We start from the raw sequence: 57,188 nt of genomic DNA, 5'->3' as shown, positions 1-57,188 counted from the left end.
CCGCCCTGGTGCCCTCTTCGGTGCGCATGTCGACCAGGATTCGCGCCTCGCCGGAGTTCAGCATCTGCGCGACGGTCGGGTCGGTGGTCATGCCCGCGTCGATGCCGTCGTGGTTCATGCCCGCGATGAACGTCTGTCCCGCACCGACTTTCACGCGCGTGTAGTCGGCGGTGGACATGCCCTCCTGGCCGGTGAGCGCCTGGGTGAGGAAGTCGGTCGAGGAACCGAGCGAGGTCACGCCCAGCTTCTTGCCGCGCAGATCGGCCACCGAGGTGATGGACGCCGCGTCCGCCGCCGACACCAACTCGACCTCGCCAGGTACGTCGGACAGCTGCACCACCGAGCGGATGCACTGGTCCTTGGCCTGCAGATCGATGGTGTGGTCGTAGAACCCGACCACGCCCTGCACGTCGCCGGTGAGCAGCGCGGTTTCGGCGGTGGCGCCGGACTGCTCGCCGAGCAGCTTCACATCGATGTCGTTGCGTTCGAAGAAGCCGAGCTGCTGGGTGAGCATGGCAGGCAGGTAGATCACCTTCTCCAGCCCGCCGACCATAATGGTGATCTGCGGTCGGCCGTCGGACATCGGAATGCTGCGGGAGTCCCGGCATCCCGTGGCCAGCAGCAGTGCCGCGACCGCGACGACGACGAGCGCCAGATGCTTGCGGTAGCTCATGGTCAGATCCCGTGGTTCGAGGTCGCCTGCGACGGACGCCATTTCAGCAGCCGGTTCTCCGCCATGCCGATCGCCCACTCGGCGATCAGCGCGATCACCGTGATGATGATCATGCCCGCGTAGATGCCTGCCGAGTCGAAGGTGCCCTGGGCGTTGCTGATCAGCAGGCCCAAACCCTTGCTGGCACCTGCGTATTCGCCCACGACCGCGCCGATCAGGGCGAAGCCGAAGGCGGTGTGCAGACTGGACAGAATCCAGGTGGTGGCACTCGGCAGCACAATGGACGCCAGCACCTGTCTCCGGCTCGCGCCGAGGATGCGGGCGTTGTTGATGACATTGCCGTCCACCTCGCGCGCACCGGTGAACGCGTTGAAGAAGACCGCGAAGAACACCAGCACCACAACGGTCGCGACCTTCGAGCTCAGTCCGAGACCGAACCAGATGATGAACAGCGAAGCGAGCACGATGCGCGGAACGGCATTGAGCGCCTTGATGAACGGCGCGAGCACATCGGCCCAGTACCGGCTGCGGCCGAGCAGCACACCGAGCACGACGCCCGCCACCGTGCCGATCGCGAAACCGAGCACCGCCTCCTGCACGGTGGTGTAGATCTGCAGCCAGATCGAGCCGAACTGAGTTCCCTCGGTGAACCATTCGACCAGACGCGCCCAGATCAGCGAGGGCTTGGAGTAGAAGAAGGGATCGATCCACACCGACGCGGTGAGCTCCCACGCCCCGAGCCACAGCGCCACCAGCACGGCGCGCAGGCCCCAGGTCCGGACGCGGGCACGCCGGGCGTTGGTCCGCACCCTGGCGAGGATCTGCTCCTCGGTCTCGCTCTCCACCACCGGGATGGCGGGCCCGTTCTTGTCCAGCACGTCATGCGACACGGGAGGCTCCCTTCGCTCGAGCCGCCTCGACCTGGTCGCGCAGCGTTTCCCAGATTTCTTTGTAGATGTCGCGGAACTCGGTGGTCAGTCGCACGTCCTCGACGCTGCGCGGCCGCTCGAGCCCCACGGTGAAGTCGCCGCAGACGGTGGCCGGGCTCGCGGTCATGACGACCACCCGGTCGGCGAGCACGATCGCCTCCTCCAAGTCGTGGGTGACGAAGATGACCGCGGCGCCGGTACCCGCCCAGACCCGCAAGAGCTCGTCCTGCATGAGCTGGCGGGTCTGCACGTCCAGCGCGCTGAACGGCTCGTCCATCAACAGGATTTTTGGACCATTGACCAGTGTCTGAGCCAGCGCGACACGCTTGCGCATGCCGCCGGAAAGCTGGTGCGGGTAGTAGCCCTCGAACCCGGCCAAGCCCACCTTTCGCACCCACGCCGACGCCTTCGCCCGCGCCTCGGATTTCGACGCGCCACGCAGGCGCGGGCCGAGCGCGACGTTGTCCAGCACGCTCTTCCACGGCAGCACCGCGTCCTGCTGGAACATGTAGCCGATGCCGTCGGGGATGCCGTGCACGTCCTTGCCATACACCAGCGTCTGTCCGGCCGAGGCCGGTTCCAGGCCGGACACCAGGGAGAGCGTGGTGGACTTGCCGCACCCGGTCGGGCCGACGACGGCGACGAATTCGCCGGGGCGCACCTCCAGGTTCAGGTTCCGCACGGCGGTGTGGATGCCGCCGCCGGTGCCGGGGAAGCGCTTCGTCGCACTCCGCAGCTCGATCAGTGGTTCTATCATTGCTTCCTACTCCTGCGAGATCGGGATAGGGCGAACGTACGTGTCTCGGGTCACACTTCGGAGCTTGTGCGCACAACCGCCACAAACACGGGATTCGCAGGTTTTGCGCATTCTGCTCACGCCGCGTGGAGTGGTCCGACGGGCTTCGTCCGCCCCAAACCGCGCCGGACCGAGCGAAGGCGAGACGCCGCACAACAGGCGCAGCCGGACGGAGTCCGCCCCAGACCGCGCCAGGTCGAGCGAAGGCGAGACGCCGCACAACAGGCGCAGCCGGACGGAGTCCGCCCCAGACCGCGCCGGGTCGAGCGAAGGCGGACAGCCGCCTATGCTGCGGCCATGGCCACTGAGCGCGTACGGGCCGTGCGGTTGCGGACCCAGGTTCTGCTGTTGCAGATCGTGGTCGTCACGCTGACGCTCGGTGTCGCGTTCGCGGTGTTCGGCTACCTCACCGATCAGCGGCTGCGCGACGCCTACGGGCAGCGCGCGCTGGCCATCGCCCGCACCGTCGCGGCCGACCCGGTGGTGCGCGGTGAGGTGAGCAGGTACGCGCCCGGCGTGGTTACCGCCGACCCGGACCTGCACAGGGAGCTCGCCGCGGGTCCGCTGGAGCGGATCGCGGTCGACGCGACGCAGCGGAACGAGGCGCTGTTCGTGGTGATCACCGACGATGCGGGCATCCGCCTCGCGCATCCGGACCAGACCCGGCTCACCGAGCACGTCAGCACCGACCCGTCCGAAGCGCTCGCCGGCCGGGAGGTGATCGATGAGGAACGCGGCACACTCGGCGACTCGGTGCGGGCGAAAGTTCCTGTGCTGGAACCTGATTCGGGGCGTATCGTGGGCGCGGTGAGTGTCGGCATCGCTACCGACGCGGTGCACGATCAGTTGCTGGACGATCTGCGCACCGCGGGCATGCTGGTCGGTGCCGCGCTGCTGGTCGGCATCGCCGGTTCGATCCTGCTCGCCCGGCGCTGGCGCGGGCTGACGCTCGGGCTCGAGCCGGGCGAACTCGCCGAGCTCGTGCGCGGCCAGGCCGCGGTGCTGCACGGCATCGGCCGCGGGGTGCTCGCCGTGGATTCGTCCTGGCGTACGACGTTCGTCAACGACGAGGCGCGCAGGCTGCTCGGCATCGGACCGGACATCGGGCGACCGGTGGACGAGGTCGGCTTGACCCCCCGCGTCCTGGAAGTGTTTCGCGGCCTGGACGAACAACCCGCTTCGGCGACGGTTGGTTCGCATATCGTCGTCGTCTCCGCGCGGCGGGTCAGCCGCGACGGGCGCAATCTCGGCGCGGTGCTCACCGTGCGCGACCGCACCGACGTGGAGTCGCTGACCAGGCAACTCGACGCCGTGCAGTCGATGAGCACGGTGCTGCGCGCGCAGCGGCACGAGTTCTCCAACAAGATGCATCTGATCAGCGGCCTGCTGCACAGCGGACGCGTCGATGAGGCGTCGCGATCGATCGACGAGCTGATCGGCGCTGGACCGCTCGGCGCCGCGACACCGGGCATCGACGCCATTCACGACGCCTACCTCCAGGCGTTCCTGGCCGCCAAAGCCGCGCACGCCAGGGAGAGCGGCGTCGAACTCGTGCTCGGTCCGAACACCTGGGTGGAGGGCAGCCTCGCCGATCCCGTGGACGTGACGACAGTCCTCGGCAACCTACTCGACAACGCGATAGAGGCGGTCCGCGCCTCCGACCGTCCGGTGCCGCAGGTGGAAGTCGAATTGGTACAGGAGGATTCGACATTGCACATCACCGTCGCCGACAGCGGTGACGGTGTCGCCCCCGAGCTGGTCGATTCACTCTTCACCGAGGGGACCTCGACCAGGGAGGACCACGGTGTCCCTGGTGGACGTGGTGTCGGCCTGGCCCTGATCCGCCAGATCGCGCGCGCTCACGGCGGCGACGTGCGCCTGTCCAGCGCTGGTGGCGGCGAACCACCGCTCACCGGCGCCGAGTTCATCGCTCGCATGCCCGGAGTGCTCGTCGACAGCGAGGTGCCATGGCCGCAGCAGATCTGAATGTTCTCGTCGTCGACGATGACTTCCGGGTGGCGAATCTGCATGCCGGAATCGTCGACTCCATCGCGGGTTTCACCATCGCGGGCACGGCCAACACCCTCGCCACCGCGCGGGAACTCGTCGCGGCGGGGCCGATCGATCTCGCGCTGGTCGACGTCTACCTTCCGGACGGTTCCGGCATCGACTTCGTTCGCGAGATCTTGTGCGACGCCATGATTCTCACCGCGTCCACCGAGAGCGACACCGTGCGGGCGGCCATCGCGGCGGGCGCACTGGCCTACCTCGTGAAACCGTTCCCGCATACCGACCTGGCCGCCCGGCTGGCCGCCTACGCCCGCTACCGCCGCATCCTTGCGGTGCCGCAGGTCGACAACGCTCGGGTGTCCGCCGCGCTCCATGCCCTGCGGCCCGCGGCCGCCGCCAGCACCCCGGCCGCGGTCGGCTCACCCACCAAAGACCTTGTCCTGCAATCCATTGTCGATGCGGGCGTACCCTTGTCCGCGGGCGAGGTTGCCACCGCCATCGGCATCTCACGCGCCACCGCGCAGCGCTATCTGGCCACCCTCGTCACCAGCGGCGCCGTGCGCATGGGCCTGCGCTACGGCAGCACCGGCCGCCCCGAGCAGGAGTACTCCGCGGCGCCCCAGCGGTGAGTCGCCGCGGACCGTTCACAGGCGATCGGCGACCGACGGGAACCGCCGTGCCACGGCTCGTACGGGGCGCGCGCCGCGTCCCGAAGAGCTCCTCGTGGATCGCGAGTGCGCTGCGCGTGCTGTGGGAGCTGCGCGACGGGCGCGCGGTCGCCTTCCGCGAGTTGCAGGTCTCGTCGGTGGTCCGGGCCGAATCTCGGCGGGCGCGGCGGGTCCGGTCGCGGTAGCGTCAGGGTATGCGCAGCCTCGAGGTCGCCGTTGTCGGATACGGCTTGGCCGGGTCGATTTTCCATGCTCCATTCATCGCGGCCGAGCCCCGGATGCGGGTGGCCGCGGTGGTCACGTCGTCCGCGGAGCGCGCGGAACAGGCGCGGCGCGAACACCCGGGAGTGCGTGTGGTGTCGCACGCCGACGATCTTTTCGCCGAACCAGCGGGGCTCGATCTCGTCGTGGTCGCCACGCCCAACCGCTCGCACGCGCCGCTGGCCGCGCAAGCGCTCGACGCGGGACTGCCGGTAGTGGTCGACAAGCCGTTCGCGGTCTCGGTGGCCGACGCCGAGGCCGTGGTCGCGCAGGCCGAGCGGTCCGGCCTCGCGCTGTCGGTCTTCCAGAACCGGCGCTGGGATGGTGACTTCCAGACCGTGCGCGAGCTCGTCGAGACCGGGAAGCTCGGCCGGGTACGACGCTTCGAGTCGCGGTTCGAACGCTGGCGGCCGGTGTCGACGGGCGGCTGGCGCGAGGTCGGCTCCGACGAGGACGGCGCGGGTATCCTCCTGGACCTCGGCAGCCATCTGGTCGACCAGGCCGTGACGCTGTTCGGCCCGGTGCACTCGGTGTATTGCGAACTGGATCGGCGACGCGAGGGTATGCGCGCCGACGACGATGCCTTCGTCGCGCTCACCCATACTTCCGGCGTCCGCTCGCACCTGTGGATGAGCGCCGTGACGCCCCAACTCGGCCCGCGTTTCCGGGTGCTCGGCTCCGAGTCCGGGTACGTCAGCTATGGACTCGACCCGCAGGAGGACGCGTTGCGGTCCGGCCGCCGCCCCGGCGACGGCGCGCCATGGGGCACAGTCGAGCCCGAACATTGGGGGCTGCTGGGCGCCGAACCGGACACTGTGCCGACACCGACCGCCCCGGGCGATTACACCGCGTTCTACTCCGCGATGGCCGCGGCGCTTCTCGACGGCGCGCCCGTTCCGGTCGACCCGCGCGACGCCGTCACCACACTGCGTCTGCTGGCCAAGGCGCGGGAATCGGCGGACACGGGTGTGACCGTGACCGCCTGACCTGGCCGCCTCCACCGCGACTCGATAACGTCGACACCCGGTGTCGACCGCATCGCGTCGACCACTCGGTGGAGAGGAGATCCGAATGGGTTCAACGATTTTCGCGGTGCTTCTACCGCTGGCCCTCGCCTTGGTGATGTTCGGGCTCGGATTGACCCTGACACTGGACGATTTCGCGCGGGTGCTGCGGTTTCCGAAGGCCGCGGTGATCGCGCTGGTGTGCCAGATGGTCGTGTTGCCCGCGGGCTGCCTCGGCTTGATCTACCTGTTCGGCCTTGACGGCGCGCTAGCGGTCGGCATGATGCTGCTCGCCGCGTCGCCCGGCGGACCATCGGCCAACCTGTTCAGCCACATCGCCGGGGGCAACGTGGCGCTGAACATCACGCTCACCGCGATCAATTCGGTGCTCGCGGTGTTCACCATGCCGCTGGTCGTCGCCTTGTCCCACACGTTGTTCCTGGACGGCGAGGGATCGCTTGGGCTGCGACCGGACAAGTTCGCCCAGGTCTTCGTCATCGTGCTGGTGCCGGTCGTGATCGGGATGTGGGTGCACCGACGGTTCACGCCGTGGTCGGAGCGGATGCGCGGCACCGTGAAGATCCTGTCCATCGTGGTGCTCGCGCTGGTGGTCGCCGCCGCGGTGGGCAAGAACTTCGACACGCTCACCGAGAACATCGGCACACTGGCCTCGATCTGTCTGCTGTTCGCCGTCGTGAGCCTGACCATCGGCTACTTCGCACCCCGGTTGTTCAAGGTGGACGCCGACCAGGCGATCGCCTCGGCGATGGAGATCGGCGTCCACAACGGGGCGATCGCGATCACCGTCGCCGCATCGGTACTTGGCAACGACACCATGGCCGTGCCAGGGGCGGTGTACGGCGTCCTGATGAACATCCCCGCGGCCATCGCCGCGTATCTGCTGGCCAAGCGGGCGCGGCGGGACCTACCTACCCCGGTGCCGAGCGTGGCCGGTTAACGGCGGCTACGGGCGATTCGGACACGAACCGGCCCGGTGAGTAGCCTTTCGGATGTTCGACGCCATTCGAAGGGAGCCAGCTGCGCGATGCAACCGCTCGGTGCGAACGATCCGACGCGGATCGGCGACTACCGGCTGCTCGGCGTGCTCGGCGCGGGCGGCATGGGCCGGGTCTACCTGGGACGGAACGCGGGCGGGCGCACTGTCGCGGTCAAGGTCATCCGACCGGACATGATCGATGCCGAATTCCGCGAGCGCTTCCGGCGCGAGGTCACCGCGGCACGCCGGGTCGGCGGCCGGTTCACCGCGCCGGTGCTCGACGCCGACGTGGACGCCGATCCGCCGTGGCTCGCCACGGGTTATGTGGCCGGGTTCTCGCTGGCCGACGCGGTCGACAAATACGGGCCGTTTGCCGCGAACTCGATACTCGTGCTGGCGCACGGGCTGGTCGAGGCACTGACAGCGGTGCATGGGGCAGGCGTGGTGCACCGCGACCTCAAACCGTCGAATGTCCTCCTCGCTCTCGATGGTCCCAAGGTGATCGATTTCGGCATCGCCCGCGCTGTCGATGACAGCGCGCTCACCACCACCGGAAAGGTCATCGGCTCACCCGGGTTCATGTGTCCGGAACAGGTGACCGGCGATGCGGTGGGTTCGCCGGCAGACATCTTCGCGCTCGGCGGGGTGTTGGTATTCGCGGCGACCGGCCACGGGCCGTTCGGCGTCGGCGAGACCGTGCAGCTGCTCTGGCGGGTGGTGTATGAGGAGCCGCAGCTCGATGACGTACCGGAACGGCTGCGGCCGCTGCTGGCAGCCTGCCTGACCAAAGATGTCGCGGCGCGCCCGACCCTCGACCAGCTGCTCGCCGAACTGACCGCGCTCGGCATTCCCGATCGCGGCGGCTGGCTCCCGGGCCCTGCGCTCGAGGAGGTCAGCAGGCGTGCGGTCGAGCTGCTCGACCTGGACTCCGGCCCGGTCGACCGGGCCGAGTCCCCGACACCCGGGCCGCCGGATCCCGCGCGAACCGCCGATACCGTAGTCCGCTCCACGCCACCACCGCACCACCAATATCCGCAGGGTGGCGACGCCGGAAGGTCGGGGCCGACGCCGGGATGGCAACCCGGCCCGCCGCCCGGGTCTGCTCACCAGCACGGCGGACAGCAGACATATCAGCCCATGCAACCAGGTTCGGCTCCATTCGGATCATCTGCCGCACCAGCGTCGACACCACGCCGCCCAGCCCGCGCCGTGTTGATCGCGGGGGCGCTCGTAGTCGGCATCGCGGTCGCGGCTGCCTCGTTCGTTGTCGGCACCCAGCTGCGGAACAAGGACTCGAACGGCTCCAGCGCGACGACCAATGGCTACTCCCCGTCAACCGTAACGGATTCTACGGGCACACGGACGGTCAGCGGTTCTCCCTCCTCTAAGGTGCCGAAAGCGTTTGTCGGCGAATGGAAAGGGGTCGCCAGCGACAGCTTTGCGTCGTTCGACATCGTGCTGACCATCCGGGACGGCAAAGTCGGCGAAGAAGTCGCCTCGTCGTCGAACACCGGCAAGGTGTCCGCGAGCCGCTGCGAACGCGCCGAAACCTTGACCAGCGCCGCCAAGACCGAGATCGGCTTGGTCGCGCGGCTTTCCGGCGGCGCCGCCGACTGCTTGGACAACGGGTCCACCTCGACCGTCAAGTTGCTGCCTGACGGTTCGGTGTCCTACAGCACCTCCGGCCTCATCGGCAATATCGAAGGCGTGCTGCGCAAGGGTTAGTGCGACGGTGCGCCCTATCCTGAGACCCTCGCGCGCAGGCGGGTAATGCCACACGCGGTACTTCAGCGGGAGTGAGAACTAGAGCCGGGGCGCATGGATGCCTGCTGCCCGACTGGTCTCCCCGCATGGAGCGTACCGCCGCTGTGCATGAGCATCGACAGCTGTGACGGCTCGATCGATCGACCCGAGGCGGACTACTCAGGCCGATTCGTGCCGACGACGCCGTCTCGGCTGCTGGTTGCCGCAAGGAAGGCACGCCGTGAGCGCGGTCCTCCGATGGCGGTTAAGGTGCGGCGGTGGATAGAGCCGAATTTGTCGAGCGCGGTGCCTCCATCGCCGACCGTCTGACGACAACCCAAGCACAGCCGCCGTGGTGGCTGGTCGCCGCCGCCGCGGTGGCCGCGCTCGTGCTGGTGGTGTACACCCCGATCTGGCGGTTGACCCGCAATATCGTCACCATCGCGCATGAAGGTGGCCACGCCCTGGTCGCGCTGCTGACCGGCCGCAGGCTCAACAGCATCAGATTGCATTCGGACACTTCGGGTCTGACGGTGTCGAGCGGAAAACCATACGGCCTCGGGATGGTCCTTACCACGATGGCGGGCTACCCGGCACCGCCGCTGCTCGGTGTGGGGTTCGCGGCGTTACTCGGCTCGAGCCGGATCACGCTGATGCTCTGGACCGCCATAGCGCTGCTCGCCGCGCTGCTGATCAAGATCAGGAACATCTACGGCGGCATTACTGTCCTCGGTCTCGGAGCGGTCGTCTTCGTCGTGTCGTGGTTCGGAACCGACACGCTGCAAGCCGGTTTCGCGTATCTGGGCGCCTGGTTCCTGTTGTTCGCCGGGGCGCGACCGGTGGTCGAACTCCAGCGCGGGCGCTCACGGCAGCAGCGATCCCGGCACCACGACGTCGACTCCGATGCCGACCAGCTCGCCCGGCTCACCCATCTGCCCGGACTGCTGTGGGTGGTGGTGTTCGTTGCGATCGCGGTGGGCGCGCTGCTGCTCGGGGCGGGGTTGCTTATCTCCGACATCGCCGAACTCTGCCTTCCGCAGTTGTCCTCCGGCACCTGCCCCGTGCGGTGACCGTCGCCGCTACCGGAGCGGACCACGCTTCGCATGCCGAGCGCGGTGCGAAGTACGGGTAGTTCGTCGCCGCAGCGACATCACACACCGCCGATCGCACACCGTTTGTGGCGCCGCGGGCGCCTACGCGCGGATCGTCCTTCTCTCCGTGACACCTCGACATCTCCCCCACCAACGGAGCACACACGGTGAAACCTGCCACCGCGGTCGAAGATCGGCTCTCACCAGACTTCTATCGACTCTGGGCTTCGTTCACCATCAGCCAGATCGGCAGTGCACTCGGAACAGGTGCGCTGCCGTTGGTCGCCATCGTGGTGCTGGATGCCTCGGACCTACAGGTGTCGCTGATGGCAGCTCTGTCAGGTATCGCCAGCGCCGCCATCGCACTCCCGTTGGGATCGTTCATCGAGTTCCGCCGTAAACGCCCGATCATGATCCAAGCTGATCTGGCATCGTTTGTCGCGCTCAGCAGCGTCCCGGTGACCGCCTGGCTGGGTGTGCTGACCTACGCCCAACTGTGCGTGGTCGGCACGATCCAAACCCTGTGCGGCATCGTGTTCAACGCCGCCAACGGCGCCCACGTGAAATCCCTTGTGCCCGAACCACAACGCGTTCGAGCCAACAGCCGCTTCGAAACAACCTTTTGGATGGCCTCCGCCCTGGGCGCACCAGCCGGCGGCGCGCTCGTCTCGATGCTCGGCGCCACGATCACCCTCGTAATCGACTCGGCCAGCTACCTGCTGTCCGCGCTCGGCATCCGCAGCATCGCCACCCCCGAGCCCGAGCCCGCACACGAAAGACGCGAACAGCACTGGGTCACCGATATCCGCAGCGGATGGTCCTACATCTTCGCCCAACCCACACTGCACCGCCTGTTCTGGAACGCGATGATCTTCGGCGGCTCCCTCATGCTCACCGCGCCACTGGTTGCCCTGCTCATGCTCCGCGAACTCGGCTTCGCACCCTGGCAATACGGACTTGCCCTCGGCCTTCCGTGTCTCGGTGGCCTGCTCGGATCTCTCTGCGCACCAAAGCTTGTCGCCGTCTTCAGCGAGCGCACAGTGCTGCTCGGTTTCGGCACCCTCCGTACCTGCTGGCTGGGCCTGCTTCTCGCCGCAGGACCCAGTACATTCGGGCTGGCCATCATCATGGTCACCGAGACACTGCTGCTGTTCTGCGCCGGAGTCTTCAACCCCGTCTTCACCACCTACCGGATGAACTGCACCGCTGATGACCACATGGCCCGCGTCGGTACCGCCTGGTCGAGCAGCGCCAAAAGCTTCCAACCCGCGTTCATCGCACTCGGTGGCGTCATAGCCGCCGCGACCAGTCTCCGGGTCGCGATCGGATGCGCCGCCGTCACACTGCTCGCCAGCTGCCTACTGCTTCCATGGCGACAGACCGTATGGTCTGGAAGTGCCGCTATCCCAGCGCCGCCACCGCGTCCGTGACCAGATCCTCCGGCGTGCGGGCTGCGTCGATCGTGATGCCGTTCTCATCGGCGGCCAGCGGCTCCAGCGCCGCCAGCTGCGAATCGAGCAGGTTCGGTGGCATGAAGTGTCCGCGGCGCCCGGTCATGCGGCGCGCGAGTTCAATTCGCGGCACGGCCAGATGCACGAAGAACGCCTCGGGAACCGCCGCGCGCAGCCGGTCTCGGTAGCTGCGTTTGAGCGCCGAGCAGCTGACCACGCCACCCTGCTCGGTGTGCTCGGTCATCCACGCGGCCACCGCGTCCAGCCAGGGCGCCCGGTCCGCGTCGTCCAGCGGCGTCCCGGCCGCCATCTTCGCGACGTTCGCGGCCGGATGGAAGTCGTCTCCTTCGGCGTACTCGATGCCGAGCGCGTCGGCCAGCCGGGTGCCGACCGTCGACTTCCCGGAACCCGACACTCCCATCACCACGATCATCGGTGCGCCTTCCCGTTCCGGCATGTCGAACCCCTCCGCTGGTGTCTCGAACCGGGCCGATCCAGTGATCGGCCCGGAATATCGGACACCGACACTATCGGCGGAGATCAGGACCACCGACGCGGGCGCACGACTGTGGCGCACCCCATACCATCGGCGTGCACTTCGCCCGCCACGCACCATTTAGTGCGGTTCTCCCACGCGGGGCGGCCGGAGGCTGGACCATAGATGCGTGCAGTGATGTGGGGGGCCGCGTTCTTTCTGTTGTGTTCAGCGATCCTTATCCGCCCAATCAGGAGGAAAAGATCCATGGTGACTACTCGGAATTGTCAGCGCTCCGCCCGCACTGCGGCTGTTTTCGTGACGATGGGTGCCGCCCTGGTGCTGGCCGCTGCTCCCGCTCTCGCCGACAACGCTATCGACATCGGTGACGCCGCGCCGAGCAACGTCGGAGTCAACTACAGCTGCGATGCCTCAGCCGGGGCGACAAGCCTCAAGGCGATGGCGGGGGAACCCGACGCGGAACGTCCCGCAGCCCTCGGCATCCAGAACGACCTCACCTGTGACGGCGCCAAACACGTCGCCACCGTCCCCTTGGCCGGAGCCACCGGCGAGGCGCCGTTGCAGTCGGGCCAGGTCGTGCAGGTGCGAGTTGCCCTGGTCGGTCAAAACGATGTCGTCGTATCCGGGCAGGCGAAGGTGCTCACCCTGGGGTGAGCCCTGTCGTCTGCGATCCTCAACGCGGCCAACTCCTCGCCGCCCGATGGATGGTGTCGATGGCGCCATCCATCGGGCGGGCACACCCCTGTACCGATGACGATGCTCCTGACGCGCACAGACCACGGGCCGTCTCAGGTGCTCGCCGCCGGAACAGCCTGCGTCGCGATCTATTACGCAATGACATGCTCGTGCACGCGATAGGTGGTTGTGATGTCGAGGCGCCTCGCCAGGGTTGGGCACATGACGACGCTGCAGCGCTATATCGCAGAAGAGATCGCCGCTGACCACGCCGACGGCATCCTGACCCGGCGGGAAGCGTTGCGCCGGTTGGCTCTGCTCGGCTTCGGGATCACCGCCGCGGGTGCGCTGCTCGCCGCCTGTTCGGGCGGGGACCCCCGAATAACCGATTCGGCGCCCTCGCCTGCTACCCCCTCGGCGCCGCCGACATCCCCATCGGCACCGCACGGCTCGGCGACCGCGGTCCCTCCGACGGCCATCACGTTCGGCGGACCCGACGGGAAGCAGCTGCAAGCCGCGTGGGCGTCGGCACCGCAGCCGCGCGGCGGGGTGCTGGTCATCCACGAGAACAAGGGCCTCACCGACCACATCCGCTCGGTGACCGGACGATTCGCGGGTGCCGGATACTCCGCGCTCGCCGTCGACCTGCTTTCCGCACAGGGCGGCACCGCCGCGTTCACCGATCCGGCCGCGGCGACCGCCGAACTCAGCCGCATTCCGCAGAAACAGTTCGTGGCCGACCTGCGGGCCGGGCTCGACGAACTGCAGCGGCGGGTCGAGGGAAAGAAACTCGGCACGACCGGTTTCTGCTTCGGCGGCGGCCTGGCGTGGTTACTGCTTGCCTCCGGGCCGTCGCCGCTCGCCGCGGCAACACCCTTCTACGGACCGTTCCCGGACAACGGTGATCTGTCCGCGTCCAAGGCCGCCGCGCTCGCGGTCTACGCGGCGGCCGACATCCGGGTGAACGCTTCCCGCCCGGCCGCCGAGGCGGCGCTGGTTCGTGCGGGCAACCCGTACGAAATCTTCATCGCCCCGGACGCCGACCACGCGTTCTTCAACGACACCGGCCCACGCTACAACGCCGCGGCCGCCACCGAAGCCTGGCGCCGCGTACTGGACTGGTACGGCACCTACCTCGGCTGACCTGATTCCACCCACTGCGCATGGCGGCACAAGCATCGCACCGCGGCAGGGCTGCGCGAAGCATGCCGTCCCCCGCACCGCGCGTGCCGGCCCCGATCGCCGATCCGGTCAGCCGAAGGTCGGCTGCGGCGGCACTCGCCTGCCGAGACGCCACACAGCCAGAGTCAGCGGCACTCCAGGGCGGTAGGCCAGATGGGCGACGGACGGAGCGTCCAGCACCTGCAGATCCGCACGGGCGCCGATCCGGACCGAACCGACATCGTCCCTGCGCAGCGCCGCAGCCCCGCCCGCGGTCGCGGCGTACACCGCCTCCGCCACCGACAGACCCATTTGCAGCACGGCGGTCGCCACGCAGAAGGCCATCGAGGTGGTGTAGGAGCTGCCGGGATTCGCGTTGGTGGCCAAGGCGACCGTGGCGCCCGCGTCCAACAGGGTGCGAGCGGGCGCAAAGGGCTGCCGGGTCGACAGGTCGCAGGCGGGCAGGAGGGTAGCGACGGTGTTCGACGCGGCTAACGCCTCGATGTCGTCGGTGGTGAGATAGCTGCAATGGTCCACACTCGCCGCGCCGTGACGCACCGCTAGTCGGACGCCGGGGCCGTGGCCCAGCTGATTGCCATGTACACGCAAGCCGAGCCCGCGCGCGGCGGCGGCGCGGAGCACCCGATCGGCCTGGTCCTCGTCGAAAGCGCCTGTCTCGCAGAACACATCGGACCAGCGCACATACGGCGCCACCGCGTCGAGCATCGGACCGCACACCAGGTCCACGTAGGACTCCGGGTCCGTGCCTGTCGGTACCAGATGCGCGCCGAGATAGGTCACCTCGTCGGCGGCCGCCGCGGCGATGCGGGCGGAGCGCAGTTCGTCCTCGACACGGAGGCCGTAGCCGGTCTTGGTTTCCAGGCAGGTGGTGCCCTGGCGCCTTGCCTCGGCGAGATGGCGGGCGAGGTTGGCGATCAGATCGTCGTCGGTGGCCTCGCGGGTCGCGGCGACGGTGGTGGCGATGCCACCGGCCCGGTAGGAACGCCCGGCCATCCTGGCTTCGAATTCGGCGGTCCGGTCTCCGGCGAAGACCAAGTGGGTGTGGCTGTCCACCCAGCCTGGCAGCGCGGCGCGGCCGCCGACGTCGACCTTCTCGTCCGCGGCGGGCGCCGCGACGGCGGACCCGACCCAGGCGAAACGCTCCCCCCCGAGCACTACCGCGGCGTTGCGCAGCGGGCCGTCCTCGGTGTTGGTCGTGAGCTCGCTGATACCGGTGATCAGGGTCGCCATAGTGCTTCGATTTCCTCGTGCAGCGAACTTTCCGGGTGCGGCAACAGCAGGTGGTGGTGGTCGGATACGACGGGACTTCCGGCCACCAGCACCTCACGCACGTCGCCTGCGGTGGCGGCGAAGAGCGCGGCGGCCGGGGCGGTTCCCGCGGTGCGGATCGAGTCGAGGTCGACGGTGACCAGGTCGGCGGCGGCGCCCGGCGCGATCCGGCCGCACTCGGGCCAGCCGATCGCGGCGTGATCCGTTGCCGCGCGATATAACTGCGCAGGGGTGAACCGGCCGCGGGTGTGGCTCACCAGCCGCTCGTTGAGCTCGAGCGCCCGCCACTCCTCGAACGCGTCGACGGTGGCGTGACTGTCGCTGCCCAGGCACAGTCCCACGCCCGCGTCGGACAGGACGCGGGCGGGCCCGATGCCGTCGCCGAGGTCGCGCTCGGTGGTCGGGCAGAAGCACACGCGCGCACCGGTTTCGGCGAGCACACGAATGTCGGCGGCGGAGACGTGGGTGGCGTGCACGGCGACCGCACGCGCACCGAGCACGCCCGCCTCCGCCAGCAGCTCTGTCGGGGTTCTGCCGTAAAAGGCCAGACAATAGCGGTTTTCGGCAGGCTGTTCGGACAGGTGCACATGGACCGGGCGCCCGGCCGCCCGCTCCGCGACCACGCCGAGCGCGGCGCGCGGCACGGTACGCACCGAATGCGCGGCTACGCCGGTCCGCACCAGGCCCGGTCCCGGCGTGAATGCGGCGGCCCGCTCGGCCCAGGCACCCACGTCGCCGTCACCGAACCGAAGCTGATGCTCGCCGAGCGGCATCCCGAATTCCCCGGCGAGATAACATGTGTCGAGCAGAGTGAGCCGAATGCCTGCATCGTCGGCCGCCGCGGCGAGCGCCGCGCTCATCGCGTTCGGGTCCGTGTAGCGCCTGCCGCCGGGCCCGTGGTGCAGGTAGTGGAATTCACCGACGCTGGTATACCCGGCCAGCACCATCTCCGCGTACACCGCGCGGGCGAGCCGGTAGCAGGAGTCGGGATCGAGTAAAGCGGCGACGGCGTACATCCGGTCCCGCCACGTCCAGAAGGAGCCGCGCTCGTGCTGCGTGCGACCACGCAGGGCACGGTGGAAGGCGTGCGAGTGCGCGTTCGCGAAGCCGGGAATCGTCAATCCGCGCAAGAGTTTTCCGTGCCGGCCCGCGCCACTGGCCACCGAACGAATCGTCGGTCCGTCGACCTCGATGGTGACATCCGCGGCGAGCCCGTCCGGAAGCCAGGCGTATTGGGCCCGGTACACATTCGTCGTGCTGCCCGCGGGCGGGCGATCCGCACCGCTCGCGTCCTCGCCGATCACGAGTTCTCCCGCATCGGAATTCGCACGCCGCGCTGTGCGGCGATGTCGCTCGCACGGACGTAGCCGGCGTCCACGTGACGGATAACCCCGGTGCCGGGATCGTTGGTCAGCACCCGCTCCAGCTTCTGCGCCGCCAGCGGCGTCCCGTCGGCCACACACACCTGTCCCGCGTGCAGCGAGCGACCGATCCCGACGCCGCCGCCGTGGTGGATGGACACCCAGCTCGCGCCGGAAGCGGTGTTGAGCAGCGCGTTCAACAGGGGCCAGTCGGCGATCGGGTCCGAGCCGTCGGCCATCGACTCGGTCTCTCGGTAGGGCGAGGCGACGCTCCCGGAGTCCAGGTGGTCGCGCCCGATCACGACCGGCGCCTGGAGTTCGCCCGAGGCCACCATCTCGTTGAAGCGCAGTCCGGCCAGGTGCCGCTCACCGTAGCCGAGCCAGCAGATTCGCGCGGGCAGACCTTGGAAGGCCACGCGCGCACCGGCCATCCCGATCCAGCGGCGCAAAGAATCGTTCTCCGGGAAAAGATCCAGGACAGCACGGTCGGTGGCCGCGATGTCGGCCGGGTCTCCGGACAACGCGACCCAGCGGAACGGGCCCTTGCCCGCGCAGAACAGCGGACGGATGTACGCGGGAACGAACCCCGGATAGTCGAACGCTCGGTCGCACCCGCCGAGCGCGGCCTCCCCACGTAGCGAGTTGCCGTAATCGAACACCTCCGCGCCCCCGTCGAGGAAGCCGAGCATGGCGCCGACGTGGTCGGCCATGGATTCCCGTGCGCGGGTGGTGAATTCGTCGGGCTTGTTCGCCGCGTAGTCCGACCAGTCCTCCACCGCGACACCACGCGGCAGATAGGACAGCGGGTCGTGCGCCGAGGTCTGATCGGTGACGATGTCCGGGTCGAACCCACGGCGAAGCAGCTGCGGCACCACGTCGGCGGCATTGCCGATCAGACCGACAGACAACGCTTTCCGCTGGCCGCGAGCCGCGGAAACCCTGGCGACCGCATCATCGATGTCGGTGGCGATCTCGTCCAGGTAGCGGTCCCGCAGACGTCGTCCAGCGCGCGCCTGGTCGCATTCGACGACCAGCGCCACGCCGCCGTTCATGGTGACCGCCAGCGGTTGCGCGCCGCCCATGCCGCCGAGTCCCGCGGTCAGGGTCAACGTTCCCGCGAGGCTCCCGCCGAAGCGCTTGTCGGCGATGGCGGCGAAGGTCTCGTAGGTGCCCTGCAGGATGCCCTGGGTACCGATGTAGATCCATGAGCCCGCCGTCATCTGACCGTACATGGTCAGCCCGAGCGCCTCGAGTCTGCGGAACTCCGGCCAGTTCGCCCAGTCCCCGACGAGATTCGAGTTGGCGATCAGCACGCGCGGCGCCCACTCGTGCGTGCGGAACACGCCGACCGGCTTACCCGACTGCACCAGCAGCGTCTCGTCGCCCGCCAGCGTGGTCAGACAGCGCGTGATCGCATCGAAACTGGCCCAATCCCGCGCGGCCTTCCCGGTTCCGCCGTACACGACCAGATCCTGCGGACGCTCGGCGACCTCGGGATCGAGATTGTTGTGCAACATGCGCAGCGCGGCCTCGGTCTGCCAGTTTCCGGCCGTGAGTCCCTTGCCACGGGCCGCCCGCACCACCCTGGGTGCCGACCGCGACGGGGGCCCTATCGGCGATCTGTCGCGCGAGGATGTCGCACTGGGCGGTGTCCGGGGCGGCGTGGTCATGGTGAGCCTCCACATCAGGTGAGGTCGAGCGTGACGGTTCGGGTGAAAGCGCCGGTCCGCAACAGGGATTCGGCGGCGGCGATTTCGGGAGCGAGATGGCGGTCGGGGCCGAGGCCGTCGACTCGAGTGCGCAGCAGGGCCACGGCCGCGGCGGTGGCAGGAGCCGGACGCAGCGGAGCACGGAAGTCGAGGGCCCGCGCCGCGGTGAGGTATTCGATCGCGAGCACAGTGGTCAGCCCATCGATCGCCGTGCGGAGCTTGCGGGCCGCCGACCACCCCATCGAAACGTGGTCCTCCTGCATCGCACTGCTCGGGATCGAGTCCACGGACGCGGGCACGGCGAGGCGTTTGAGCTCGGAAACCATGGCGGCCTGGGTGTACTGGGCGATCATGTGGCCGGAGTCGACGCCAGGATCGGCGGCGAGGAAGGCCGGAAGGCCGTGCGAGCGCGCGACATCCAGCATGCGGTCGGTACGGCGCTCGGCCATGCTCGCTACGTCGGCGACCGGGATCGCGAGAAAGTCGAGCACATAGGCCAGGGGTGCGCCGTGGAAGTTGCCGTTGGACTCCAGCCGTCCGTCGCCGAGCACCACCGGATTGTCGATGGCCGAGGCCAGCTCACGATCGGCGACCGTTTCGGCGTGGGCCACCGTGTCGCGCGCGGCGCCGTGCACCTGTGGGGCACAGCGCAGCGAATAGGCGTCCTGCACCCGGTGACAGTCGGGGCCGCGATGGCTCGCGACGATCTCCGATCCGGCCAGGGCGGCACGCATCCGCGCCGCCGAGTGGGCCTGGCCGGGATGTGGGCGCAGCGCCTGCAGGTCCGCGGCGAACACGCGATCGGTGCCCAGCAGTGCCTCGACACTCATCGCGGCGGTGATGTCCGCCACGTCCAGCAGAGTGCGCAGGTCGGCCAGGGCGAGCACCAGCATGCCGAGCATGCCGTCGGTGCCGTTGGTCAGCGCCAGACCCTCCTTCTCAGCAAGGGTGACCGGCTCGATTCCGTTGGCGTGCAACGCATCCACGGCATCCAGTAGCATGCCGGTGTCGTCGGTCACCGTGCCCTCGCCCATGAGCGTCAGCGCCACCGCGGCCAGCGGCGCGAGATCGCCGGAGCATCCGAGCGAGCCGTACTCGTGCACCACCGGCGTGAGGCCCACGTTGATCAGCGCGGCCAGCGTCTGCGCCGTCACGGGCCGCGCACCGGTGTGGCCGGTGGCGAGCGTGCGCAGGCGCAGCACCATCAGCGCGCGCACCACCTCGCGCTCCACGGCCGCGCCCGCCCCCGCCGCGTGCGAGCGGATCAGCGACCGCTGCAACGCGGTGCGCCGCTCCGGCGGAATGTAGCGAATCGCCAACGCGCCGAATCCGGTGGAGACCCCATAGGTCGGGAGATCACCCGCCGCGAGCACATCGACATGGTCGCGCGCGGCGGTCAGCCGCCGCAGCGCCACCGGGCTCAGCCGGACCTTGGCGCCATGCCGCGCGACCGCGACGACCCCATCACGGGTGAGCGGCCCGTCGAGGTCCACGATCGGTAGCTGCGCAGTGTCCGGCATGAGTCCATTCCACCGCCGCGACAGTCGGTGCAGAATGAGGCTACGGCCGAATTCGTCTGAGATCCCAGACATACCGAGGAGAGCGCGTGGGAACGAGCAGCGACGTCCCGGCGTTGCGCCGCGGGCTCGCTGTACTGCAACTACTCGCGGGCCGAGCCGGGCCGATTTCCGCCACCGCCATCGCCCGCGAACTCGGTCTCCCGCGCTCCACCACCTATCACCTGCTCGCCGAGTTGGAAACGGCCCGGTTCGTCACTCGGCTGCCCGCCGAGCGCCGCTACGGCCTCGGCATTGCCGCCTTCGAACTCGGTTCCGCCTATCTGCGCCATGACCCGCTGGAGCGCCTCGCCCACCCACTGCTACGCAGTCTGGTGGAACGCGTCGGCCACACCGCCCACCTCGGCGTCCTGCACGGCAACGAATTGCTGTACCTGATCAAGGAGCAGCCTGCGCGTCCGGAGACCTTGGTCACCGGCGTCGGTGTTCGACTGCCCGCGCACCTGACCGCGTCCGGCCGCGCGATCCTCGCCCACCTGCCTGCCGCCCAGATCCGCGCCCTGTTCCCGTCCGCGTCGGCGTTCGTCCGCCGGACCGACCGCGGTCCGGTCACCCTCGCCGCATTGCGCACGACGCTCGCTACCGACCGCCGCCGCGGCTGGGCCTGCGAAGACGGCCACGTCACCTCCGGCTTCGCGTCCGTCGCCTATCCCGTTTTCGACCACAATCACCGCCCGATCGCCGCGATCAGCGTCACCTTCCGCCACCACTGCGCGGCCACGCCATGCTCCGCCGACTGGACGCCGCTCGCCACCCAGGTCCGGGCCACCGCGACCACCCTCACCCACCACATCGGCGGGTTGCCGGACGAGAACGGACGCTGACGGATCCACACTCTGTGACCAGCGCCACAGACAACTCTATTGTGCGCAATATAGTTGCCCACTATATTTATGGCCATGACCGACCATCTCACCCTCGACGAGCAACTCTGCTTCCCGCTCTACGCGGCGTCCCGGGCGATGACCGCGGTCTACCGCCCGAAGCTGGAACGGCTCGGGCTCACCTACCCGCAGTACCTGGTGATGCTGGCGCTGTGGGAACGCGACGGACGCAGCGTCGGCGACGTCTGCCATGCACTCGCCCTGGATTCCGGCACGCTCTCCCCGCTGCTCAAGCGGCTGGAGGCGGCAGGGCTGGTCGAGCGGCATCGGTCGGCGGCCGACGAACGTCGCGTGGATATCCAGCTCACCGAACGCGGGCGCGCGCTGCGGGCCGAGGCGGGCGACATCCCGGCCGAGATGGCCGAGGCCATCGGCCTGTCCCCGGACGAGTTCCTCGCGCTGCGCGAAACCTTGCGACGACTGACGCATTCGCTGATGTCCCAGCTGAACGAAGGAGAGTAGACATGCGGATCCTCTACACCGCCGAGGCCTTGGCGACCGGCGACGGCCGCAACGGACACGCCCGCACCACCGACGGCAAGGTCGACGTGGACCTGTCCGCCCCGAAGGCGCTGGGCGGCAACGGTGAAGGCACCAACCCCGAGCAGCTGTTCGCGGCGGGCTACGCGGCCTGCTTCCATTCGGCGCTGCGCCTGGTCGGCCAGCAGGCCAAGGCCAACATCGACGACTCCGCGGTCGGCGCCAAGGTCGGCATCGGCCCCAACGATGCGGGCGGATTCGGGCTCACGGTCACCCTCGAGGTCTCGCTCCCCCATCTGTCCAGGCAGGACGCACAGGAACTCGCGGACAAGGCGCACCAGGTGTGCCCGTACTCGAACGCGACCCGTGGCAACATCGAAGTCGAAGTCCTCGTCGCCGAGGACTGATCGGGAAGGCTATTGATCGGGAAGGGAGCGAACATGCGTGCCGTAGTCATCGAACGATTCGGCGAACCGAAGGACGTGCTCACCACCACCGAGCGGCCGGTGCCCGAACCGGGTCCCGGCGAGGTCCGTCTCCAGTTGATCCTCGCGCCGATCCACAATCACGACCTGGCCATCGTGCGCGGCGTGTACGGTTATCGGCCGCCGCTGCCCGCGATTCCGGGCACCGAGGCCGTCGGGCGCGTCGACGCGGTGGGGCCGGACGTCACCGGTCTCACCGTCGGACAACGCGTCACGGTGTCCGGGGCACAGAACGTGTGGGCGGAGTACTTCGTGGTCCCGGCCGGACAGGTGGTTCCGGTGCCGGACGCGGTGTCCGACGAAACCGCGGCCCAGCTGCTCGCCATGCCGCTCAGCGCACTGATGCTGGTGGAAGACCTCGCACTGCAGCCGGGAGAATGGCTGGCGATCAACGCCGCCAACGGCGCGGTCGGCAGGCTGGTCAACGTCTTCGGCCGGCAACGCGGTCTGCACGTGCTCAACCTGGTGCGCGGCCACGCTTCGGTCGCGGCGCTGCGTGAGCTCGGCTACGAACCAGTGCTCGACACCGAAAGCGAGGGCTGGCGCGCGCAGGTCGAGACCGTTACCTCGGGCGCGCCCATCGCGCGTGCCGTCGACCAGGTAGGCGGTCGCGCCGCCGACGACGGGCTGGCGCTACTCGCGCCGAACGGGCACCTGATCTCCTTCGGCGCGCTGTCGGGCAAGCCGCTGTCGCTCGATTCCGGCAGCCTCATCTTCAAACAGGCTGTGGTCAAAGGCTTCTGGGGCGCCATGCGGATCGAGGAGATCGGCGCCGAGCATCGAGGGCGGCTGATCGGGGAGCTGATCGACCTCGCGGCCCGCGGCGAGCTGCGGTTGACCATCGAGACCGCCTACTCGCTGGAGTCCGCGGCCGACGCCGCGGTCGCCACCGAAACGCCAGGGCGCAGCGCCAAGATCGCGTTGTCGGCTCAGCGGGCCTGATCGACGTCGAGCACGGCCATCGCGGCGTTGTGCCCGGGGATGCCGCTGACCCCGCCGCCACGGATCGCCCCGGCACCACAGAGGAATACGTTGCGATGGCCGGTCGACACACCCCACCGGGCGGCGGGGTCAGCCGGATCGGCCTCCTCCGGTAGGTAAGGGAAGGCCAGATCCCGATGGAAGATGTGGCCACCGGGCAGGCCGAGCTCGCACTCCAGCTCGAGCGGGGTCTTCGCCTCCAGACATGGCTCGCCGTGCTCGTCCGTCGCCGAGCAGTCGGCGATCGGTTCGGCCAGCACCGAATCCAGTTGCGCAAGTGTGGCTTTTACCACCTCCGCCTTCGCCCCCTCCGGATCGGCGGCGAACAGCTTTGCCGGTGTGTGCAGACCGAACAGCGTGAGGGTATGCGCGCCTTGCGCGGTCAGGTCCGGCGACAGGATCGACGGGTCGGTCAATGTGTGACAGTAGATCTCCGCGGGCGGCGCAGACGGTATGCGGCCGATCGCCGCTTCGCCGTATGCCTGGTCGAGTTGCGCGTACGACTCGCCGATGTGAAAGGTTCCCGCAAACGCCTCGCGCGGATCGGTTTCGGTGTCACGCAGTCGTGGCAACCGGCGCAGCAGCATGTTCATCTTGAGCTGCGCGCCTTGGGGTTTCGGTGGTAACGGCGTACCGAGCAACCCCGCGAGCGTGTACGGTGCGGCGTTGACGAGCACGTGACGCGCACCAACCGTCCTGTCCCAATAACCGACTTCGGCTGTGCTGCCATCGGTTTCGAGACCGGTTACCTCGCATTCCGTGACGATCTCGGCGCCCGCGGAGCGCGCCACCTCGGCCAGCGCGTCGGTGAGCGCGCCCATACCCCCGACGGGCACGTCCCAGTCGCCGGTGCCGCCGCCGATCACGTGGTAGAGGAAGCAGCGGTTCTGCCGCAGCGACGGATCGTGCGCATGGGCGAACGTACCGATCAGCGCGTCGGTGAGCACCACGCCGCGCACGATATCGTCGCGGAAGGCCGACTCGATCGCCTCCCCCAGCGGGCGCTCGAACATCGCCTCCCAGGTCGCAGCGTCGTCCACGGCAGCCCGCAGCACGGCCCTGGACGGCAGCGGCTGCGTCAACGTCGGGAATATGCGCTGCGCCAGCCGCCCGGTGGCGCCGTAGAAACGCTGCCACGCAAGAAAATCCCGATCCGACCCGGTGAGGCGCGTGAAACTCGCCCTGGTCCGCTCCGGCGCCCCGGAAACGAGCAGGCCGCTGTCGCCGACCGGCGTATACGACGAGATCTGCCTGCGCCGTGTCGTGAACCGCAGCCCCAGCTCGTCCACGATCTGTCGCGGCAGCAGGCTCAGAAGATACGAGTACCGCGACAGCCGCGCGTCGACGCCCGCGAACACCCGCTCCGACACCGCGGCGCCACCCGTGTGCGGCAGGCGCTCGAGCAACAGCACCGACCGCCCAGCCCGCGCCAGGTACGCGGCGGCCACCAGCCCGTTATGGCCGCCGCCGACGATCACGACATCGTAGAACGACCGTGTCGGCTTCATACGTCCTCGATAGCACGGATCGCCCCTCCCCGACAGTGACGGACCACCAGCACGTCCAACAGCGCGCCGAGCGCCGCTCGGCAAACGTCGCTTACCGAGCAAGTCGGGTCAGGCAGGCGGGCCCGGCGGGCGGGAGTGCGGGCGGCGCTGGAGCGCGAGCTGGATCTCGAGTAACAGGCGGTCTGCGTGGTCGCCGAGATCCATGCCGAGGATGTCCTCGACGCGGCGGATGCGGTAACGCAGCGTATTCGGATGCACTTGCAGGGCGGCCGCGGCGTTGCGGACGTCGCCGTGTTCCCGCAGATAGGTCTCCACGCTGTCGCGCAAGCTCGCCGAATGCTTCCGGTCGTAGTCGAACAGGGCGCGCAGCCGGGGATCGTGCAGTGCGGCGCGCGAGCCGACGAGATCGAGCACCTCGCCGAGCAGCACGGCGGTGCGGGATTCGGACAGCGTGGTCACCCGCCCCTTCGGGTAGGTGGCGACGGTGCTGTCCAGCACGCGATCGACCTCGGCCCGCGCGGCGCCCACCGCGCCGAGATCGGCGACGGGACAGGCTATCGCGGCCCGCAACGCCAGCGACCGCTTCGCCTCGAGCTGTTCGACCAATTGCCGCGTCCACGCCGTCACCGCGTGCGCGGACCGGTAGCCAGGCAACAGCACGTAGACGCGGTCGCCGAGCACCGTGGTCACCGAGTCGCCCCGGAAGGAGCTGGCGCGCAAGCGCAGGATGCTGCCGAGCGCGGCGGGCTCGGTGGCGGTGGACTGCTCGGTGGCGGTGAGCGCGAACGCCACCACCGCGGCGGGGCCGGTCTGCGGCAGGTTCAGCGCGGTCACCACCGCGTCTATCTCGACCGCGGCCCCTCCCGCACCGAACAACCGCTGGATCAGCAGCGCCTCGGTGGACGGTGCGTCGAGACTGCGGGAGATCAGACGGCCTGCGATGGCCGAGGCCCCACGCAGGATCTCCGCCGCGTCCGACTTGAACGGCTGATCACCCTGCTGCAGCCAGATCGCACCGAGTACCCGCGGCGCCCGCGCGGTCGCGTCCGCGGGATGCCGGATACCGACCACCAGCCTTCGCTTGATGTTCAGTTCCTCATGCGCGGGCACGTCGATGACCTCGTCCGTGTTGCGCAAGCGATCGAACACACCCCACTTCCGCAGCACGGTCAGGTAGTCGCGCGGGCCTTCCCGGCCCAGGATCGACAGCACGCGCAACTGGTCGGCGGTCTGGTCGGACGCCGAGTACGCCAGCACATGGGAGTGCGGGTCCTCGATGGACACCATCCCGCCCGCGTTGTGGGCAACCATCTGCGCCAGGCCGAACAGATCCATGTCCGCGGCGGCCAACTCGCTCTCCCCGGCCACGTTCCCGTCCTTCGGCCAACTCGACAACGCACTCACCCCATCTTTGTCCGACTGGCTCATTCTCCGGGCAGTTTTCCGGTGTTGACTTCGGCTTACCGCAAAATCGCCTACCCAGCAGGAGGAACCATGGACGCCATCGTGTCCACACCCCAGCCGGTCAACGAGCCGGTCGGCACATTCGCCCCGGGCAGTGCGGAACGCGAACGATTGCAGGCGAAGCTCACCGAGCTCGGCGCGACGCCGACCGAAATCCATCATGTCATCGGCGGCGAACACCGGCGCGGTTCCGGCGAGCAGATCCGGGTGGTGCAGCCGCACCGGCACGCCGCCGTGCTCGGCACGCTCACCACCGCCGAGCCGCGCGACGTGGCGGACGCCGTCACGGCCGCCACCACCGCGGCGCCGGGCTGGCGGGCGCTTCCGTTCGAGGACCGTGCCGCGGTCTTCCTCCGCGCCGCGGACTTACTGGCCGGACCGTGGCGCGAAACCATCTCCGCCGCAACGATGTTGGGCCAATCCAAGACGGCATACCAGGCCGAGATCGACACCCCGTGCGAGCTGGTCGACTTCTGGCGCTTCAACGTCCACTTCGCCCGCCGAATCCTGCAGGACCAGCCGATTTCGGCACCGGGCGTGTGGAACAAGGTGGAGTACCGTCCGCTCGAGGGTTTCGTGTACGCAATCACCCCGTTCAACTTCTCCGCGATCGCGGGCAATCTCCCCACCGCGCCCGCGCTGATGGGTAACACCGTCGTGTGGAAGCCCGCCGTGACCCAGTCGGTCGCGGCGTACTGGACGATGAAGCTGCTGGAGGCGGCGGGGCTGCCGCCCGGTGTGATCAACATGGTGCACGGCGCCGGTCCCACGGTGTCCGACGTGGCACTCACCGATCGCCGCCTCGCAGGCATCCACTTCACCGGATCGACCGCGACGTTCCAGCATCTGTGGCGCACGGTCGCGGCGAATATCGTCGACTACGACAGCTATCCGCGCCTGGTCGGCGAGACCGGCGGCAAGGACTTCGTCGTGGCGCACAGCTCCGCCGATCCCGACGTGCTGACGACGGCACTGATCCGCGGCGCCTTCGACTACCAGGGCCAGAAGTGCTCAGCCGCCTCCCGCGCGTTCATCCCGAGGTCGGTGTGGGCCAGGATGGGCCGCGAGTTCGTCGACAAGGTCGCCGCCCTCAGCTATGGCGACGTCACCGACTTCACCCACTTCGGCGGCGCGCTCATCGACAAGCGTGCCTTCGACAAGAACGCCGACGCCCTGGCACGCGCCAAGGCGACTCCGAGCCTGACGATCGCCGCGGGCGGCCACGCCGACGACGGCGTCGGCTACTTTGTCGAGCCCACCATCCTGCTCGGTGACGACCCTGCCGACGAGGCGTTCCGCACCGAGTACTTCGGCCCGATCCTGGCCGTGCACGTCTACGACGACTCCGGCCCCGGATCGTTCGAGTCCACGCTCGACCTGATCGACAAGGGCTCGCGCTACGGCCTGACCGGCGCGGTCATCGCCGACGACCGCACGGCCATCGCCACCGCCACCGACCGGCTACGGTTCGCGGCCGGAAACTTCTACGTCAACGACAAGCCCACCGGCGCGGTCGTCGGGCAACAGCCCTTCGGGGGGTCGCGCGCGTCCGGCACCAACGACAAGGCAGGGTCGGCACAGAACCTGCTGCGTTGGACCTCCGCTCGCACGATCAAGGAGACGTTCGTCCCCGCGACCGACCACCGCTACCCGCACCAGGAGCTCTGATGGCATTCTCCGGACTGCTCCGTCCCGCCATGCTGGCAGCCGCACGCTCTCCGCGCATGGAGCGCACGATCAGCCGCATGCCGACCACCAAGAAGCTGGTGGATCGCTTCGTCGCGGGCGAGACCGAGGATCAGGCGGTGGCCGCGACCGCCGCGCTCCTCGAATCCGACCGCCGCGTGACCATCGACTATCTCGGCGAGGACACCACCGACCTCGACCAAGCCCGCGCCACCGTCGCGCACTATCTGCGGCTCCTGTCAGCGTTGGCCGATCTGCCCGCCGCGGCGGAAGGGACCGCGCGACCGCTGGAGGTGTCCCTCAAACTGTCCGCGCTGGGCCAGGCGCTCCCCCACGACGGGCACGCCATAGCTCGTGAGCACGCCCATCAGATCTGCACCGCCGCGACAGTCGCGGGGGTCTGGGTCACGATCGACGCAGAGGACCACACCACCACGGACTCGACGCAGTCGATCGTGCGCGAGTTGCGCACGGATTTCCCATGGTTGGGCACGGTGTTGCAGGCCTACTTGAAACGCACCGAGGACGACTGCCGGGAATTCGCCGGCCCCGGCTCGCGAATCCGGTTGTGCAAGGGCGCCTATCGCGAACCCGCCGCGGTGGCCTATCAGGGCCGTTCCGCCGTCGACGACTCGTATCTGCGCTGCCTGCGCATCTTGATGGACGGCGACGGCTATCCGATGGTCGCCACGCACGACCCGGCGCTGATTGACGCGGCGCTGCACTGTGTACGCGAAACCGGGCGCACGCATGACGATTTCGAGTTCCAGATGTTGCACGGCATCCGGGACGCCGAACAGCGGCGCCTGGTCGGTGCGGGACACATGCTGCGCGTCTACGTCCCCTACGGCGACCAGTGGTACGGCTACTTCATGCGCAGGTTGGCCGAGCGTCCGGCCAACGTCGCGTTCTTCCTGCGCTCATTCGGCGGCGACCGCTGAGCTCGGCGCATCCGAGCCGCGGCGTCCGGTTGGACAAGGCCGCTGAAGTTTATTTGTCCAACTGACCGATCACAGCGCGGATGTGGTCGTATTTAGCTAGGCACAGCTCGAATTGTGATCTGCGTTACGGCACCGCCGGGTACCGCAGAGGACGAAAGGATACACATGTCCATCGCGGAGTTGCGCAGCCAGATGTTGCGCCGCAAACCCCTCGGCGAGGTCGAGGACGAATCCGCCCCTGCCGACGAGCAGCTGTCCCGATCGCTCGGCCTGTGGCAGCTCACCGCGATCGGCGTCGGCGGGATCATCGGCGCGGGCATCTTCACGCTGGCCGGTTCGGTCGCGCACTCCGTGACCGGCCCCTCGGTGCTCATCTCGTTCCTCATCGCGGGCGTCGCCAGCGCCGCGGCCGCACTGTGTTACGCCGAGTTCGCCGGGATGGTTCCCAAGGCCGGGTCCGCCTACACCTACGGCTACGTGTCGCTCGGCGAGATCGCGGGCTGGTTCATCGGCTGGGATCTGCTGCTGGAGTACATCGCGGTCGCCGCGGTGGTCGCCATCGGCGTGTCCGGGTACTTCCGGTTCCTGCTCGGGCAGGTCGACATCACTCTGCCGGACTGGATGATGGGCGCCTCTGGCACGGGCGAGGGCCACGTGGTCGACGTGTTCGCCATGCTGTTCTGTCTCGGCACGGCCTTGCTGCTGTCGCGTGGCATCAGGAGCGTAGGCCGGTTCGAGACCGTCGCGGTCGGCATCAAAGTCGCCTTGGTCGCGCTCATCATCGTGCTGGGCGTCTTCCACATCGACAGCTCCAACTACACGCCGTACTTCCCGTTCGGCGCCGGCGCGGTATGGACCGGCGCGGCCACTGTCTTCTTCGCCGTTTTCGGCTACGACGCGATGAGCACCGCCGCCGAGGAATCCACCGACGGCAAGAAGCACCTGCCCAAGGCGATCATCTACTCGCTGGCCATCGCCATGGTGCTCTACGTGCTGGCCACCCTGGTGCTGACCGGCATGCAGAAGTACGCCGAGATCAGCCCGACCAGTGGTTTCTCCACCGCGTTCGAGTCGGTCGGTCAGCCCGGTGTCGCGAACATCATCGCGATCGGCGCCATCGTCGGCATCGTCACCGTGGTGCTCACCTTCATGCTCGGCGTCACCCGTGTCTGGTTCGCCATGAGCCGCGACGGGCTGTTGCCGGAATGGTTCGCCAAGACCCATCCGGTCCGGAAGGTGCCCACCCGGGTGACGTGGATCGTCGGCATCGGAGCGGCGCTGATGGCCGGGTTGCTGGACATCACGGTCGTCGCCGAGTTGACCAACATCGGCATTTTGATGGCCTTCATCGTCGTGTCCGTCGCGGTGATGGTCCTGAGGCGCACCCGTCCCGACGAGCCGCGCGAGTTCCGGCTGCCGTTCATGCCGGTCGTCCCGCTGGTCGGCATCGGCTTCTCGGTGTATCTGATCTGGTCGCTGCCGTGGCAGACCTGGGCGCGCTTCGTGGTCTGGCTGGCCGTCGGCCTGATCGTCTACTTCGCCTACTCGCGTACCCACTCCAAGCTCGCGGGTACCGACTCGACCGCGACGGCGGGCCTGCGGCACCCCGAGCTGCCCTGACGACGGCCCCGCAACCAGCTCGGGTCCCGGCCTGCTTGCGGATTGCACCAAATTTGCTGCGGTTTGAACCACATGGCCGATCACGCAGTATCCATTGCAAAACGGTCGCTCGACTACATACGGTCGAGGGTGTGGGCATCGGCAGTGCAACGCCTCGTCCACGGGCGGCCCGGAACGGGCCTAGAGGAGCGGTAGCACATGGATCTCCAAGAAGTCGTCGCATCGGGCGTACTCGAACAGCGTGAGCTGTTGGAGCAGGGGGTCCTCTCGGCACAGCAGCTCGTCGAGGCGACTCTCGACGGGATCGACGCCGCCGCGGAACTCGGCGCGTTCACCCGAGTGCTCCGCGACGAAGCCAGGGCCGAGGCGACCGAGCGTGACCGGGAGCGGGCGGCGGGCGGCGCGGTGGGCCCGCTGCACGGAATCCCGATCGCGATCAAGGACGAGTTCGACGTGGCAGGCGTGGTGACGACGTTCGGCACCAGGGCGAACTCGACCCCTGCCGTGGCGGATGCCGAGGTGGTGCGCAGGCTGCGCGCGGCGGGGGCGGTGATCGTCGGCAAGACCGCGATGCCGGAGTTCGGGCAGTGGCCGTTCACCGAATCCAGCACCTTCGGCGTGACCCGCAACCCGTGGGATATGACGCGCTCCACCGGCGGGTCCAGCGGCGGGTCCGCCGCGGCGGTGGCAGCCGGGCTCGTTCCCGCGGCGCTCGGCGGCGACGGCGGCGGCTCGATCCGCATCCCGTCCGCGTGCTGCGGGTTGTTCGGCCTGAAACCGCAACGTGGGCGGGTGCCGAACGCGCCGAACGAACACCTGTGGTGGGCGTTGGGTGTCGCGGGGCCGTTGACTCGCGGCGTACTCGATGCCGCGATCGTCTATGACGTCATCCGCGGCAACGCGCCGAGCGACCGATTCCATGCCTCCGAACCGGTGATGTCGTTCGAGGCGGCGGCCCGCACGGCGGCGCAACCGCTGCGGATCGGCTACAGCATGAAACCTCCAACGCCGCTGCTGGTGAAAACGGATCCGCTCCAGGTCCGCGCGGTTCGCGACACCGCGAAGCTCCTTGCGGAACTGGGGCATACGGTGTTCGAGATCGACCCTCACTACCCGAATTCGACGGGCGCCTTCTTCCCCCAGTTCTTCGGCGGCGTACGCGCCGAGGCAGCCGAAGTGGATCATCCGGGACGGCTCGAACGCCGGACCAAGCAAACGGTCGCGCTCGGCGCATGGGCGCGGCGGCCCGTCGTCGAATGGGCGATCCGGCAAGGAGGATCCTTGGCGCGCAAGGTCGATCGGATCTTCACCGAGTGCGATCTGCTGCTCACCCCGACCATCGCGATCCGTCCACCCCGGCTCGGCGTCCTGGACGGAACCAACACCCTGTCCGCCCAGCTCGCCTCGCTCCCCATGGTCGCCTACACCGCCCTGTGGAACGTCACCGGCAATCCCGCGGCCGCCCTACCCGTCGGCGTCGGCGACGACGGGCTTCCCCTGTCCGTCCAACTGGTCGGACCCGCGAACGGCGAGACGACAATCCTCACGGTGGCCGCGCAGGTGGAGCAGGCGCGTCCGCAGCCACGTCCGGACAGCGCACGCCTCCCATGGCACGAACAACCCGATCGCCGTTCGTAGCCGAAGAACCTTCATCGAGACCGGCTGCGCGGCGAACCCGATTCGGTACCGTCGGGTCATGCGCAAGACCGACTCAGCACGCGGCCCGGCCGTGCCCGGCCACCCGACGTCGGGCGCTTCGATCGACGACATCGACCGGATCCTGCTCGACCAGCTGGCGCGGGACGGGCGCATGACGAACAACGCGCTCGCCGCGGCCGCCGGCATCGCACCCTCCACCTGCCTCGGGCGGGTGCGAGCCCTCGTGGAGCGCGGCGTCATTCGCGGATTCCACGCCGACATCGACCCGGCGGCGCTCGGCCGCAACCTGCAAGCCATGGTCGCGGTGCGCCTGCACGCGAGCGCGCGCAGGCAGCTCGCCGAGTTCGGGCAGCGCATGGCGGCGCTCGATGAGGTGCTCAACGTGTATTTCATCGCGGGCGCCGACGATTACCTCATTCATGTCGCCACCGCCAACACCGACGAGCTGCGGGTGTTCGTCCTGAATCACCTCAGCGCCCATCCGGCGGTCGCCTCGACCGAAACGATCCTCATCTTCGAGCACATGCGCCCGCGTTCGGGATCCGCATGACGGGCGCGCCGCTGGCGAACCGTTACGCGGCCAGGCGTTCCGTCACGTAACCGTGCGCCTGCGCCACCGACTCCGACAACAGCGCTCCGCGATGGGTGCTCAGCCCTGCGGCGAGGCCAGGATCGGCCGCCACCGCATCACGCCACCCGCGTTCGGCGAGCGAGACCACGTACGGCAGCGTGGCATTGGTGAGCGCGACGGTCGACGTGTTGGGCACCGCACCAGGCATGTTGGCCACGCAGTAGAACACCGACTCGTGCACCCGGTAGGTCGGTTCCGCGTGCGTGGTCGGTCGTGAGTCCGCGAAGCACCCGCCCTGGTCGATCGCGATGTCGACCAGCACGGAGCCCGGCTTCATCTGCCCGACGAGGTCGTGGGACACCAGGGTCGGCGCCTTGGCGCCCGGCACCAGCACCGCGCCGATCACCAGGTCAGCCTCGCGAACCGCGGTATCCACCTCGAGCTTGTTCGACATGATGGTCCGCACCTGGCCGCGGTACTGCGCGTCGATCTCGCGTAGGCGCGCGATGTTCAGATCCAGCACGGTGACATCGGCGCGCATGCCGTGCGCTACGGCGATCGCGTTCCCGCCCGCGACGCCAGCGCCGAGCACGGCGACCTTCGCGGGCCTGGTGCCGGGCACGCCGCCCATCAGCACGCCACGCCCGCCGCCGCTGCGCATCAAGTGGTAGGCGCCGGCCTGCGCGGCCAATCGGCCCGCGACCTCACTCATCGGCGCGAGCAGCGGCAGGGAGCCGTCGCGTCCGGTCACCGTTTCGTAGGCGATCGCGGTGCTGCCGGAGGTCAGCAATGCGTCGGTGCACTCCTTGGACGCGGCCAGGTGCAGGTAAGTGAACAACACCTGGTTCTCACGCAGCCGCCCGTACTCCTCGGCCACCGGCTCCTTCACCTTGAGCACCAGATCAGCGGTTTCCCAGACTTCGTCGGCGGTGTCAAGCACCCGCGCACCCTCGACGGTGTAGGCCTCGTCCTCGAATGCCGAGCCGCGCCCGGCGCCCGTCTCCAGGTACACCTCGTGCCCGCGCGACACGAGCTCGTGCACGCCGGCTGGTGTGCACGCCACGCGATACTCGTGATTCTTGACCTCGGCGGGGATTCCGATTTTCACCTGCACTCCTGATCGTCGATGGACGGCTGCCGGTGACCTATACGAAAGAAATCACCGCTCGTCAGAAGTATGAATATTCTGCATCATCATGGCTAGTCTGATGAAAATAATTCTCTTTTTTGGCGCATTATCATTCATATTCATGCTCTTAGCCGATTTTCGGCCCCGCTGTCCGCAACATCTTCGGCATCCGTCGCGCAAGCGAGCCGACGATCAGCGCAACCCGCTCCTGCCCGGCCGCTACCGCTCGCTGCGCGAACGCCAGCAGCGGATGAACAGCGGCGCACTGCGCCGCCGCGCGCCGAGGAGGGTTCTTTCGCCCGCAGCGGAATCGCCGGCACGCCGCGGTCTGCGGCCGCTAGCGTCATCGCGATGAGAATTCTCGAGGTCGGCGCGCAGTTGCATGTGCTCCAGTTTCCCGAAGTGAACGATCTGAATGTCTTCGTGTGGAACGACGAGTCCGAGGTGACGGTGGTCGACAGCGGAATGCCGGGCTCGGCCGCGGAGATCGGTCGCGGACTCGTCGAGATCGGCTTCCGGCGTGCCGATGTGCGGCGATTGATCATCACGCACGCGCATCCCGACCACATCGGTGCTGCCCGCGAGATCGGCGGCTGGGGCGCCGACGTGCTGGTGCACCATGCCGATGCGGATGTGGTCCGCGGCAGACACGCACCGCCGGAGCCGAAGCTGCGGGAATGGGGACTCGCCATCGCTGAGGCGTTGCCGCCGATCCCGACGCCGGAGGCGGCACTGGTGGACCACGAGCTCGACGATGCCGACCGGATAGCCTTCGGCGGAGGCGCCGATGTGATCGCCGTTCCTGGGCACACCGCGGGCAGTATCGCCCTGCATCTGCCGCAGCACCGGGTGCTGTTTACGGGCGACACGCTGGCTAACGTTCGCGGTGCCACCACGCCGGGAGTCTTCAACGTCGACAGCGCCGCCGTCGAGCGCGCTGTGCTCCGGTTTGCCGTGCTGGATGTCGAGACGATCTGCGTCGGCCACGGTGATGTCCTCCGTGGCCCAGCCGTCGCGGCCTGGCGGTCTCAGCACGGTGCGCGCGCCTGACCGCTGGGTTGTTCGGACGTCGGTGCCCGTCCCGGGGCCGAAGAAGACCCGACAGGCTGTTCGATCAGAGTTGAGCGGTGTGTTCGCACGGAGGTAGACCGTCGGCGCGGCGTAGAACGTCGGCGACCGACTCCAAGTAGAGCATGGTGCGCATCGAGGTGCCTGCCACGGCTTGGCCGAGGCGGCGCAGAGACGAATTGTCCAGGTGCGCGATCACTTCCGCGTCTTCGGCCTGGTCTAGGCCGGGGTCGCAGGCGAAATAGCCGGGATCGAGGCCGAATACATGGGCGAGTCCGGTGCGGGTTCGCTCCGGGATCGAGGTGGCCTGCCCGCGGCGAAGGCGCGCCAGGTAGCCGGGGGACATGTTGTATCCCGCGGCGGTCATCCATCCCGCGACCGTCTCGTCGGCCAGCGGGTGCCCGTGCGCACGCTCCCACATCTCGAATGCAAGGTTCAATCGGGTTGTGACATCGATGTCCACGAGCGCTCACCTTCTGGCGGTATCGCCTGTTGACGGATCGAACATTGACTCGACCGTAGCGTGGGAGACTTCGGTCGCCGTGATTTCGTGGCAAATGTCCGGTTAACTAGGGGGCGGAACGTACTCGAGCCCGGTTTTCTCGGGATTGTGGCAGTCGAAATCATGGGCTGCGTCTGATGTTTCGGATCTCGGCGGCGACGAGACGGCGGCGCCGCGGTCGACATGCCGTCACGCAACGGCGTGTCGGCACGCGCGTCGGGGCCCTTCTGATTGCCTGGTTCGGAGCGCTGAACCCACTAATGTGGGAGACACCGCTCGTGTGGCGAATTCCGGGTCAATCGGAGTTCGAGCGTCGGCCCGGTGCGCGGCGGGCCCACCCGGCGAATTCGAGGAGGGGCGAGTGCGACTGAGTTCCGACGAAGCGCGCGGGCGGTTCGCGGGCAGTCCTGTCGCGCGGCTGGCAACTGTCTCGGCCTCGGTGCGCCCGCATTTGGTCCCGATCGTTTTCGTCGTGGTCGGTGACGTCATCTACACCAGCGTCGACGCCAAGCCGAAGACGACGATGCTGCTGCGACGGCTCGCGAATATCGAGGCCAACCCGGCGGTCACCGCCCTCGTCGACTTCTACAGCGACGACTGGACCCAACTGTGGTGGGCACGCGCCGACGGCGACGCACGCATCGCGGACACGGCGGAGGCGGAGGCGGCGAAACGGCGATTGGCCGCACGCTATCCGGACTACACCGCCCAGCCACCGCCAGGACCGGTGATCGCCATCGATGTCGCGCGATGGTCTGGATGGCGGGCGCACTGAGCACTCGGTGCCAGTCCCGGACAAGGTGCCATCCGGTACAGTCCCAGTCGCTGCGATGCGTTCCCCTAGGGGTGCTGCGTCGAGCCACTTGTCGACTGGATCGGGAGGATCCCAATGCCCTCGAATTTCGCGCTGAAGGCGATGAATACGGCGCATCGTGCCCTGCTGAAGGTGAGTTTCGGAAAGCTGGGGAACGAGGTCGGGGGTATGCCGTCGCTCGAGCTCACGACCACGGGCCGTAAATCGGGTCGGCCGCACGCGGTCATGCTTACCGCGCCGGTCGTCGATGGCGACACCTACGTCGTCGTCGCGTCGCGTGGCGGCGATCCTGTGCACCCGGCGTGGTTTCTGAACCTGCGCGACAACTCGGACGTCGTGGTCTCCGTGCGGAGCGGGCCGCGGGTGGCGATGACGGCCCAGGTGGCGACAGCCGAGAAACGAGCGTCGTTGTGGCCCGAGGTTGTCGCGGCGCAGCCGGTGTATGCCGACTATCAGACGAAGACCACGCGAGAAATTCCGCTCGTCCTGCTGACGCCGAAGAACTGACGCGAAGCGCGTAATCGCGAACATCACGGCGACGACGCCCCGCCGCCGTGTCGAGACAGCCGCGCCACGGCGCGGTGGTGGTTCCGGCGGATGGACGCCGAAGAGATACCCGGTCGGTGCCTGGGCTGAGCTGTCCAGGTCGGCCGCTTCGATCAGGTCCGCGAACCGCGTGCTGCGCGATGATCTCGGCGATGTCGACCTGATCGCGCCACGGGCGTTCACACAATCGCGGGGCCTTCCGTAGGTATAGCCACACGCATTACCGATGCGAGGGTCTATACCTACTCGCCCATGATGGTTGTCGTACAAGAAACGAAGGTCCGGTGACGACGCTGTCACCCGTGCACCCCGCCCCCGACAACGGCGTCGGCAGGTCGACAACGAGGTCGGCCCCACAGGCGGCCCCTCAGTCGAGCCGAGCACCAACCGTATCGGCCCGAGAAATCACCTCTGACCAGTACCTACACCCCATTTCGTCGAAGGTGCGCCACTACCTGCCGCTAGTCTGTGCGCCGCGCCGGACACCTCGCTCGCGGACTCCGATGTCCTCCACGGTGTGCTGGTCTCGGCCGCCCCTCGGCGTCGACAGATTGCTGGATGTCGTGCCTTGAGCCGACCGCGCCGTGCCGCGTCGAGGTTGGACCTGTAGCGAGCGATCCGCTTACCCGGTAACCCTGATCCAAAGGACAATCCTTATGTACGCAACCCCTCCACCCCACTCGATCTGATCGCCGCCCTCGACGTCCGCAAGGTCGAAGCCCACCTCACCGGCGCTATCGAGAACTGCACGCCTTACGCCACCGTGTCCGGCTCGCGTACCGCCTGCCCGGCCGACCGCGCCGCCGGGATCCGCCGTGCCGCCCAGGCCGCAGACGCCGAGCCGCGTCCGTTGACGGCCATCGAGATCGTCGACCAGCTCAGTGCCATGGCGGCGTCAGCGTATCTCGAAGCGGGCCCGGTCTGTCTCGGGAGCCGAGGAGCATAAGTTCCGGTCGATCAGGTCGGTGAATTCCTCTGCGCGGTTTCGAAGAGGACGGCCACGGCTCAGACGGAATGGGGAACCTCCCGTGACGTGGCTCGGCGCAGCCGTCCATTGTTACCATGGCGTATGTTCAGCGAATCCGCCGCGGCGGCACAAAGTCGCCGCGAGCAGTTGCGCGACTTCCTCCGTACACGTCGGGCGCGGCTCACGCCCGGTGATGTCGGTATAGCGGCGGTGGGTAGACGCCGGACGCCGGGCCTGCGGCGTGAGGAGGTCGCCGCGCTGGCCGGGGTCGGCGTCTCCTGGTACACCTGGCTCGAGCAGGGGCGCGACATCAATGTCTCGACGGAGGTGCTCGACGCGATCGGTGCGGCGCTGCGTCTGACCGAGCCCGAGCGGTCGCATCTGTATCTGCTGGCCGGTCTCAATCCGCCGCCGCCGGACGCGGCGCGCGACACCGACGTCCCGCCGGAGCTTCGGCACCTCCTCGACGCGTGGCGGCCGGGGCCTGCCGTGCTGCGGGACCGGTACTGGAATCTGCTCGCGATCAACGAGACGGCGCAGACGGTGTTCGGGTTCGGCGACGCCGACCACAACTGCCTGATCTCGTTCTTCACCAACGACAGGTACCGCGGCATGCATGTGCACTGGAACTCGGTCGCACCCGCTGTCGTCGCCGCCTTCCGCGCCGACGCGGCACACTTCCCCGGCGATCCGGAGTTCGACAGAGTGGTCGACGATCTCAGCGCCGTCAGCCCCGAGTTCGCGGAACTGTGGGCACGCCACGAGGTGGGCGCCGCTGCCCAGGCGGTGAAGGCGGTGCGCCATCCCGAGGAGGGCGAGTTGTTCTTCGACACGACGACCCTGGCGGTGGCCGATCGCCCGGATCGGTTTCTGGTGCTGTACAACCCGCAACCTGGTACCGAGACCGCAGATCGGGTCGATCGACTGCGGCATATCCGTCTCGCCCCGGCCTGATCCATCCGCCGAACCTGGTGGTGCCACACCTATGTCAAATGCGCACTGTTCGGATCGCGGCCTCATCGGCACGCTGGCCTTATGACGCACAGCATTTCCCGATTCGACGGCAAGATCGCGCTCATCACCGGCGGCACGAGCGGCATCGGACTGGCCACCGCACGCCGACTGCTCACCGAAGGCGCACACGTCATCATCACCGGCCGCGACAAAACCCGACTCCACACCGCCATCGACAATCTGCACAGCGGACAACGCGTCCTCGGCATACCCGGCGACACAGCGAACCGCACCGACCTCGACACGCTCACCACCGCGATCCGGGACCGACACGGACACCTCGACATAGTCTTCGCCAACGCCGGCATCGCCGCATTCCAACCGACCACCGACATCACCGAAACCGAATTCGACCGCGTCGTCGACATCAACTTCAAAGGCGTCTTCTTCACCATCCAAAAGACCCTCCCCCTGCTGACCGACCACGCGGCCATCGTGATCAACGCGTCCTGGACGCTGCACCGCGGCCTGCCCGGCGCCTCCCTCTACTCGGCGACCAAAGCAGCCGTGCACAATCTGGCGCAGACTCTCGCGGCCGAGCTGGCGCCCAAGGGAATTCGAGTCAACTCCGTGAGCCCGGGCTACATCGAAACCCCGATGTTCCATGACAACGTCTCGGCCGAGGCGCACGCTGCCGTCCTCGCCGAAGTGGCAGCCGGTCGACTCGGAACCGCGGACGATGTCGCCGACGCGGTGGCTTTCCTGGCATCCGACGAAGCGTCCTATGTCAACGGACAGGACCTGGTCATCGACGGCGGACTGGTCGCGGCCATTTCTCGCGCGATGGTGTAGTTACAACTCGCTCGTGCCGGAATAGCAACCGGCACCCGGCTGAAAACCGGTTGGCGCCCGGTTTCGACTGCTCAGTACAGTGAGCCGGTGATTCGCACCGCCGCGTTGGCCCACGTCCGGGATCGTCGCCTGCTGCAGGCGCGATCGGTCGGCAAGGACGTCTTCTACATGGCAGGCGGAAAGATCGACCCCGGCGAAACTCCCGTAGTGGCACTGCACCGTGAAGTGCGCGAGGAACTGGGTGTCGGCGTCGCGTCGTTCGATGAGCTCGGGGTGTTCCTTGCCGAAGCGTATGGCCACACGCCCGGCACCCGCCTGCACATGACCTGTTTCACCGCAGAACTCGACGGTGAACCTCAACCGACCAGCGAAATCGCCGAACTGCGCTACTTCACCGTGAGCGAATACGCCGCCATGGACCACGTCGCTCCCGGCTCGATGATGGTGTTCCGCAGGCTGCACGAACTCGGCTCGGTGGATTGGTAGTCGCGAGAAAGCTTCTGCTTGCCGTGACGTCGGCGAGAAGGTTTAGCGTTGCAGTGAGGTTCGGGTCGAGGAGTACACCCGCTGGGGATCGATCGACATGCCACTCGAACGCGTCGAAAGTCTTGCCGCGCAGGGCGTCACCCGAATCGCGGTGAGCGCGAGCACGGCTGACCCGGAACTTGCTCGCGACGAGCTGTCGGCCTTCGCCGAACGCTTCGGACTCGCGACCGCATCGGCCGGCCAACCCCGGTAGGCAGTCCGTCTCACACCGGGTGGCCCGCGCTCAGGCGGGCCACCGCGTGATAGCGCAATGTCTCGGCCGGGCGTCGCGGTGCTGCGCCATCCTCCGGATCGAGCAGCACCCCGACGTGGTCGCCGAAGTCGTGTCGTTCGAGAATTCGGGCACTGAACCAGCTGGGCACCGTTTTGAGCACCGGCACACCACCGGGGCCGACGTGCCAGTCACAGTGCACGAACTTGTCGATATCATCACCGGTTTCCCCACCGAAGAGCCGGGCCAATGAGAGCTGCTCGCTGCCGAGCACATGCACGGCCAACCGCTCGGCGTACTCCGCGACCCGATAGGTGTGGTTGCGTTTGGACAGGCCGACCAGGAATCGGCGCGGCTCGATACTCACCTGCGTCGCGAAACCGACGAGACATCCGGCGCGCCGACCACCGGCCTGGACGGTGACCACCAGCATGGGATAGTCCGCCGCCGCGACCACCGCGTCGAACATGGCGGTCCGGTCTTCGGTAGCCATCGGTCCTCCCAGCATGATGCGACGTCTTCCCGGATGCCCGCGCGATCGCCGGGCAAACGTGCCGGACCGAGCACCACTTACCCTACAGCCATGGCGGAAAATCGTCTGAGACGGCCACGCCGAGGAGGGAATGGGATGCCCGTGAGAAGGCTGGCGTAGATCAGGACGTTCGGATCTACTTCTGGTGGATCATAGTCGAGCACAACATGTTCCGCGTGCGCCTTTGCGACAACATCCACGTTCGTCCAGCACCACCATCGGGAGCCGAGAGTCCTGGACTACTGGTAGTTGGGGATGTTCATTCCCGCACCCATAGCGGCGCTCCCGGTGGCTTCGGCAGCGGCACTTCCGGTCGCGATCAGACCGGCGACGAGCAGAGCGATGATCATGATTCAGACCTTCCTCACGCGGGAGATTTTCCCGTAATCGCTTGCAGTGCAATGGATGAATTTGCCATTGCACTGCGCATTCCCCACGCAGCGTATGCCCGATTCCGCGGCGGACAATGGATCACGGCTGATTGCCTGCCAATTGACAGCCCGCTCACAGCCTCGAATTCGGTTTGTCCGTGAATGTCCGGATCACGGCCGACTTTTCGGAGTGCCCGGTCCGCCGGACGAACTCACCAAAGGGCCGGGGTCATCGCAGCACGGGCCGGGCGCGACTCCGCAAAGCGAGCACGCCGACGGCGGCACCGGTCATGCACAGCCCGACCCCCCAGAGCCCGGCACGCTGAGTCCCCATCACGTCCTTCAGTCCCCCAGTAGCGTACGGCGCCACGAAACCGCTGATGTTGCCGATCGAGTTGATCAGCGCGATACCGCCCGCCGCCGCGGCGCCGGAGAGGAACGTGCTCGGCAACGCCCAGAACGTCGGCAGCGCCGCGAGCACGCCGACCGCGCAGACGGTGACCGCAACCATGGCGGCGAATGGATTGCCGAGATGGAGGGCCACCGGAATGGCGAGTCCGCCGACAAGCGCGGGCAAAGCGACATGCCAGACCCGCTCTCCGGTCCGGTCGGCGTGGCGGCTCCACCACACCATGACCACCGCGCCGATGAGGTAGGGCACGGCGTTGATCAGTCCGCGCTGCACCACCGAGTAATGCGTGTCGTACTGCTGCTGGAAGCCGCTGATGATCGTCGGTAAGAAGGAGCCGAGGAGCAGCCAGCGACCTCCGTCGAACAGGTGGAGTGTGGGCATTCGGCGGGCGAGCGCCTGCTCGGGAAACGCTTGAATATGGCGGACAGTGCGACCTCGACACACCCAAACCGGTTGCCCCCCTGCGCTATACGGAGCGACGTTCGCACGCACCGAGCGGATCGGGCGACTATGAGACGTTCAGCGGAGGGGATTTGGGGAAAACGACCGGTAGGGCGACCAGAGCCCGGTGGAGCGGACCGGGTCGCCAGACCAGATCGTCTGCCGCGACGGCGAGCCGCATATCGGGCAGGGCGTCGAGCAGCTGGTCGATGGCGTCCTGGGCGATCATGTACGCCACCGACCTGGCCGGACAAGCGTGCGGCCCGAGACTCCACGCGAGATGAGCTCGGTTGTCGGTGTATTCGCCCGAATTGATCGCGGGGTCGATATTGCAGCCGGCCATACTGACGACCACCGGCTGGTGCGCAGGCAGCCAGACATCGTCGATCAGGATCGGTTGCTTCGGGAAGGAAACGCAGTAGTTCGACAGCGGCGGGTCGGTGAACAACACCTCGTCCAATGCGTCGCGCGTCGACAGGCTGCCACCGAGGAGACCGGCGGCGAACCGGTCGTCGGTGAGCATCAGCCGCAGGGTGTTGACGATCAGGTTCTGCGTCGGCTCGATTCCCGCGCCGTACAGGCACAGCACCTGGTGGATCATCTCCCCGTCGTCGAGGTTGGCTGGATGTTGCAGCAGCCCAGAGACGATGTCGTTACCGGGCTCCGCTCGTTTGAGAGTCACCAGGTCGAACATCGCTTGGCTGAACATCGCGTTGCCCTTGTCGGCGTCCACGCCTTCGAACATCGCGGCCAAACCGGTCGCGGCCCGCTGTCCGATTTCCGGCGGGCAGCCGAGCATGGCGTTGATCACCGCGAAGGACAGCGGCAATGCGTACTGGCTGATCAGGTCGGCCGAGCCGTCCTCGCAGAAGGTGTTGATCAGCGGAACGGCGATCTGCTCCACTGTGGCGTGCAGGGCGAACAGGTCGATCTCTTCGATGCCCGCGACGATGGCCTGCCGGTAGCGGGTGTGCGTCGGTCCGTCGTTGCGGATCACGGCCGGACGCCACTCCAGCATCGGCAGGACCGGGCAGTCGCTGGGGATATCCTTCTGCCAGGTGCGCGAATCGTGCGGGAAATGGTCGGGATCGTTCAGGATCCGCAGCGCGGTGTGGTATCCGATCACCAGTGTCGCCGGTACGCCGGGCGCCAATTCCACCGGAGCCAGCGAACCGTACTGGCGATGCATCTCCCGGTAGGTCTGGTGCGGATCCGCCGCGAACGCCTCCGAATACAGCGCGACCCGGGGGCCGTCGGTATCGATCGGCGATCCGTGCTGGACGGGGCAGGCGTTCGTGGACGGTGAGCTGTGCGGCGGGAACTGTGACGTAGTCAAAGACGAAACTCCAGACAAGCGAACAGGATTCGACGAGCACGCGCAATGAGCGCAAGCACGTGCCTCGGTCACGTGCGTCGAGTGGCGTACGGGCGTCGGTTTCGGCCGAGAGTCCGCGCGTCCCTCGTCGAGCGGGTACCGCGCGGTGCCTCGAACCGAACCCTCCGCATACCGTACGCGAATCCTCCTGAGGCCGACCAGATCTCGTCAGAGCACCTAGATGGACCGGTCGATCCGCAGATGCGGATCAGCGCTCCGTACCACGGAACGAAGCGCCGACTCGACGTGTCCACCCGGGAGGGGCGGGTGCGGGACCTACCGCATCAACGCAAGCGCCGCCCGCACCCCAGAAATCCGTACTACTCTCCCCTCACCAGCAGCTGATCCCAGCCAGCGAAATCCAGCCATGCTTGCTGGTAGTCGTCGGCGGCAATCGGTGCCGCCAGACGAGGGATGCCGAAGGCATTCACCAGCGTGTCCAGATGAGCGGCGAGCTCGCGACGGCAGGCGGTGAGTTCGATGCCCAGCTGAGCCGCTTGCTCCGAGCTGAGCAGGCCCTGCGCGCTGTACCAGAGGGCATGCGCCTGCAGCCGTTCCAATCCATAAGCCGCGGCCAAGACACCGAGAAGACCACGGGCGCGTCTATCCGAACTGTGCTGCGCCGCAGCCAACAAAGAGTCGGCGGCTAGTCGCTCGGCTGTCGCGGTGGAAAGCTCGATCGCCGCGGAGTCGGCTCCGAAGACGTCTGCACCGTTGTCGCCGTCCTCGGCCGTCGACGCCAGCGCGCGTTCTCGCTCGGTGAGCAGCCGCTGCCACCACGGTGCGTCGACAGGCGGATTCGCGACCTGCAGTCCCGTGATATCCATATGTCGTGGTGCACGTCCTTGGGCTACCTGCCGAGGCAACTTCCCCGTCGTCACTTGAAGAACCTGGTTCTCGCCCTCCGCCGTGACGATTCCTTCCACGTTCCCGGCCCACTCGGTGAGGTAGTTTGCGCGCAGGGCTCCCTGAGCTGCGCAGCGTTGCCGGCATACCGACAGAACCGCCAATGCGGTATTCGACAGGATCGGTTTGGCCAGCATCGCCCGTACCGATCGGGTCACGTCGGCACTGGTACCGAAGCGTTCGCGAACATCTCGGGCAAGCGTGGTCATCGCGTACACCTGCGCGACACCAGAGGTGAGGTCCCGCAGGAAGGCATCGCGTTCACTCAGGGCCGGCCCGGCGCCTGCGCGGCGCTGTTTCGCATAATGCCAGGTAATCGCCGTCCCGGCCCGGGCCCCGGCCACCGCCGCACCGGCCAGGGTGATCCGCCCGGTCTGCAACGGGTTGATGGCCCGATGGAAACGCTCGCCGCGCGACAGGTCGCAGACCAGCCGCCCACCAACGACCCGGGCCCAGTCCCCTCCCAGCAGTCCGTCGGCGGGGACCACCGCATCGCGGAACATGATCATCGCGTTGTCCATCGGCGCCCACGCCTTGTCGGGCAACGCCGCGACGTCGACACCAGCAGCAAGACCTGTGGTCGTACGTAGTCGTAGGAGAAACGGAAACACTCCTTCGTCGACGCCGTCGATGACCAGACGGGCGGTGACGATCACCGTCTTCGGTATTCCGCCGTTGGCGACATTGGGCATGAACTTCACTGCTCCGGCATGCGGAGTGCGTAGCAGGAAGGTACCGTCGGGCTGACGGATCGCCAGTGTCTGCATGTCGGTGCCGTTGGTGCCCCCGAGTTCGGTGTGCAGTAGTACGCCGATCGCATCCGCCCGATCCAATTCGTCCATGCACTGCTGCTGATAGGGCGAGCCGTTGCCCAATTCCTCGATCCCGCCGACAGCGAGGCGGAAATGCCCCGAGAGTATCGGCAGCAGGCGGGGAGCGGCGATCGCTGCCCAATCGAACACGGCACTGAGCAGTGCGGTGTCGGCGGCGATGCGCCGGGAAGACCCGCCCAGAACACGAACGAGGCGGCGCAGCATGTCGTAGCTACGCCGCACGTCGGAGTCATACGTGGCGCCCGGGGCATGGCGATCGTCGAGCCCGACCATCGCCTTCTGAACCCGGGTCTGCAGGTGGTGATCGTCGCCGAACAGGGCGACCTGCAGAGCCGTGGTTGTAGTGTCGACGTGCTGCGGCTGATAGGACAGCGATGGCGCGAGTCGGGCGGGCGGGTCGGTGATGGTCATGATTTCTCCTAAGTTCGTTGGTGCCTCGGGTTGGCGCCCTGGATGCCACGGGGCCGTGGGGTGTAGCTGACGACGTTCCGCAGAGGTGTTGTTGCCTAGGAGGGCTGGCTGCCCCCGGCCGTGCTGGGCACTTCGGCTGCTGATCGAGAGCAGATGCGGATCGGCGCTGCTCGAGATCCGGCGGTGGGGTTGTCCGCGGGTCCGGTCTGGGCCGAGAAGACAGCGATAGTGGCTGTGCACCAAAGGATCTGGATCGGCATCCGCACCAGCTACTACATCGGCGTGATGGCCGGATGGGTCGACGGCGTGAACCGACTGCGAGTACTGCTGGGCTCGATATTCTCCGGCTCCGAGGCAGCCTTCGACTACAGCGCGCGCGCCCCGCTGATCGTGGTCACCGCCCGGTGCACGACAGCGGAGATCCAGGCGGCAGGAATCGATGGTGTCACAACACATCGCACCGAGAACGGTGCCTGGACCGCCGCGATCGGCAAGACCGCGACCGCCGCCGTCGCGACAACCGAAGCACACACCCTCGCGCTGCCCGGCGAGACCGATACCGCGATGCTGGTCAAATTCCTGGCCACACTGTCCAGGCTGGAAACCGAAGGCCCGCCCCGGCAGTTCTCCGAATGCACAAGCAGTAGGACGATCCATACCCAGGCCTTCCTAGCACTTGCCGACCGACTGGTCGACGCGCTGGGGGCACTGCTGGGCGATGGACGCGAAGACACCCGCGAAACATCGACTCCCGCCGTTACCGCGACTTGGCACAGGCATTGGGAGTCCTTCCTTGCGAGGGCACAGCAGGGCGATGGCGCCGATCCGCGGTGCGGTGATCGGCTCGCCCACATAATCAAGAATTCCGAAGCGACGTTAGGGGTCGTGCAGCGTCAGTCTGATTTCGGTGACGCTCAGCAACATCCGGGCGTTTCTCCCGATTGCAACATCTTCACTCCCCTCGAGTGATGCTGGAATTGCACATCCCGAAGCAACCCTCTCGCGCATGTTTGGCAACCTTATGAACAGGGCATGAATTCTGCGTGCCGTAACCGACCACAGCTCCGCAAACCCGAAAGGGTGACCAATATCGCCTGATGGGACAGGCCTTGCTAGTGAACTCTCACAACTCTGCCATGAGGCGATCATACACGTAGGCAACGATTTCCACCCGCCGAACGCTAGCTGACTCTTAACCCATGAGCCGGACTGCCAGCGGCAGGTGTCGTTATCAGTGGTCAGCCAGCCGGATCGTTCAGTCACTCAGCGGGATTCGCTTGCGCGAGTATGCCGGGTTTGCTGCGGCCGAACACCTGTTGTTCGAGACGAGTGACCCGTGCTGGGCCGGCACGGGCGGGCTGCGGAGCAGCCGCAGGTGTGGACTGGTCTGGGCAAGACGCCGCGAGCAATCGACGCCTGTGCGTGCGGGTCGGCCGAGTGCCTGCTGATGCGCGGGAAAGCGTTGATCGGGTCGCCGGCAGCGAATGTCGCGGTCTATTTTCGGAAGCCGACGTAACGGCCGAGCTTGCTCGAAGTGAACGTGGTGTCGATCAATTCCATCGGCGGCCCGGCACATGCGTCGGCCAGCTCGAACGGATCCATCCCCGACGCTGACATCGGTAGAACTCCCCGCCACGAACGTCGACGGTCCTCCGCGACACCGGCCGAATCGACGTCAGGTACACCGGCCATCGAAGCCCTCGGTTGTGAAATTCGCTGCCGCAAGAAGAATGTCCAACCGAGGGCTTCGTCGCAGATCGACCTCGGGTGCTGAACCGATACCCGAGGTCGAAGTCGAATCAAGGCTGATTTGCCCCGCGGGTTTCCTTAAAAGACATTCAGCGGTGGCGACTTGGGAAAAACGACCGGCATAGCCGCCAATGCACGATGGAAAGGCCCCGGCCGCCAGGACAGGCGGTCGGCCGGACAGGCGAGCCGCATTTCGGGCAGCGCGTCGAGCAGCTGATCGATGGCGTTCTGCGCGACCAGGTACGCGACGGACTTGGCGGGGCAGGCGTGCGGCCCGGTACCCCAAGCCAGATGAGAGTGGTTGTCGGTGTACTCCCCGTCGTGGATCGCCGGGTCGTTGTTGCAGCCCGACATGCTGATGACCACCGGCTGGTGCGCGGGCAACCAGACACCATCGATCAGGGTCGGCTGCCTCGGGTAGGTGACGCTGAAGTTCGCCAACGGCGGGTCGGTGAACAGCAGCTCGTTGAGCGCGTCACGCGTCGAAGGGCCTCCGCCGGCGAACCGGTCGTCGGTGAGCATCAGCAGTAGAGCGTTGGCGATCAGGTTCTGCAGCGGTTCGATTCCCGCGCCATAGAGGGTGACCAGTTGATTGATCAGCTCCGCGTCCCCGAGCTTGGTCGGATGGGCCAGCAGTCGCGTGGCGATGTCGTCGCCCGGCTCAGCCCGCTTGAGGCTGATCAGATCGAACAACGCGCCGGAGAGTATCGCGTTGATCTTGTCGGCGTCCACTCCTTCGAACATCGCGGCCAATGCATAGGCCACCTGCTGCCCGATATCCGGCGGACAGCCGAGTATGGAGTTGAGCACGGCAAAGGTCAGTGGGAAGGCGTACTGGCTGATCAGGTCGGCCGCGCCGTCCCCACAGAACGTGTTGATCAGCGGGACCGCGACCTGCTCGACAGCACTGTGCAGCGCGTGCAGATCGATCCCATCGATCGCGACCGTGTTGGCCTGCCGATAGCGCGCGTGCTCGAGTCCCGCACTGCGCAAGGCATTCGGGCGCCACTCCAGCATCGGCAGGATCGGACAGTCGCCGGGTACGCTCTGCTGCCAGGTGCGCGGGTCGGACGGAAAATGGTCAGGATCGTTGAGAATTCGCACTGCGGTGTGGTAGCCGATCACCAGCGTGGCAGGAATGCCGGGCGACAGGTCCACCGGCACCAGCGAACCGTGACGGCGTCGCATCTCGCGGTAGGCATGATGCGGGTCGGCGGCGAATTCCTCGGAGTACAAAGCAATTCGGGGAATGTCGGTGTCGATCGGTGATCCGTGCCCGACGGGGCAGGTACCAGCTTGGGTTGGGTGCTGTGGCGTGGTCAAAGACGTGACTCCAGGAAAGGAACAGGAATACGACGGGCGTGCTGAGTGAACTCGGGCGTGTGCCCCTTGTGTCGGAGAGCAGTGTCGGGGCGGGGTCGGGACTCGATCATGGCGACGTGCACCGCCCTGACGACCCACCTCGGCGCGACAAACCCTTGGGAGGTGCGGCTACTCCCCTGCAGTCAGGTAGACCGGTAGCGTCCGGTGCCCATTCGAGACGAAGCTGACCACAGGTTCCAGCTCGGACTGAGCCACAGCCAACCGCAGGTTCGGGAAGCGCCGAAAGACAGCCGGGAGGGCGATGGACGCCTCCAGCCGAGCCAGCGGGGCGCCGATGCAGTGGTGGACACCATAGCCGAAGGCCACGTGCTGGTCCTTGGTCGAACGCGTGACATCGAACTCGTCGGCGGTGGCGCCGTGCACCTTCGGGTCGCGGTTGGCGGCTGCGTAAGAGGCCAGGATCGCCTCCCCCTTGGGGATGTGGATCCCGCCGATCTCGATGTCGTCGACGGCGTAACGCAAGGGCAGATGCGCGACCGGTGCCTCGAAACGCAGCGATTCCTCCACCAGATCCGACCAGGAAACCCGGCCCTCGACCACGTCGGCGCGCTGCCGCGGGCGGGTCAGCAGCGCGAAGACAGCCTGGTCGAGCAGGTTGACCGTCGTCTCGTGCCCAGCGTTGATGACCAGCATCAGCGTGTCGACGAGTTCCTTCTCGGTCAGCTGCGAGCCGTCGTCCTCGTCGCGGGTGGCGATCAGCACGCTGGTGATGTCATCGCCAGGTTTCTCCCGCCGGTATGCCACGAGTTCACTGACGAGTCGATACATTTCGAGGTAGTTGGCTTGGGCTTGCTCGGGCGTGAACGAGCCGTCGAAGAACCCGTCGACACATTTGTGCATAGCGGGGCCCAGGTGGTCCGGCACGCCCATCAACTCGGTGATGACCTGGATCGGGACCGGGTATGCGAATCGCTCACGCAGGTCGACCATTACACCCCGCGGGGTCGCCGACAGCTCGTCCAGCAGGTTGTCGGTGATCGACTCGATCCGCGGACGCAGCGCGGTGGTGCGACGGTGAGTGAACGCCGGCGCAACCAATTTCCGCAGGCGGCGATGGTCCGCACCGTACGCGGTGAACATGTTGTCCGCCGACACCCAGGGGTGCAGTGGCCAGTCCTGCGTGATCTCGCCGTTCACAAATGCCGCCCAGTGCTGCCGCGGGTCCTTCGACACCCGGGGGTCGGCCAACAGGCTCTTGAGCACGACAGCGTCGGTCACCGACCACGCGGGCACACCGCCGGGTAATTCCACCAGAGTGACCGGCCCCCGCTCACGGATCCGCACCGACTCGCCCTGGATGTCGGTGCCGGTTGTGTCCAGAGCTATCGGTTCACGCTGCATCGGACGCTCCTTTACGGCATGTTCAATGGCGGAGACTTCGGGAAAACGACCGGTAATGCAGCCATCGCCCGGTGGAACGGACCGGGCCGCCAGACCAACTCGTCCGTAGGCACGGCCAGCTGCATCTCGGGGATGGCGTCGAGCAGCTGATCGATGGCGTCCTGCACGATCAGGTATGCCACGGACCTGGCCGGGCAGGCGTGCGGCCCGGCGCCCCACGCCAGATGCGAGCGATTGCCGGTATAGTCGCCGCCGCGGATAGCGGGATCGTTGTTGCAACCGGTCATGCTGACGACGATCGGTTGATGGGCAGGTAGCCAGGTGTTCTCGATCAGGATCGGCTGCCGCGGATAGGTGGTACAGAAGTTCGCCATCGGCGGATCGTCGAACAGCACCTCGTCGAGTGCGTCGCGGGTCGACAAGCTCCCACCGAGGACGTCGCCACCGAACCGTTTGTCGGTGAGCATCAACAGCAGGGTATTGGTGATCAGATTCTGCTGCGGCTCGATGCCCGCACCGTAGAAGCTGATCAGCTGGGAAAGCATCTCCGCGTCGTCGAGTTCGGCCGGGTGATGCGCCAGCCGCGAGGTGACATCGTCGCCGGGCTGGGCGCGCCGGAGCTGGGTCAGCTCCATCAGCGCCTCGCTGAGCGTCTGCATGCCCCAGGCGGCATTGACCGTATCGAAGAGCGCGGCCATGCCGGTCGCGACCCGCTGCCCCAGTTCCGCCGGGCAGCCGACCATCTGGTTGATAATCTCGAAGGCGAGCGGGAACGCGTATTGGGTCACCAAGTCCGCCGAACCGTCCGCGCAGAAGGTGTTGATCAGCGGGATGGCGATCTTCTCGACCTTGGAATGGAGCGCGTGCAGATCAATTCCGTCGATGCTCGCGGTATATGCCTGGCGATAGCGAATATGCGCGTCCCCGCTGTTGCGCAGCGCATTCGGGTGCCACTCCATCATCGGTTTGATGGGTGAGTCGTCAGGAATGTTCTGCTGCCATCTGCGTGGATCGGCTGGAAAGTGCTCGGGATCGTTGAGGATTCGCAGCGCGGTGTGGTATCCGATCACCAACGTCGCGGGCACATCCGGCGCCAACTCCATCGGAACCAGCGAACCGTGCTGACGGCGCATCTCGCGGTAGGCGCGATGTGGGTCGGCGGCGAATTCCGGGGTATGCAGGAGAACCCGAGGACCATTGTTGTCGATCGGCGAGCCGTGCGCGACGGGGCAGGTTCCGGGTGTGGTGGCATCGGACACGAACGTTGGGGATTGTGGCGTGGTCAAAGACGTGACTCCAGACGATGGAACAAGAATTCGACGAGTGTGATCAGTGAGCGCAGACACGTGCCGCGGTCACGCGCGTCGAGTGTGGTCAGCGGTGTGTCGGGTTCCAGGTCGAGCGCGTCGCGGACTTCGTCGAGGCCGTAACGCCTGGCACCCTCGAACTGGTTGACGGCGACGGAATACGGCACGCCACGTTGCTCGAGCACCGACAGAACCTCGTCCGACTTCTCGATACGCCGGGTGTCGACCAGCACCAGCGCGCCGAGCGCGCCGCGGGCCAACTCCTCCCACAGCGGAACGAAACGCTTCTGCCCGGGTGTGCCGAACAGGTAGAGCGCCAGTTGCGGGCTGAGTGTGATGCGGCCGAAGTCCATGGCGACGGTCGTCTCCGATTTGCCGGGCAAACCGGCCATGTCGTCGACACCGACGCTGGCCTCGGTGATGGTCTCTTCGGTGCGGAGCGGCCTGATCTCCGAGACGCTGTTGACGAACGTGGTCTTTCCGACACCGAAGTTGCCTGCGACGAGCAGCTTCACCGACCGGACCACGGTGTCGGGCACGTAATCGACGGCGTTGTCAGACCGCGAGAGCACGGAGCCCATTGAGTACCTCCTCCAGCAGGGCGATCTCCGGCAGGTTTTCGGCCGGGGTTGGGATGACCATATGGTCGCTGTCGAGGAGGTCGGCCACGATGATCTTCACGACGGACGGCGGCAGGTCGAGATAGGCGGCGATCTCGGCGATCGACAGGGCACTGCGGCACAGCGTCAGGACCCGGCGGGCGTCGGGGCTCGCACCGGGCGCCGGATCCTTGGCGGCAACGGCCAAGGTGACCAGGTCCAGTTCGCGAGTGGGACGCGAACGTCCCCCGGTGCGCACGTAGGCGCGCACCAGATCGGGATCACGCCGGGACCTCGTCATGGCACTTCGCTGCCGTCGGGCCTCCTGCGGGGCTGGCTGCCGAGTTCGCGCCCGACCCGCGAGGCAAGCTCGTTCATCCGATGCGCGACGAGACCCACATCGATATCGGTGGTGGTGGCGACGCCGAGTAACGCACCCTCACCCGCGGCGGTGATGAGGATCATTCCCTGGTCGTACTCGGTCATGTTCTGCCGCACACCGTTGTTCGCGCCGCCGCAGAACTCACCGAGCGCCTTGCCGAGCGACCGCAGTCCCGAGGCCGCCGCGGCGAACCGCTCGGCATCGTCCTTGCTGATGCCGCTCGAGTGCGCGATCCGCAGACCGTCCTCCGACAGCAGGACCGAGAACCGGACACCGGGAATACTGAGGTCCTCGAGTAGCCAGCCCAGTTTGTTGTTGCTGTCGGTCACCGGTGTGCTCATCAGGATGTCATCCCTTCGGTGTGATCTGTTGCGGCGGCACGGCCGCTCTGGGAGCCGCTCTGCCACGCGGCCGCGATATCAGGGCGGGCGAGTCCGGTTTCGGTGCGCGGTTCCCCCGGTGCCGATTCGGACACCGACATGACAGTTCGGCGCCGCCGCTTGGGTAGGCCGCCGCTGGTAATCTCGTGCACGGTGGACCGCTCATCCTCCCTCGGCTGCTCGTTCACTCCGGCCAGCACCGATACCGGCTCCGGCTCGGGCTGTGCGGGACTGGCGGCTTCGACAGACGGTTCGACATTCTGCGGGGCGACCAGCAGGGACTCGGGGACGTACACCATCGCACGCATGCCGCCGTAGACGTTGGGACCGTCGATGTACACGGTGAAGCCGTAGCGGCGGGCCAGCGCGGCGATACCGGGAAATCCGACCTTGGGCGCGGGACCGAGCTGGTGGATGTCGACCGGGCGCTCGTTCGCGAGCACCTGCCGAGCGTCTTCCATCTGCTCGGCGTTCATCCGCACGCCCGCGTCATCGATGATGACGGTGACTCCGTGGTGGCCCTCCTGGAAGCTGACGTCCACGAAAGACATCGGCGGAGAATAGCGCAGCGCATTGTCGAGCAGAGTGGCCAGCGTATGTACGAGCGGTTCCACGGCCCGGCTGATGACGATCCGGTCCAGCTGGCCGGAGCGCACGCGCAGGTAATCACGAACGCGGCCGGTTGCGCCGCCGACGACGTCGGTGAGCGATTGCTGCGGCCAGCGCCGACCGGGCAAGCCACCACACACAATGACGAACGCCTGCGCCTGGCGGATCATCTGCTGGATGGTGTGGTCGATGCGGGTGAGGGTCGCGTAGACCTCGTCGTCGCGGTGTTCGCGCAACGCGGCGCTCACCACCTGGCTGACGTCGGCGCCGAGGCTGACCACGGAGGTACCGAACGAGCGGACCGCGGCGCTGGTCGCCTGGCGCGACGCCGAGGACACCTCGGTGCGCGCGGCCTCCTCGGCGGCCTTGATCGCCTGGTGCGCTTCGTTGTTGGTCTGTTCCCTGGTCTCCGAGCGCATCAGGCTCAGATCGTCGGCGTACCGCTCGGAGATCCAGCGCAGGCACTGTGCGAGCCGCGAATTCTCCATGCCCGCCTGCACTTCGACCGGAGGCACCTGCGACTCGAACCGGCGGATCGATTCGGCCACCGCGGGCAGCGTGGTGGCGGCGAACCGCTCCAGCGTGTCCTCCGTTGCGCGCTGTTCCCTGGTTAGAGCCTCGACCCGGTCTCGCTGTCCGTTGGCGTACTGCACTGCATATAACGCCCCCGCTACGGCGATCACCAGAGCGGCGGCGAGGATCCATGAAAGCACCACGGCGATATCTTGATTCATCAGTTCTTTCGTCGTTGACATGTCTCGAGGAATCGGCTCTCTGCCATCCTGCTTCGCTCGCCTTCCCTCGCCTACCGACCATGGACTGACCGGGTCGGTCGGGTCCGTGTCGGAGGACCAGAACCCCGCGTCGGCACTCACCGCGCGCCTACCGCACTGTGCCCGCAGGGCAGACGATTACGCGTTGAATCGCCCACCGAACGGACTGTGTCCGAACGGTTACCAGAACCCGACCATTCGCACATTAGCAGTATTTCAACGAAGTCTCTCCCGATCCCACCGACACTTTTACGCTTCCCCGAACTGAGACGACCGGCACCGCAGGTCTCGGCCTGAATGCGCAATAATGTTGGGTTGCAATGGAATCCGATCACCGGTCGCTCTACGCGAGGGTCAGGAGCGCGAACGGGCACCGACCGAGGTGGTGCCGCACCCGCACGCGCCGACGTCCTCGACAAGGGAAGTCCCAGGCAGAATGGGCGTTCACCGATCTATCAACGAGTCTTGACGGCGCATGGATTCGATTGCCTCCGCAGGTGCCCGACGAGACGGTCCAACGCGTCGGGCCTATCACTCGAATACCGTCGGCCGACTCCATTCTCGGCACGATCACATCCGTCCGCCCGCACATCGAAGGGACCGCCGGTACCGGATACCATGCGCCCATGGCAAAGCTGAGGGTCTCCGTCGACGTCCCGATCTCCCCCGAGGATGCCTGGTCGCACACCTCCAACCTCGCCGAACTCGACAAATGGCTGACCATGCACGAAGCGTGGCGCGGTCCCATCCCCGCCGAGCTGACCGTCGGCACCGAGCTGGTCGGCATCGCTTCCGTGAAGGGCCTGCGCAATCGGGTGTCCTGGACCGTGCAGGCCGCCGAACCGCCGCGCCGCCTGCACTTGACCGGCGCGGGCAAGGGTGGCACCAAACTGGGCCTGCAACTTCTCGTCGCCCCGAAAGGCTCCGGCTCCCAGGTCACCGTCGACATCGAACTGGGCGGCAAGCCGCTGTTCGGCCCGATCGGCTCCGGGGTCGCCCGCGCGGTCAAAGGTGACATCGAACGTTCCCTCGACCGCTTCGTCGCCCTCTACGCCTGAGTTCCTGCCCCGAGATCCGCTATGCGGCAGGCCCGACACCGCGAGAGCCGATCCAGTTGCCCGATCATTCCTTACCGCGTCGTCCCCGGCCGTCGTGATCGAGGATGCGCCGCCATCCCTGGGAGTAGCCATGAGATCGGGATCCGACCTGCGCGCTCGGTGTGGCGGCTACGCGAATGCCATGATCGGACGGCTTCGTCTTCCCATGCTCGATCTTCGAGACCTCGGACTGGTGCCTGGCCTCCGATTTCGCGAGCCGGCGGCTGGTGAGCCCGGCGTCTCGCCGGATCTCGCGGCAGCCGCTGCCCGAGCGCCTCACGATCTACCGAAGGCATCGAAGACTTCCTCGGCGTGGTCGCGGTCGCGATACATGTCCCAGGCGGTGTCGGCCAGGCGATCGGGGTCCAGGGTGTGGCCTTCGGGGCTGCCGAAGCGGGCCGGGTCGGCGGTGACCATGGCGTGGATGTCGCCGCGTTCGACGAGGCCGCCGATGGTGAGGGTGCCCGCGTAGACATTGCGTTCGGCCAGGGCCGCATTGAGGGTGAGAGCGTAATTGCGCAGGGCTGCGGTCGCCAGCGCGAGGTGCCCGAGCATCGGCATCGGGCGGACGCTGGACAGGCCGCCCGCGAAAAGCAGTGCGCCGTCACCGCGGTCGAGCATGCCGGGCAGCGCTGCGCGCACCACATCGATTGCAGGCCAGACCCAGTCGAACGCGGATTGCGCTGTCGCGACGTCGATTTCGGTGATCGCTACGGGCTGCTGAGCCGGGCCGGGGCCGTAGTACGCCACGGCGACGTCGCCGTCGCGGCGGATCTCGCCGAGTATCGCACTCAGGCGTGATCGGTCGGTGACGTCGGCTACGTGGGCGCTGGCGTCGATGCCGCGCAACGCGAGATCCGCGAGATACGCACCGTGCCTGGTATCGCTGCGCGAGACGAGCGCCACGCGGAAGCCTTCGCGGCCGAAGCGCCGTGCCATCGACATTCCGAGACCGGGGCCGACGCCGACGATCAGGGCAGTTTTGCTGTCCACCATTATTCTCCAATAATTTGAGGGGGTCCTCGATTTATGTACGGTAGCACGAATTCGAGGTGCCCCTCAGATTTTGTAGAATGTCGCCATGACCAGACCGCTGCGCCGGGACGCGGCCCGCAATCGCGAGAAGCTGTTGCGGGAGGCGGCCGACGTGTTCACCGAGCAGGGCCTCGACGGCTCCCTGGAAGAGGTCGCGCGGCGCGCGGAGGTCAGCATCGGGACGCTGTACAACCATTTCCCGACCCGCGACACACTGATCGACGCGCTGATCCCGCCGCGGGTGGCGGCGTTGGACGAGATCGCCGCGCGAGCGGCGACCGAGCCGGACGCGTGGGTGGCGTTCACCGGGTTCGTTGGCGATCTGCTCGACCGGCTGACCGCCGATCGCGGACTGCTCGAGGCGTTGACCGGCGACCATCCCGCAGCAGCCCAGCTGGTCGAGGCGTGCCATCGTGGCATGTCGCAGCTGTCAGCGGTTCTCGAACGCGCCAGGCAGGCGGGCGCGGTGCGGGCCGACGCGAGCGACGAGGACGTCGTCAACCTCCTGTGGGCGCTATCGCTGCTCGGCGAGGCCACCGGCCCTATCGCATGGCGCCGATGCCTGAATTTCGTGCTCGACGGCCTCCGGACCAGCTGACCCGCAGAAAGGATTGCGCATACCGTGCCATTCGCCAAGGCTTCCGACGGGGTTCGCCTCGCCTATCAGATCGCGGGCGCGGGCGAGCCGCTCGTCCTGCTCGCCGGGCAGGCCAACAACCACCACTGGTGGGATGGCATTCGCGACGACTTCCGGGCCGAGCACCGCACGATCACGCTCGACTGGCGCGGCACCGGGGACAGCGACAAGCCCGACGAGGTCTACAGCACAAAGGAATTTGCCGACGATGTCGTCGCGGTGCTCGACGAGATAGGCGTCGAGCGAGCGGCCGTCTATGGCACATCCATGGGCGGACGTGTGGCCCAATGGCTCGCGGCCCGCCAACCGGATCGGGTGCACACCCTGGTGCTCGGCTGCACCTCCCCCGGCGGCAGGCACAGCATCGAGCGCGGGCCTGAGATCAGGAGGTCGCTCGCGCAGCCGGATCCGTCCGCCGCGCGACAGGCTCTGCTGGAACTGATGTACAGCCCGGCGTGGCCGAAGACCACGTCCGGACCGCACAACACGCTCGGCGATCCCACCATGCCCGCCTACGCGAAACGCAGGCACCTCTACGCCAGCAACAAGCACGATGCCTGGGATGTGTTGCCGGATATCCGAATTCCCACGCTGGTAGTGCACGGCACCGAAGACAGGTTCAATCCGACCGCGAATGCTCCCCTGCTGGTCGAACGCATCCCCGGCGCGCGACTGCACCTCATCCCCGGCGCCAGGCACGCATACTTCGACGAATTCCGCGCCCTCGCGAGCCCGGTCGTCCTGAGCTTCCTGGACGAGGCACGTTCCTGATCCCTGAGACGATATGCGACCGAAAAACGCCCGCCGCACGCCGTCGACGACGTTCTCCGAGCCGAGCCTGCCGCGACCCGGAAA

54 protein-coding genes and 1 pseudogene (1 of these 55 cut by a window edge) are annotated in these 57,188 nt (G+C 67.4%); 30 read left to right on the top strand and 25 right to left on the bottom strand.

The genetic code is table 11. From position 1 onward, the window contains the following. The 3 genes in view from OHB12_RS00830 to OHB12_RS00820 are tightly spaced (at most 2 nt apart) and all read right to left on the bottom strand, a layout consistent with a single transcriptional unit that may run on beyond the window. A protein-coding gene (locus tag OHB12_RS00830) for an ABC transporter substrate-binding protein (RefSeq protein WP_327115207.1) crosses the window boundary here: on the bottom strand, positions 1-673 show its 5' portion. Its footprint begins 380 nt before the window's first position; the window shows 673 of its 1,053 coding nt (coding positions 1-673); the start codon lies at positions 671-673; its stop codon lies beyond the left edge, outside the window. A gap of 2 nt (positions 674-675) precedes the next feature. After that, positions 676-1,563 carry an ABC transporter permease gene (locus OHB12_RS00825; protein WP_327115205.1) on the bottom strand — a complete coding sequence of 296 codons (888 nt, stop codon included), beginning with the start codon at positions 1,561-1,563 and terminating at the stop codon, positions 676-678. Next, on the bottom strand, positions 1,553-2,359 hold the full coding sequence (locus tag OHB12_RS00820; RefSeq protein ID WP_327115203.1) for an ABC transporter ATP-binding protein: 807 nt from the start codon (positions 2,357-2,359) through the stop codon (positions 1,553-1,555). The genes OHB12_RS00825 and OHB12_RS00820 overlap by 11 nt, the downstream gene beginning before the upstream one ends. Before the next feature lie 336 nt (positions 2,360-2,695). On the opposite strand from OHB12_RS00820, the gene OHB12_RS00815 reads away from it, so the two are divergent. From OHB12_RS00815 to OHB12_RS00780, 8 genes are all read left to right on the top strand, one after another. Then, the gene (locus OHB12_RS00815; RefSeq protein ID WP_327115201.1) at positions 2,696-4,384 is read left to right on the top strand and encodes a sensor histidine kinase; all 1,689 of its coding nucleotides are present in this window, start codon (positions 2,696-2,698) and stop codon (positions 4,382-4,384) included. After that, the gene (locus OHB12_RS00810) at positions 4,366-5,037 is read left to right on the top strand and encodes a response regulator transcription factor (protein WP_327115199.1); all 672 of its coding nucleotides are present in this window, start codon (positions 4,366-4,368) and stop codon (positions 5,035-5,037) included. Before OHB12_RS00815 ends, OHB12_RS00810 begins: the two co-directional genes overlap by 19 nt. A 47-nt stretch (positions 5,038-5,084) precedes the next feature. After that, positions 5,085-5,261 (top strand): hypothetical protein, encoded by a 177-nt coding sequence (locus OHB12_RS00805; protein WP_327115197.1) that lies wholly within the window; start codon positions 5,085-5,087, stop codon positions 5,259-5,261. 9 nt (positions 5,262-5,270) lie between these two features. Next, entirely contained in the window at positions 5,271-6,323 is a 1,053-nt protein-coding gene (locus OHB12_RS00800) for a Gfo/Idh/MocA family protein (protein WP_327115195.1), read from the top strand. Positions 6,324-6,408: 85 nt separating this feature from the next. Next, complete coding sequence (locus tag OHB12_RS00795) at positions 6,409-7,299, top strand: bile acid:sodium symporter family protein (RefSeq protein WP_327115193.1); 891 nt, start codon at positions 6,409-6,411, stop codon at positions 7,297-7,299. 87 nt (positions 7,300-7,386) lie between these two features. Then, positions 7,387-9,063, top strand: coding sequence for a serine/threonine-protein kinase (locus OHB12_RS00790; protein WP_327115192.1), 1,677 nt, complete (start codon positions 7,387-7,389; stop codon positions 9,061-9,063). Between the two features lie 296 nt (positions 9,064-9,359). Continuing rightward, entirely contained in the window at positions 9,360-10,151 is a 792-nt protein-coding gene (locus OHB12_RS00785) for a M50 family metallopeptidase (RefSeq protein WP_327115190.1), read from the top strand. Positions 10,152-10,339: 188 nt separating this feature from the next. After that, complete coding sequence (locus OHB12_RS00780) at positions 10,340-11,602, top strand: MFS transporter (RefSeq protein WP_327115188.1); 1,263 nt, start codon at positions 10,340-10,342, stop codon at positions 11,600-11,602. Here the strand turns inward: OHB12_RS00780 and OHB12_RS00775 are convergent. Further along, on the bottom strand, positions 11,574-12,080 hold the full coding sequence (locus OHB12_RS00775) for a gluconokinase (protein ID WP_327115186.1): 507 nt from the start codon (positions 12,078-12,080) through the stop codon (positions 11,574-11,576). The two genes, OHB12_RS00780 and OHB12_RS00775, sit on opposite strands and share 29 nt — an antisense overlap. Before the next feature lie 285 nt (positions 12,081-12,365). Between OHB12_RS00775 and OHB12_RS00770 the strand changes: the two genes are divergently transcribed. Then, entirely contained in the window at positions 12,366-12,773 is a 408-nt protein-coding gene (locus tag OHB12_RS00770) for a hypothetical protein (protein WP_327115184.1), read from the top strand. Positions 12,774-13,016: 243 nt separating this feature from the next. Next, complete coding sequence (locus OHB12_RS00765) at positions 13,017-13,937, top strand: dienelactone hydrolase family protein (protein WP_327115182.1); 921 nt, start codon at positions 13,017-13,019, stop codon at positions 13,935-13,937. 108 nt (positions 13,938-14,045) lie between these two features. Here OHB12_RS00765 and hutI read toward each other — a convergent pair whose 3' ends face one another. From hutI to hutH, 4 genes are all read right to left on the bottom strand, one after another. After that, positions 14,046-15,206: an imidazolonepropionase gene (hutI, locus tag OHB12_RS00760; protein WP_327115180.1), complete on the bottom strand. Its 1,161-nt coding sequence runs from the start codon at positions 15,204-15,206 to the stop codon at positions 14,046-14,048. After that, the gene (locus tag OHB12_RS00755) at positions 15,194-16,549 is read right to left on the bottom strand and encodes a formimidoylglutamate deiminase (RefSeq protein WP_327115178.1); all 1,356 of its coding nucleotides are present in this window, start codon (positions 16,547-16,549) and stop codon (positions 15,194-15,196) included. Before OHB12_RS00755 ends, hutI begins: the two co-directional genes overlap by 13 nt. After that, positions 16,546-18,186: a urocanate hydratase gene (hutU, locus tag OHB12_RS00750; RefSeq protein ID WP_442800059.1), complete on the bottom strand. Its 1,641-nt coding sequence runs from the start codon at positions 18,184-18,186 to the stop codon at positions 16,546-16,548. The genes OHB12_RS00755 and hutU overlap by 4 nt, the downstream gene beginning before the upstream one ends. Positions 18,187-18,290: 104 nt before the next feature. Further along, positions 18,291-19,835 (bottom strand): histidine ammonia-lyase, encoded by a 1,545-nt coding sequence (gene hutH / locus OHB12_RS00745; RefSeq protein ID WP_327115174.1) that lies wholly within the window; start codon positions 19,833-19,835, stop codon positions 18,291-18,293. 86 nt (positions 19,836-19,921) lie between these two features. Between hutH and OHB12_RS00740 the strand changes: the two genes are divergently transcribed. The 4 genes from OHB12_RS00740 (at position 19,922) to OHB12_RS00725 (ending at position 22,683) form a co-directional block, all read left to right on the top strand. Further along, positions 19,922-20,716 carry an IclR family transcriptional regulator gene (locus OHB12_RS00740; RefSeq protein ID WP_327115173.1) on the top strand — a complete coding sequence of 265 codons (795 nt, stop codon included), beginning with the start codon at positions 19,922-19,924 and terminating at the stop codon, positions 20,714-20,716. A 75-nt stretch (positions 20,717-20,791) separates the two neighbouring features. Continuing rightward, positions 20,792-21,238: a MarR family winged helix-turn-helix transcriptional regulator gene (locus OHB12_RS00735; RefSeq protein ID WP_327115171.1), complete on the top strand. Its 447-nt coding sequence runs from the start codon at positions 20,792-20,794 to the stop codon at positions 21,236-21,238. Positions 21,239-21,240: 2 nt separating this feature from the next. Continuing rightward, positions 21,241-21,663: an organic hydroperoxide resistance protein gene (locus OHB12_RS00730; RefSeq protein WP_327115169.1), complete on the top strand. Its 423-nt coding sequence runs from the start codon at positions 21,241-21,243 to the stop codon at positions 21,661-21,663. Positions 21,664-21,696: 33 nt separating this feature from the next. Further along, the gene (locus tag OHB12_RS00725) at positions 21,697-22,683 is read left to right on the top strand and encodes a zinc-binding dehydrogenase (protein ID WP_327115167.1); all 987 of its coding nucleotides are present in this window, start codon (positions 21,697-21,699) and stop codon (positions 22,681-22,683) included. Here OHB12_RS00725 and OHB12_RS00720 read toward each other — a convergent pair. Then, complete coding sequence (locus OHB12_RS00720; RefSeq protein WP_327115165.1) at positions 22,671-24,230, bottom strand: phytoene desaturase family protein; 1,560 nt, start codon at positions 24,228-24,230, stop codon at positions 22,671-22,673. The two genes, OHB12_RS00725 and OHB12_RS00720, sit on opposite strands and share 13 nt — an antisense overlap. A 108-nt stretch (positions 24,231-24,338) precedes the next feature. Next, entirely contained in the window at positions 24,339-25,658 is a 1,320-nt protein-coding gene (locus OHB12_RS00715) for a PucR family transcriptional regulator (RefSeq protein WP_327115163.1), read from the bottom strand. A 66-nt stretch (positions 25,659-25,724) separates the two neighbouring features. Between OHB12_RS00715 and pruA the strand changes: the two genes are divergently transcribed. From pruA to OHB12_RS00690, 5 genes are all read left to right on the top strand, one after another. Further along, positions 25,725-27,362, top strand: coding sequence for an L-glutamate gamma-semialdehyde dehydrogenase (gene pruA, locus OHB12_RS00710; protein WP_327115161.1), 1,638 nt, complete (start codon positions 25,725-25,727; stop codon positions 27,360-27,362). Then, entirely contained in the window at positions 27,362-28,321 is a 960-nt protein-coding gene (locus OHB12_RS00705) for a proline dehydrogenase family protein (RefSeq protein WP_327115159.1), read from the top strand. Before pruA ends, OHB12_RS00705 begins: the two co-directional genes overlap by 1 nt. A 165-nt stretch (positions 28,322-28,486) precedes the next feature. Further along, positions 28,487-29,941, top strand: coding sequence for an amino acid permease (locus OHB12_RS00700; RefSeq protein ID WP_327115157.1), 1,455 nt, complete (start codon positions 28,487-28,489; stop codon positions 29,939-29,941). A gap of 198 nt (positions 29,942-30,139) precedes the next feature. Further along, positions 30,140-31,579 carry an amidase gene (locus OHB12_RS00695; RefSeq protein WP_327115156.1) on the top strand — a complete coding sequence of 480 codons (1,440 nt, stop codon included), beginning with the start codon at positions 30,140-30,142 and terminating at the stop codon, positions 31,577-31,579. Positions 31,580-31,637: 58 nt separating this feature from the next. Next, on the top strand, positions 31,638-32,150 hold the full coding sequence (locus OHB12_RS00690; protein WP_327115155.1) for an Lrp/AsnC family transcriptional regulator: 513 nt from the start codon (positions 31,638-31,640) through the stop codon (positions 32,148-32,150). Between the two features lie 22 nt (positions 32,151-32,172). On the opposite strand, the gene ald is transcribed toward OHB12_RS00690, so the two are convergent. Then, complete coding sequence (gene ald / locus OHB12_RS00685) at positions 32,173-33,279, bottom strand: alanine dehydrogenase (RefSeq protein ID WP_327115154.1); 1,107 nt, start codon at positions 33,277-33,279, stop codon at positions 32,173-32,175. 372 nt (positions 33,280-33,651) lie between these two features. On the opposite strand from ald, the gene OHB12_RS00680 reads away from it, so the two are divergent. After that, complete coding sequence (locus OHB12_RS00680; protein ID WP_327115153.1) at positions 33,652-34,350, top strand: MBL fold metallo-hydrolase; 699 nt, start codon at positions 33,652-33,654, stop codon at positions 34,348-34,350. Between the two features lie 64 nt (positions 34,351-34,414). On the opposite strand, the gene OHB12_RS00675 is transcribed toward OHB12_RS00680, so the two are convergent. Continuing rightward, positions 34,415-34,831: a hypothetical protein gene (locus OHB12_RS00675; protein ID WP_327115152.1), complete on the bottom strand. Its 417-nt coding sequence runs from the start codon at positions 34,829-34,831 to the stop codon at positions 34,415-34,417. A gap of 406 nt (positions 34,832-35,237) precedes the next feature. On the opposite strand from OHB12_RS00675, the gene OHB12_RS00670 reads away from it, so the two are divergent. Beyond that, positions 35,238-35,645: a TIGR03668 family PPOX class F420-dependent oxidoreductase gene (locus tag OHB12_RS00670; RefSeq protein ID WP_327120814.1), complete on the top strand. Its 408-nt coding sequence runs from the start codon at positions 35,238-35,240 to the stop codon at positions 35,643-35,645. 114 nt (positions 35,646-35,759) lie between these two features. Further along, on the top strand, positions 35,760-36,191 hold the full coding sequence (locus OHB12_RS00665) for a nitroreductase/quinone reductase family protein (RefSeq protein WP_327115150.1): 432 nt from the start codon (positions 35,760-35,762) through the stop codon (positions 36,189-36,191). A gap of 792 nt (positions 36,192-36,983) precedes the next feature. Here the strand turns inward: OHB12_RS00665 and OHB12_RS00660 are convergent. Beyond that, positions 36,984-37,118, bottom strand: a complete 135-nt coding sequence (locus tag OHB12_RS00660; RefSeq protein ID WP_327115148.1) for a hypothetical protein — start codon at positions 37,116-37,118, stop codon at positions 36,984-36,986. Between the two features lie 181 nt (positions 37,119-37,299). Here OHB12_RS00660 and OHB12_RS00655 point away from each other — a divergent pair, with 181 nt between their 5' ends. From OHB12_RS00655 to OHB12_RS00640, 4 genes are all read left to right on the top strand, one after another. Further along, on the top strand, positions 37,300-38,151 hold the full coding sequence (locus tag OHB12_RS00655; protein ID WP_327115146.1) for a helix-turn-helix transcriptional regulator: 852 nt from the start codon (positions 37,300-37,302) through the stop codon (positions 38,149-38,151). Between the two features lie 81 nt (positions 38,152-38,232). Further along, a complete protein-coding gene (locus OHB12_RS00650) occupies positions 38,233-39,003 on the top strand; it encodes an SDR family NAD(P)-dependent oxidoreductase (RefSeq protein ID WP_327115144.1) in 771 nt (256 codons plus the stop codon). Between the two features lie 87 nt (positions 39,004-39,090). Beyond that, complete coding sequence (locus OHB12_RS00645; RefSeq protein ID WP_327115142.1) at positions 39,091-39,489, top strand: NUDIX hydrolase; 399 nt, start codon at positions 39,091-39,093, stop codon at positions 39,487-39,489. Between the two features lie 97 nt (positions 39,490-39,586). Beyond that, on the top strand, positions 39,587-39,742 hold the full coding sequence (locus tag OHB12_RS00640; protein WP_327115140.1) for a hypothetical protein: 156 nt from the start codon (positions 39,587-39,589) through the stop codon (positions 39,740-39,742). Positions 39,743-39,752: 10 nt separating this feature from the next. Here OHB12_RS00640 and OHB12_RS00635 read toward each other — a convergent pair whose 3' ends face one another. The 4 genes and pseudogenes from OHB12_RS00635 to OHB12_RS00620 form a co-directional block, all read right to left on the bottom strand. Further along, positions 39,753-40,253: a flavin reductase family protein gene (locus OHB12_RS00635; RefSeq protein ID WP_327115138.1), complete on the bottom strand. Its 501-nt coding sequence runs from the start codon at positions 40,251-40,253 to the stop codon at positions 39,753-39,755. A gap of 639 nt (positions 40,254-40,892) precedes the next feature. Further along, positions 40,893-41,414 (bottom strand): annotated as a pseudogene (locus OHB12_RS00630) (MFS transporter); the annotation flags it as partial. 169 nt (positions 41,415-41,583) lie between these two features. Further along, on the bottom strand, positions 41,584-42,852 hold the full coding sequence (locus tag OHB12_RS00625) for a cytochrome P450 (RefSeq protein ID WP_327115136.1): 1,269 nt from the start codon (positions 42,850-42,852) through the stop codon (positions 41,584-41,586). Between the two features lie 359 nt (positions 42,853-43,211). After that, positions 43,212-45,041, bottom strand: a complete 1,830-nt coding sequence (locus OHB12_RS00620; RefSeq protein WP_327115134.1) for an acyl-CoA dehydrogenase family protein — start codon at positions 45,039-45,041, stop codon at positions 43,212-43,214. A gap of 228 nt (positions 45,042-45,269) precedes the next feature. Here OHB12_RS00620 and OHB12_RS00615 point away from each other — a divergent pair, with 228 nt between their 5' ends. Beyond that, a complete protein-coding gene (locus OHB12_RS00615; protein WP_327115132.1) occupies positions 45,270-46,010 on the top strand; it encodes a hypothetical protein in 741 nt (246 codons plus the stop codon). 858 nt (positions 46,011-46,868) lie between these two features. Here the strand turns inward: OHB12_RS00615 and OHB12_RS00610 are convergent. From OHB12_RS00610 to OHB12_RS00580, 7 genes are all read right to left on the bottom strand, one after another. Then, positions 46,869-48,113: a cytochrome P450 gene (locus OHB12_RS00610; protein WP_327115130.1), complete on the bottom strand. Its 1,245-nt coding sequence runs from the start codon at positions 48,111-48,113 to the stop codon at positions 46,869-46,871. A gap of 168 nt (positions 48,114-48,281) precedes the next feature. After that, a complete protein-coding gene (locus OHB12_RS00605; protein ID WP_327115128.1) occupies positions 48,282-49,514 on the bottom strand; it encodes a cytochrome P450 family protein in 1,233 nt (410 codons plus the stop codon). A gap of 11 nt (positions 49,515-49,525) precedes the next feature. Continuing rightward, positions 49,526-50,800: a cytochrome P450 gene (locus OHB12_RS00600; protein WP_327115126.1), complete on the bottom strand. Its 1,275-nt coding sequence runs from the start codon at positions 50,798-50,800 to the stop codon at positions 49,526-49,528. Further along, on the bottom strand, positions 50,797-51,402 hold the full coding sequence (locus OHB12_RS00595) for a GTP-binding protein (RefSeq protein WP_327115123.1): 606 nt from the start codon (positions 51,400-51,402) through the stop codon (positions 50,797-50,799). The genes OHB12_RS00600 and OHB12_RS00595 overlap by 4 nt, the downstream gene beginning before the upstream one ends. Further along, complete coding sequence (locus tag OHB12_RS00590) at positions 51,377-51,721, bottom strand: DUF742 domain-containing protein (RefSeq protein WP_327115121.1); 345 nt, start codon at positions 51,719-51,721, stop codon at positions 51,377-51,379. Before OHB12_RS00590 ends, OHB12_RS00595 begins: the two co-directional genes overlap by 26 nt. Continuing rightward, positions 51,718-52,143: a roadblock/LC7 domain-containing protein gene (locus OHB12_RS00585; RefSeq protein WP_327115119.1), complete on the bottom strand. Its 426-nt coding sequence runs from the start codon at positions 52,141-52,143 to the stop codon at positions 51,718-51,720. The genes OHB12_RS00590 and OHB12_RS00585 overlap by 4 nt, the downstream gene beginning before the upstream one ends. Continuing rightward, positions 52,143-53,525, bottom strand: coding sequence for an ATP-binding protein (locus OHB12_RS00580; RefSeq protein WP_327115117.1), 1,383 nt, complete (start codon positions 53,523-53,525; stop codon positions 52,143-52,145). The genes OHB12_RS00585 and OHB12_RS00580 overlap by 1 nt, the downstream gene beginning before the upstream one ends. A 665-nt stretch (positions 53,526-54,190) precedes the next feature. On the opposite strand from OHB12_RS00580, the gene OHB12_RS00575 reads away from it, so the two are divergent. Further along, on the top strand, positions 54,191-54,622 hold the full coding sequence (locus tag OHB12_RS00575; RefSeq protein WP_327115115.1) for a type II toxin-antitoxin system Rv0910 family toxin: 432 nt from the start codon (positions 54,191-54,193) through the stop codon (positions 54,620-54,622). A gap of 315 nt (positions 54,623-54,937) precedes the next feature. On the opposite strand, the gene OHB12_RS00570 is transcribed toward OHB12_RS00575, so the two are convergent. Continuing rightward, positions 54,938-55,657, bottom strand: coding sequence for an SDR family NAD(P)-dependent oxidoreductase (locus tag OHB12_RS00570; RefSeq protein ID WP_327115113.1), 720 nt, complete (start codon positions 55,655-55,657; stop codon positions 54,938-54,940). Positions 55,658-55,742: 85 nt separating this feature from the next. Here OHB12_RS00570 and OHB12_RS00565 point away from each other — a divergent pair, with 85 nt between their 5' ends. Next, the gene (locus OHB12_RS00565) at positions 55,743-56,294 is read left to right on the top strand and encodes a TetR/AcrR family transcriptional regulator (protein WP_327115111.1); all 552 of its coding nucleotides are present in this window, start codon (positions 55,743-55,745) and stop codon (positions 56,292-56,294) included. A 24-nt stretch (positions 56,295-56,318) separates the two neighbouring features. Further along, a complete protein-coding gene (locus tag OHB12_RS00560; RefSeq protein WP_327115109.1) occupies positions 56,319-57,104 on the top strand; it encodes an alpha/beta fold hydrolase in 786 nt (261 codons plus the stop codon). The last annotated feature ends 84 nt before the right edge of the window (positions 57,105-57,188 follow it).

Source organism: Nocardia sp. NBC_01730 (genome assembly GCF_035920445.1).
Taxonomy (GTDB): Bacteria; Actinomycetota; Actinomycetes; order Mycobacteriales; family Mycobacteriaceae; genus Nocardia.
Note: the sequence above shows the minus strand (reverse complement) of the source record. Positions and strands in the feature narration are given on the sequence as shown.

Excerpts from the sequence above, each read along its gene's own strand:
- OHB12_RS00665 (WP_327115150.1), top strand. The coding sequence starts at position 35,760 with ATGCCCTCGAATTTCGCGCTGAAGGCGATGAATACGGCGCATCGTGCC.
- OHB12_RS00680 (WP_327115153.1), top strand. The coding sequence starts at position 33,652 with ATGAGAATTCTCGAGGTCGGCGCGCAGTTGCATGTGCTCCAGTTTCCC.
- OHB12_RS00705 (WP_327115159.1), top strand. The coding sequence starts at position 27,362 with ATGGCATTCTCCGGACTGCTCCGTCCCGCCATGCTGGCAGCCGCACGC.
- OHB12_RS00810 (WP_327115199.1), top strand. The coding sequence starts at position 4,366 with ATGGCCGCAGCAGATCTGAATGTTCTCGTCGTCGACGATGACTTCCGG.
- OHB12_RS00620 (WP_327115134.1), bottom strand. The coding sequence starts at position 45,041 with ATGACCATCACCGACCCGCCCGCCCGACTCGCGCCATCGCTGTCCTAT.
- OHB12_RS00595 (WP_327115123.1), bottom strand. The coding sequence starts at position 51,402 with ATGGGCTCCGTGCTCTCGCGGTCTGACAACGCCGTCGATTACGTGCCC.
- OHB12_RS00570 (WP_327115113.1), bottom strand. The coding sequence starts at position 55,657 with ATGGTGGACAGCAAAACTGCCCTGATCGTCGGCGTCGGCCCCGGTCTC.
- OHB12_RS00605 (WP_327115128.1), bottom strand. The coding sequence starts at position 49,514 with ATGCAGCGTGAACCGATAGCTCTGGACACAACCGGCACCGACATCCAG.
- hutH (WP_327115174.1), bottom strand. The coding sequence starts at position 19,835 with ATGCCGGACACTGCGCAGCTACCGATCGTGGACCTCGACGGGCCGCTC.
- OHB12_RS00815 (WP_327115201.1), top strand. The coding sequence starts at position 2,696 with ATGGCCACTGAGCGCGTACGGGCCGTGCGGTTGCGGACCCAGGTTCTG.
- OHB12_RS00655 (WP_327115146.1), top strand. The coding sequence starts at position 37,300 with ATGTTCAGCGAATCCGCCGCGGCGGCACAAAGTCGCCGCGAGCAGTTG.
- OHB12_RS00650 (WP_327115144.1), top strand. The coding sequence starts at position 38,233 with ATGACGCACAGCATTTCCCGATTCGACGGCAAGATCGCGCTCATCACC.
- OHB12_RS00770 (WP_327115184.1), top strand. The coding sequence starts at position 12,366 with ATGGTGACTACTCGGAATTGTCAGCGCTCCGCCCGCACTGCGGCTGTT.
- OHB12_RS00585 (WP_327115119.1), bottom strand. The coding sequence starts at position 52,143 with ATGAGCACACCGGTGACCGACAGCAACAACAAACTGGGCTGGCTACTC.
- OHB12_RS00725 (WP_327115167.1), top strand. The coding sequence starts at position 21,697 with ATGCGTGCCGTAGTCATCGAACGATTCGGCGAACCGAAGGACGTGCTC.
- OHB12_RS00795 (WP_327115193.1), top strand. The coding sequence starts at position 6,409 with ATGGGTTCAACGATTTTCGCGGTGCTTCTACCGCTGGCCCTCGCCTTG.
- OHB12_RS00720 (WP_327115165.1), bottom strand. The coding sequence starts at position 24,230 with ATGAAGCCGACACGGTCGTTCTACGATGTCGTGATCGTCGGCGGCGGC.
- OHB12_RS00700 (WP_327115157.1), top strand. The coding sequence starts at position 28,487 with ATGTCCATCGCGGAGTTGCGCAGCCAGATGTTGCGCCGCAAACCCCTC.
- OHB12_RS00790 (WP_327115192.1), top strand. The coding sequence starts at position 7,387 with ATGCAACCGCTCGGTGCGAACGATCCGACGCGGATCGGCGACTACCGG.
- OHB12_RS00765 (WP_327115182.1), top strand. The coding sequence starts at position 13,017 with ATGACGACGCTGCAGCGCTATATCGCAGAAGAGATCGCCGCTGACCAC.
- OHB12_RS00590 (WP_327115121.1), bottom strand. The coding sequence starts at position 51,721 with ATGACGAGGTCCCGGCGTGATCCCGATCTGGTGCGCGCCTACGTGCGC.
- OHB12_RS00715 (WP_327115163.1), bottom strand. The coding sequence starts at position 25,658 with ATGAGCCAGTCGGACAAAGATGGGGTGAGTGCGTTGTCGAGTTGGCCG.
- OHB12_RS00690 (WP_327115155.1), top strand. The coding sequence starts at position 31,638 with ATGCGCAAGACCGACTCAGCACGCGGCCCGGCCGTGCCCGGCCACCCG.
- OHB12_RS00735 (WP_327115171.1), top strand. The coding sequence starts at position 20,792 with ATGACCGACCATCTCACCCTCGACGAGCAACTCTGCTTCCCGCTCTAC.
- OHB12_RS00730 (WP_327115169.1), top strand. The coding sequence starts at position 21,241 with ATGCGGATCCTCTACACCGCCGAGGCCTTGGCGACCGGCGACGGCCGC.
- OHB12_RS00660 (WP_327115148.1), bottom strand. The coding sequence starts at position 37,118 with ATGGCACTGAGCTGGTCGACGATCTCGATGGCCGTCAACGGACGCGGC.
- OHB12_RS00635 (WP_327115138.1), bottom strand. The coding sequence starts at position 40,253 with ATGGCTACCGAAGACCGGACCGCCATGTTCGACGCGGTGGTCGCGGCG.
- OHB12_RS00640 (WP_327115140.1), top strand. The coding sequence starts at position 39,587 with ATGCCACTCGAACGCGTCGAAAGTCTTGCCGCGCAGGGCGTCACCCGA.
- OHB12_RS00695 (WP_327115156.1), top strand. The coding sequence starts at position 30,140 with ATGGATCTCCAAGAAGTCGTCGCATCGGGCGTACTCGAACAGCGTGAG.
- OHB12_RS00575 (WP_327115115.1), top strand. The coding sequence starts at position 54,191 with ATGGCAAAGCTGAGGGTCTCCGTCGACGTCCCGATCTCCCCCGAGGAT.
- OHB12_RS00565 (WP_327115111.1), top strand. The coding sequence starts at position 55,743 with ATGACCAGACCGCTGCGCCGGGACGCGGCCCGCAATCGCGAGAAGCTG.
- OHB12_RS00800 (WP_327115195.1), top strand. The coding sequence starts at position 5,271 with ATGCGCAGCCTCGAGGTCGCCGTTGTCGGATACGGCTTGGCCGGGTCG.
- OHB12_RS00580 (WP_327115117.1), bottom strand. The coding sequence starts at position 53,525 with ATGAATCAAGATATCGCCGTGGTGCTTTCATGGATCCTCGCCGCCGCT.
- hutI (WP_327115180.1), bottom strand. The coding sequence starts at position 15,206 with ATGGCGACCCTGATCACCGGTATCAGCGAGCTCACGACCAACACCGAG.
- OHB12_RS00775 (WP_327115186.1), bottom strand. The coding sequence starts at position 12,080 with ATGCCGGAACGGGAAGGCGCACCGATGATCGTGGTGATGGGAGTGTCG.
- OHB12_RS00820 (WP_327115203.1), bottom strand. The coding sequence starts at position 2,359 with ATGATAGAACCACTGATCGAGCTGCGGAGTGCGACGAAGCGCTTCCCC.
- pruA (WP_327115161.1), top strand. The coding sequence starts at position 25,725 with ATGGACGCCATCGTGTCCACACCCCAGCCGGTCAACGAGCCGGTCGGC.